Below are 57,671 nucleotides of genomic sequence, written 5' to 3'. Positions count from 1 at the left end.
AATAATTTGCCCGCGGTGCATCACAATCAGATGATCGGCATAGCGACAGGCCTGATTGAGATCGTGCAACACCGCAATCAGCGTGTGGCCAGACTGCTGGTTAAGCTGACGAAACAGATCCAGCAGCTCGATCTGATGCGCGATATCCAGCCAGGTGGTCGGTTCATCCAGCAACAGCAACGGCGTCTGCTGCGCCAGCACCATTGCCACCCATACCCGCTGCCGCTGCCCGCCGGAGAGTTCATCGACGCTGCGGTTGGCCAGATCCGCCACGCTGGTTGCGACCATTGCCGCATCGACCGCCTGGCGGTCGGCTTCACTCCACTGCTTTAACAGACTTTGATGCGGATAGCGGCCACGCGCCACCAGTTCCGCCACGCTAATGCCCTCCGGCACTATCGCATGCTGTGGCAACAGCCCCAGCTGGCGGGCCAGCGCTTTGGTTCCCAGCTGATGGATATCCCGGCCATCCAGCAGTACCTGCCCGGCACGCGGTTTTAGCAACCGGCAAAGCGCACGCAGCAGCGTCGATTTACCACAGGCGTTGGGACCGATAATCACGCTGAACTGTTTGTCCGGAATAGTGACGCTCAGATCGCTGGCAATCACTTTCTGCTCATAGGCCAGCGTCAGCGCCGATGCCTGTAAACGACTATTCATAATGGTATTCATAATTAGCGACGAGACTCACGGATCAACAGCCAAATCAGATACAGGCCGCCAATGCTGACGGTGACGGCGCCAACCGGCAACTGCACGCCGTTGAAGCTGTGCTGTGCCGTTATATCAGCAGCCAGAAGTAACAGTGCGCCAGTGGTGGCGGCAGAAAACAGCGGCACCGAACTGGCATGAGTCATACGGCGCGCGATTTGCGGCGCCGCCAGTGCAATAAAGGAGATCGGTCCGGCGCTGGCGGTGGCAATCGCCGTAAGGATAATCCCGAACAGCATCAGCCACAGGCGGCTGGCTTCAGCATTTACGCCGAGCGCACGCGCACTGTCGTCCCCCATCTCCATCAGCTGCAGACGTTTACCCATTAGCAGCACCATGATAATGGTCAGCGGAATACAGAGTAACGCCGGTTGTCCTTTGGCCCATGTCATGCCATTCAGCGAACCCGCCCCCCACAGGGCGGCACTCATCGCACTTTCCAGCGAGCTGGTGACAATCAGCCAGGTATTAAAGGCAGACAGCAGCGCGGCTACCCCCAGCCCGACAATAATCAGACGAAAGCCGACAATACCCTCACGCCATGCCAGCAGCCAGACCAGCGCGGCCGCGGCGATGCCGCCCAGCAATGCGCCGCTGGCAATCTGATAGTAGCTGCCATTGAGCAGAATAATGGTCACCAGCGCGCCAGTATAGGCACCGGTATTAAAACCCACCACATCCGGACTACCCAGCGGATTACGGATCGCCGACTGAAAGATCGCCCCGCTGACGCCCAGACCGGCCCCCAGCAATAGCGCCAGCACAATGCGCGGTGCGCGCCACTGGGCCACCACGGTGATCACACCAGGCTCCCCCATGCCGTGCAGCGCCTGCCAGACCTGCGCCAGCGTCAGATTTAAGCTGCCGTAGCACAGGGAAAACACCGCCAGCAGCAGTGACAGTAGCAACAATACGCCGTTAGTCAGCACCACCCGTAATGACACCCGACTGTTGATCATGCCGCGGGAATTACCCAGCAGCAACGTTCTGGCTACCAAGCGACTCTCCTTAATGTTTGCGTTGCCGCACCAGCCAAATCAGCACTGGCGCCCCAATAAATGCGGTGACCACAGAGACACGGAGTTCACCCGGCACCAGCAGCCGCCCGACAATATCGGCAGCCAGCAGCAGCACCGGCGCCAGCAGAAAAGAGGCGATCAGGATCCAGCGTTGATCCGAGCCAAACCACCAGCGCGCGACGTGCGGGATCATCAGCCCGACAAAACCGATCGGTCCCACCAGTGCGGTGGTGGATCCGCAGAGCAGCATTACCGCCACTACCGCCAGCAGGCGGATTAGCACCACCCGGGTGCCGAGCGCCGCCGCCATCTCCTCGCCCATGCTCAGATTATTCAGCGCCCGTGCCGATACCAGCGCCAGCAGACAACCGGCGACAATCGCCGGCGCAACCAAACGGACATGGCTCAGAGAACGAATATCAAGAGTGCCAGCCTGCCAGATACGCATCTGATCGAAAGTCTGCGGATTAAGCAGCGTCAGCGAGGAGGTCATCCCGGCCAGCACCGCCGTCAGCGCCACCCCCGCCAGCGTCAGGCGCACCGGATTACCCCTGCCGCCGCCGGGCGAACCAATCAGCCAGACGGCGAGACTGGCCAGTAATGCGCCGCCCCAGGCGAAGCCCAGCCAGCCGGTCATCCCGCTGACGCCAAACAGGCTGATACCGACCGCAATCGCAAAGCTGGCCCCGGCATTCACCCCTAAAATACCCGGGTCGGCCAGCGGATTGCGGGTTAACGCCTGAATTACCGCGCCAGCGCCGCCAAGCGCCAGCCCGGCAAGGATCCCGGCGATGGTGCGCGGCAAACGCGCATCAACCACGATCACACTGTCGGCGTTTTGTAGCTGACCCGTCAGGCTAAGCCAGACATCCGTCGGGCTGATGGTTTTCGCGCCCAGCAGCAGGCTGGCGATACTGAGCAGCAGCAGTAACAGCAGTAACACGCCACTCATACTGACCTGACGCCGCGCGCTGTAGTGGGTGACGTCTGGCGGCGATTTCAGCTGGCGTGACAACGCGCTGGTCATGGTTTCGCCGGCGGCGGCGCCGCGGCAAAATGCTGCTCAATCCGGTTCAGCATATTGCTGGCGCTGTAGTAATCGAGACGGAACGTATCCGGCCCCATGGCGTAAACGCGCTGTTGCTGCACGGCATCAAGATGCAGCAGAAAAGGATTGCGGCTGACCTGGTTTACCGTCGCATCGTCGGCGGAGAACAGTAACAGCGTCCGGCCATTCACCCCGGAAGCCATATTTTCGCCTGCCAGCTGGATAATATCATTGCGCTTACCCATGCTGGTTTGCGGAGTAATGGTGGCTGGCAGCGTGGCGAGGGTGAAACCCAGTTCGGTTAATAATTGTCCCTGCGCGGACGCCGGCGTCCACAGGTTTACGCCGCGGCCATCTTCGTAGTAAACCAGCGCCGAGACCGGCTGTGGTGGCAGGGTAATCGCCTGTTTTACTGCCGCCACATGCTGTTCAAAACCCGCAATGCGCTGGCGCGCATCGGCTTCATGCCCGGTAATACTGCCCAGTTCGGTCGCCAGCTGTTGCCAGCTTTTATTACCATAATCAATCACCAGTGTTGGGGCGATAGTCGACAGCTGGTCATAGAGTTTCAGTGCCGAATCGCCGCCGGTGGCGGCCATCACAATCAAATCCGGAGCTTCGGCCGCTATCGCTTCGGCATTAGGCTCGGTAATGTAGAGCGATTTCACCTGACGCGCTTTGGCCTGCTGACCCCACTGACTGAAAAACCCCTGATCATCCGCCACTGAGGTATTACGGCTGGTGGCGCCGGAAGCGATAACCGGCGCATCAATAGCCAGTAAAGTACCGGTCAGCGTGACGCTGGTGGAGACAATACGCTGCGGCGCATGGTTCAGTGTGAGTGGTCCTTTTGGCGTCTGCAGCGTTCGTGGCCACTCCCCTTGCGACTTGTCCGCCGTCTGCGCCACTGGCTGCGCACTCTGACTATTGTCGCAACCCGTCAATATCAGGGCCAGCGGCAGCATCAGCAATACCGTCAGCGGAGCTGCATTTTTTAACAGAGAATTTTTCATTTATTAACGATTTTAACGTAAATGAGTATTATTATCATACAGTGAATCTTATTGAATTGAAACGCCTTTATCCCCTTCAGCCGCCGCCGTGACGGATTATTGCCGGACGAAAAAGGACTTTTCGTGCTCTGCCAGATAAATAAATTGATTATTGTTCAGGCCTTAACCATCCTTGCTTTATCCCCCCTGTTTTTCTGATTTGCTGGAATTCACTTGCAAAAGCTGTACACAAAACTGCTGCGCGCCATTCAGTCTACCGGCTGGTATCCGAAACGGCGTTCCTACCATGTTCTGCTACGGCGTGAAATTACCCCGCTCGCCGTGCCGATCTTCTTCGAAAATACCTGTGTATTGCTGATGGGAGTGCTCAGCACTTTTCTGGTCAGTCGTTTAGGGAAAGAGGCGATGGCTGCCGTCGGGCTGGCCGAAAGTTTCAGCATGGTGATTATTGCCTTCTTTGCCGCCGTCGATCTCGGCACCACCGTGGTGGTGGCATTCAGTCTGGGCAAACGTAATCGTAAACGGGCGCGTGCCGCCACCCGCCAGTCGTTAGTACTGATGACGCTGGCTTCAGTGGTGCTGGCGCTGGTGATCGAGTTCTCCGGCACGGCGATAATCGATCTGATTGCCGGTGCCGCAGAGCCACAAGTGAAAGCGTTAGCGCTAATCTATTTACGCATTACAGTCTGGAGTTACCCGGCGGCGGCTATCGCCCTGATTGGCTGCGGCGCCCTGCGCGGCGCGGGTAATACCAAAATGCCGATGTTAATTAATGGCGGGATGAATATCCTGAATATTATTATCAGCAGCATCTTAATTTACGGCTGTTTTTCCTGGCACGGAATGGGGTTTATCGGCGCGGGGATTGGACTGACCCTGTCGCGCTATATCGGCGCCGCGGCGGTGATCTATGTGCTGATGATTGGCTTTAACCCGGCGCTGAAAATCACCCTGAAAAGTTACTTTACCCGTATGAACGGCTCCATCCTGATGGAAGTCCTCAGCATCGGTCTGCCTGCCAGTATTGAATCGGTGCTGTTTAATGGCGGCAAGCTGCTCACCCAGGTGTTTGTCGCCGGTATGGGGACCAATGTGATTGCCGGTAACTTTATTGCGTTCTCAATCGCCTCCTTAATCAACCTGCCGGGAAACTCATTAGGTTCCGCGGCGACGATTATTGTCGGTACCCGCCTTGGAAAACATCAAATCGGCCAGGCAGAACGTCAGTTAAAACATATTTTCTGGCTGTCCACTTTCTTCTTATGCGTGCTGGCGCTGATCTCGGTACCGCTGGCCGGCGTACTGGCGTCGTTCTACACCAGTGAGCAGGATGTGATTGATGTGGTGAAAATACTGGTGTGGCTGAATGCCGCCTTTATGCCGGTATGGGCCGCCTCCTGGGTGCTGCCGGCCGGGCTGAAAGGGGCACGTGATGCGCGTTACACCATGTGGGTGTCGATGCTAAGTATGTGGGGCTGCCGTATTGTGGTCGGCTATACCCTTGGCATTGTATGCGACTTTGGCGTGGTCGGTATCTGGCTGGGTATGTTCTTTGACTGGATTGTGCGCGCCATCTGCTTCTGGTGGCGGATGGTCAGTGGCCGCTGGTTATGGAAATACCCGCGCACGCCGACTGCCGACTGACCCTTCGCTGGCCGTTTCTGCTTTCATCCTGTTGCCCCGGTGGTTGCGCGCGGATTACCTCTGCGCGCCGCAATTCTGCGCCAGATGCCGAAAAATTACCGCCCCGGCCGCGACCCGCCTCACAATTTCGTTTCCTGATAATCACGCACTTTATCGGCTCAGATACACTGGTTTTTAACTTGTTTGTAACCTGTGAGGTCGCTGCGATGAAACCCGCCATACTGGTGGTTGACGATGATCACGCCATCTGTGAACTGCTCAACGATGTGCTAAATGAACAGGGTTTTGCCGTGTACAGCTGCCAGCGTGGTGCGGATGCGCAGGCATTATTGTCCCGCCATGCAGAAATCGCGCTGGTGATGCTGGATATGATTTTACCGGATACCAATGGCCTGCTGCTGCTACAGCAGATGCAGCGTCTGCGTCCCGAATTGCCGGTCATTATGCTCACCGGCATGGGCACGGAGTCAGACTTTGTCGTCGGGCTGGAGATGGGGGCCGATGACTATATCGCCAAACCGTTTAATCCACGGCTGGTGGTGGCGCGCGCTAAAGCGGTGTTGCGCCGTAGCGGTATCGGCCCGCTGGAAAACCCGCACCATAGCTGGAGTGGCTGGCTGTTTAATGGCTGGCGGCTGGATGAAAATCGCTGTGTATTGCTGAATCCACAGCGCGATGAGGTCGTTCTGACGCAGGGCGAGTACGCGCTGCTGCTGGCGATGATCCGCCATGCGCGTAAAGTACTGACGCGCGATCAGTTACTTGAGCTGACGCACAGTGAAACTCTCGATGTCTTTGATCGCACCATTGATGTGCTGATTATGCGGTTGCGCAGAAAAATTGAAGTCAATCCGCACCAGCCAACTCTGATTCGTACTATTCGCGGGCTGGGCTATGTCTTTTCCGCCGATGCGGTCCGCCCGGAGACACCGCTAATCACCAGCCGTATTGCCTGACGAATATGGCGCCCTCTGCTGGGTTTCAGATAGCCACAGGGCGGGATTTATTCCGCCCGCTGTCTCATGCAACACGGGAGCCATCAATGGCTCGCTGGAGGGTTTCAGATACAGCCGGCATTAAGGCAGATAGCGCGCATACTCATTGCACAGCAACCAGCGTGGCGCTTCGTCATCCTCGACAGGATTAAAACGTGGCCGCGGCGTCAGGAAATAGTTATCCGTATCGTCATCATTGATCATCGAAACTTCCCCCACCAGCACATCGCCCAGCCCGGCTTCCCCCCAGAAACTGTGATAAATGCCCGGAGCCAGCGTCACACTCTCACCCGGCGATAAACGAATTTGCGTACCCGCCGCATGGGTCTGACGAAAACCATCAATCGCCACCGTCACCGGGCGGTTATCCGGCGCTTCACCGTGACGATGGTACAACTCGACGATCAGGTTGCCGCCAGCGCGATTAATGATATCTTCCATTTTGCGCCAGTGAAAATGCATCGGCGTCACCTGCCCCTCGCGGCAATGCATGATTTTTTCGGCATAGCATTTGGCGTAAGGCGCCCCGCCCGGTGAACCGTTGCGCAGCGTAAACAGCGTCAGCCCGGTATGCAGAAAATCGTCACTGCCAAACGAGGTAACATCCCAGCCCAGCTGCAGATCGAATACCTCACGCCACTCCTCACGCGCCAGCTGTTGCCACTGCTGCAGCGGGAACTCCGCCCAGCGTGGCAGATGCACATCCTGACGGGCAAAGAACTCACGCGTTTGCTGCAAAATCGCGTTAACCTCAGAGCGCTTCATCAGTTTCTCTCCTGTCCGGCCGGGCAGACCGCCGTCAGACTGTCTGCCCGGGCGTCGCTTATTTCACCGTCCAGCCTTTGTATTCGCCGACATTGTGACGGTCGATCATTTTCACCGGGATCAGCACTGTCTCTTTCGGCGCGGGTTTGCCCTGCAAAATATCATAGCCAATCTCCACCGCCCGTGCCGCCATCACCTGCGGATCCTGCGCCGGAGTGGCGACAAACAGCGAGTTTTTCCGTTTCAGCGCTTCTTCGCCATCAGGCGAGCCGTCAACGCCGACAATAAAGAACTCGCTACGCTGCGCCTGTTTCGACGCCAGGTCGGCGCCAATGGCGGTTGGGTCATTAATAGCAAATACCGCGTCAAGTTTCGGATTGGCAGACAGTAATGAGGTCATCACTTCCAGCCCGCCTTCGCGACTGCCTTTGGCATTCTGGTTCGAGGAGAGCACTTTAATATCCGGATGCTTGTTAAACTCCCCCATGCAACCGGATACCCGGTCCTGGATCGAGGAGACCGGCGGTCCGTTAATGATCACCACATCGCCCTTGTTTTTCAGCCGTTCAGAGATGTACTGACAAGCCAGCATCCCGGCCTGAGTGTTATCGGAGGTGATGGAGGCATCGGCGCCATCTGCCGTCACGTCTACCGCGACCACCACGATACCGGCATCGCGCGCACGTTTTACCGCTGGCGCAATCCCCTTCGAATCAGCGGCGCCGAGAATAATCATATCGACCTTCGCTGCGATAAAATTATCAATCTGCCCCACCTGCTGGCCGAGATCATAACCACTGGAGACCAGCGTGACGTTAACATTATCGCCCGCCAGTTCCCGCGCCTTCATCTCGGCACCTTTGGCGATCTGCACAAAAAACGGGTTAGCCAGATCCCCCACGGTGACGCCAATGTTCTTTAGTGATTTTGCCTGGGCCAGCGGCGCAGCCACCAGCATACTTGCGGCCAGAAGCCCGCTAATTATCGGATTGAAACGCATAGACCCTCTCCTGTATCGGTTGTCGCCAACAGCAGAATGGCGTGTCAGTTGAGCTGGCAAACCTCTAGTTTGCCTGGTGATGTCGGGTACGATATTTGTCAATTAACACAGCAATAATGATCACCGCACCCTTGATCACCAGCTGCCAGAAATAGGAGACCCCCATCAGCGTCATACCGTTATTTAATGTGGCGATAATCAGCGCGCCGATTAGCGTGCCGGTAATGGTGCCGATACCGCCGACAAAGCTGGTGCCGCCAAGGATCACTGCGGCAATGGCATCCAGCTCATAGCCAACGCCAAGATTGCCGTTTGCGCTATACAACCGCGAGGCGCTCATCAGGCCAGCCAGCCCGGAAAGCAGTCCGCTGGCGGCATAGACAAACAGCAGTACTGCTCCGACTTTAATCCCGGTCAGGCGCGCCGCTTGCAGATTGCCGCCCACCGCATAGATATGCACCCCCAGCGTGGTGCGACGCAGAATAAACCAGCAGAGGGCCACTACCGCAAAAGCGATAATGATCAGCCACGGCAGCGGCCCGAGGTAACCATTGCCGATCCATTCAAAATTGATATCGGAGTTAATCACCGTGGTGCCGTCCGCCAGCAAATAAGCGGCGCCGCGCATTGCGGTGTAGGTGCCAAGGGTGACAATAAACGGCGGTAACCCGGCCCAGGCGACCAGTACGCCGTTAAACAACCCCATCAGCAACCCGGCGCCCAGCGCCGCCGGAATCGTCAGATTAGCCAGCGCCGGGTCGCGTGAACTCACCATCGCCACCACCGCGGCGGTGCCCAGCATTGAGCCTACCGACAGATCGATACCGCCGGTCAGAATGATAAAGGTCATCCCTGCCGCCAGCACAATATTGATCGAGGCCTGACGGGTGATATTCAGCAGGTTAGATTCGGTAAAAAAATTGGGCGTGACCAGACCAAAGACCGCCACAATCAGGATCAGAATCGGCAAAATACCAATGGTTTGCATCATGTCGGCCATCAGCACACGCTTCAGCGTCGGGTTTTTGCTACGCACAGGGGCAGAGTGGGTCATGGTTGGCTCCTCAGACGTTAACCGGTTGCGGAAGATCAACGCCGGTCGCCAGCGTCATAATGTTCTCCTGGGTAATACGTTCACCCTGTAGCTCGCCGACAATCGCGCCTTCACGCATCACATAAACCCGATCGCTCATCCCGACCACTTCCGGCAGCTCACTGGAGATCATTAAGATCGCCACCCCCTGCTGCGCCATCTGGTTCATCATGCGGTAGATCTCGCTTTTGGCGCCGACATCGACACCGCGCGTCGGCTCATCCAGTAACAGAATGCGCGGACCAATCGCCACCCAGCGTGAAATCAGCAGCTTCTGCTGGTTGCCGCCGGACAGCCCGCCGGCACGTACCTGCGCATGAGGCACGCGAATATTGAGCGCCTGAATGGCGTCGCCGGAAATTTTCTGTCCTTTGCGCCGATCCAACAGGCCGTAATGAGCATCGCGTTCAATGGTCGCCATAACGATATTTTCATGCGCGGCAAGCTCCAGAAACAGCCCCTGCTCTTTACGGTTTTCCGTCAGATAACCAATACCCAGCGCAATCGCTTCCCGTGGCGAAGTGATATGCACCGGCAACTGATCCACCGCTACCGTGCCGTTACTGGCTTTACGCACGCCAAAAATCAGCTGCGCCAGTTCCGAACGTCCGGCGCCTACCAGCCCGGCAAGCGCCACAATCTCGCCCGCGCGCACTTCGAGGCTGCAGGGACGAATTTTTTCGCCATCGGTCAGACCATCAACGGTGAGGCGCGGCGCGCCATCGGTAATGGATGGTTTCTTGTTAAACAGATCACTGAGCGGCCTGCCGACCATCATGCGCACCAGTTCGGTCGCATTAAGATTTTCACGCGTCAGGCTGCCCACATACTGGCCGTCACGCAGCACGCTAACCCGGTCGGAAAGCTCATAGACCTCCGCCATACGATGGCTGATATAGATAATCGCCATCCCTTCTGCGCGCAGCCGTTTAATTAGCGCAAATAACTGCTCCGTCTCCCGTGACGACAGGGCCGCGGTCGGCTCGTCCATCACTAAAATACGGCTGTTACGGTGTAAAGCGCGGGCAATCTCCACCTGTTGCTGTTCGGCAATACTCAGCTTCATCACCCGATCGGTCGAAGAGAAACGGGCATGCAGGCGGTCGATCACCTTTTGCGCTTCCTGCGCCATCTGCCGCCGTTTCACCAGCCCATAGCGCTGAATTTCACTGCCCAGAAAGATGTTTTCTGCCACCGTCAAATTCGGCGCCAGATTCATCTCCTGATAGATCAGCGTAATCCCCGCTTCCAGCGCCTCCTTCGGCCCTTTTATCACCTTCGGCTGGCCGTCAATCAGGATCTCGCCACTACTGGCGCTATAGGCGCCGGCCAGAATTTTCATTAAGGTGCTTTTACCGGCGCCGTTTTCTCCCATAAGCGCATGCACCTCGCCCGGATAAACCGTCAGGCTGACATCTCTCAAGGCCCAGAACTGACCAAAGCGGCGCGAGATATGTTTCATTTCCAGAATCGCTGTCGCTGCCATGCCATACACCTTGCGCGGTGGATAATGGCAGCAGTAAAACAGGGTTAAATAAATGGAAAATGTCAGCGCCCGTTCATCTTTGTCATAGTGTCAAACCTCGCCACTTTTATACTCAGCACACAGCCTCAGCTATGTTGCGGAGCTTCTATGACGACAGGTGCGATTCATCCGGGAAGGCTGGCGGGCGCCCGTGGCCGGCTGCTGATGTTCAATCTGCTGGTGGTGGCGGTGACGCTGATGGTCAGCGGCGTGGCGATTTTCGGTTTTAATCATGCGGGCGCTATTCAGGAACAGGCCCAGGCTCAGACCCTGAATGATATGACCGGCAGCCTGGCGCTGGCGCGCGATACCGCCAGTGTGGCCACCTCGGCGGCTCGTCTGTCGCAGGTGGTCGGCGCCCTGGAGTATCAGAGCGAATCGGCACGGCTACAGCAAACCCAGCTGGCGCTGCAACAGTCACTGAGCCAACTCGCGGCTGCGCCACTGGCGGCGCACGAACCGCAACTGGTCAGCCAGATCTTTCAGCGCAGCATGGTACTCGAACAGAGCGTCAGCAAATTACTGACCAGCGGTCATCAACGCCAGCTGCAGCGCAACCTGCTATTAAGCGGCCTGTATCAGTCCCAGTTACAGCTGGACCATATCAATGCCATTATGCGGCGCGACCTGCTAAACCAGCCCCCGCGGGCGCTGCGCAATGAAATCGATCGCTTAATCACCGTGGCCACTCGGACCCCCTCGCCGTTACCGGCGATCCAACAATGGCATCAGGTAATGACCCGCTGGCCGCCACACAGCAGTAATGCGCTGCTTGACCACAAAATGCAGCAACTGGTCGCGACTGAGCGCGCGTTAATACCGCTGGCACATCAACTGGCCGACAGTGATTTGGCGCTGGCCTACTACACCTGGCAAATCAAGGCGCTGGTCACGATGCTTAACGATGACATCACGCTCTATGTCGAGAAAGTGGCGCAGGAAACCGCGCGGCGTAGCGCCGCCACCCATCGTGAACTCAGTTCCATTATTCTGTTTATTACCCTGTTTGCCCTGCTGTCGCTGGTGATTACCGGCTTTGCCGGCTTCTATATTTATCGTAATCTCGGATCTAACCTGACGGCGATTGCCGGCGCCATGACCCGGCTGGCGCAGGGACAGCGCGACGTTGGCGTACCGGCGCTGCAACGGCGCGATGAGCTTGGCGATCTGGCGCGCGCCTTTAGCGTGTTTGCCCGTAACACCGCGTCGCTGGAGCACACTTCACGGCTGTTAAAAGAGAAAAGTAACCAGCTGGAGTCCACGTTTCTGGCAATGCGCGACGGTTTCGCCCTGTTCGACAGCGGCGGACATTTAGTGGTGTGGAACTCGCAGTATCCATTGCTGTTAGGGCTGGAAGCGTGCCAGCTGCATCGGGGACAGCATTACCTGCAACTGCTGCAGCCTCTCGCATCACAACTGCAGGCGGAAGGCATCGCCCGCAACTGGCAGCAGATGCAGAATAACCCCGGGCACCCGTTGCCCGAGCCGCAAGAGATGCGCCTTAGTGATGGCCGGGTAATTGAACTGCGTTTCAGTCCGGTACCCCATCGGGGCATGGTTAATACGGTGCTGGAACGTACCGAACGTAAAGCGCTGGAGGAGGCGCTGGTACATAGCCAGAAAATGAAGGCGGTTGGCCAGCTTACCGGCGGCCTGGCTCACGACTTCAATAATCTGCTGGCGGTGATTATCGGTAGTCTGGAACTGATCGGCACCGCGGCTCTTGATTCCGCAACCGCCCAGCGTATTAACCGCGCGCTAAAAGCGTCAGAACGGGCGGCGCAACTCACCCAGCGCCTGCTGGCATTCTCACGTAAACAGGCGTTACATCCGCAGGCGGTAGAAGTGGCCAGCCTGGCGGAAAATCTGCAGGAGTTAATGAATCACTCATTGCCCCCCGGCCAGACGCTGGTGATCGAGGCACAACAGCCGGGCTGGCGGGCATGGATAGATGCCGGACAGCTGGAAAATGCGCTGATAAATCTGGTGGTCAATGCCCGTGACGCGCTGGGCAGTGATGATGGTGAAATTAAAATACGGGTTTACAATCAGCGCATTGCAACAGAGAAATTCGGGAAAGGTGACCGCGTCACTATCGAGGTGATCGACCATGGTTGCGGTATGACAGAGGAGACGCGTGCGCAGGTGTTTGAACCCTTTTTTACCACCAAAGCGGTTGGCAGCGGAAGTGGACTGGGACTGTCGATGGTATACGGCTTTGTCCGGCAATCTGGTGGTAGCGTACAGCTGGAATCCGCACCGGGTAAGGGCACGCTGGTGCGTCTGCAACTGCCGCGCGCCCCGGCACAACTCCGGCAGCATAGCGTAAGCACGCTACCGGACGACACCGCCCCTGACGACCGCCTGGTTCTGGTGCTGGACGATGAAGAAGATGTACGGCAAACACTCTGTGAACACCTGCATCAACTGGGGTATCTGACGCTGGAATGCGCCAGCGGTGATAAAGCGCTGGCCTTACTGGAACAGACGGCGGATATCAGCATGCTGGTCAGCGATCTTATGTTACCCGGGCGCCTGAATGGCGCCGAGGTGATTCGTCTGGCACAGCTACGTAACCCGCAACTCGCCGCTCTGTTGGTCAGCGGCCATGACCTGCGCCAGCAGCAGCAAGGCGCACTGCCGCTGTGTGAACGGCTGGCGAAACCTTATACCCAGTCACAGCTGGCGCAGGCGCTGCGCCGGGCATGGCAGCGCAGCCTGACCATCGGCCGTTTGTCTCTTCAATAACCTGATATCGCCAACGCTGGCGGTCTGGAGGTTAGTGAATACAACGATATGAGAACCTTCTCCGCTTATTATCAGGAAAATCAGTGGCTGAACTATCACGCTCATTAACGACAACTATCGGGTTCGGACTGTTTAAGAAAATTTGGTCGACAATCAGCCCCTGGATAGCACTCACCTCAAGGGTTCCATGCTGGCAACTTTCTTTAATTGAAATCACATTATCAAGAAAATATTTTGACTCGATAACTCTTTCTTTTGCGATCAAATAAGCATTAATCCCCAGTATCAGTGTAATAAGGGGCAATACAATATAATTCAGATAGCGCAGACGTACGTTAGTAGAGACGAAAAGTGGCAATAACGGTATAATATACAGATGCGGTGCATACCGTGCCCACCAGGCTTCGGGGTTTAAAACTGTGCTAAATGCTGTCATAGCCAACAACATCAATACGTTTTTATCGATTCCACATCTTAATAATAAAAATAGTACTGATATCACCAGTGCCAGAGAAAATAGCGGACCAAAACCTCCAATCCGTAGATCCTCATCACGTAGAGAGGCGATTTCCTGAGGAAACACGGTTCCTGGCATCTTTAATTCTGGTTCTTTGCCATATTTCTTATCAATATTTTCGCTCCGGCTAAATAAAGAAATAGCCAGCTTTTCAAATCGATTTAAGTCAGAAAAGCCCGATGGGGACTGGAAAGTAATAATATCTCTCTTTTCTTTGCCAAAGATAGGGTGAAAAATATGGTGACCCGTTTCCATGTTTTTAACATAGGGAGAGTTGCCGAGCACACCGATACCAGCAACCACGAAAAGCAGAAAGGCTCCCCCTACGACAATACAGCGATTAAAACTCTTCAGTGAGAAGATGCCAATCAATAAAAAGGCAGCAGCCACATACAGAAAGCCAGAAAATTTTATATTTACGATAATAACGCTGGCAACCACAATGACAGCTAAATCGCTCACTTTGTTGTTATTAACATAAGCAACAGCCGAAAGCATTAACAAAAATGATAAATACCCCATCACCGCGTCGACATAAAAGCTAAATGCCTGCGCTAAGAATATTGGGGAGAAAACCGAAAAAACGCCGAAAGCCAGACCAGCAAACTTATTGTATTTAAACTCAGAAAAGAAATATTTAACATAGAAAAACAGTGCTCCCCCGAGAATAAATTGATAGGATGACCCATAGTTTAAATGGCCAAAGAGCACGCCGGTTTCACCAGCGAAATACCATGTTGCTTTCGGGTAAAAAGTCGTCCAGTAGTTGCCCGCAGCACCCGTCAGATCATACATAAGATTGCCGCCATGCATATAAAACCATGCGGCTTTCTGGTGATATGCCAGACCGTCCCAGCTTTCGTCAGGGAAAAACGATGACTGTAAACAGGCAATAAAAACGACAGCAATGATGACGAGATAGTATCTATCAACACCTTTCCTGAGATACGCATAGAGCATTGTCACAGCAAAGATGGCTAATGGGATAACTGAATGACGCATAAAATCAAAACCATAATGCGACAGTACTTGCTTTAATACAGAAAGAACACCAATAGACAAAAAAAATGAGAGCAGCACAATCGAAATTGCCGCATCTTTATCCAGTTTAATATTTTTCATTCGAGACTCTGGTTCTCATCAAAAAGAATAATTTATCAGGAACACACCTGAAATTATTAACAACGTGCCAACAATTTTTAACATCGTCACGGGTTCAGAGAACCAAAATGCCCCCATTAACATCACAAATATGACCGCACTGGAGATCATCACCGGGTAGGCAACAGTCAGACTCAAACGCGACAACGCCAGGAAATAAAACAAAAAACCGATAAAATACAAAGCAACTGACGTCGCATGCGGCCAGTAGTCAACCAAACTCAAATTGCTGCTCCTTTGCGCGCCGATCTTAAGCATCCCCCCCGCTAAAGCACTACATAACCCACTGATAACTATAAATATAAAACCCATAACACGCCATCCGAGACATTAAATTGTCTTGATGTTATCATTTGCAATACATCCTTACCATAAACAGACATTTTTTTATGACTAAAATGGAATTTACCCCGAAAAAATCAGTTTTGCGGGGGGCTATAAAGCTGATAAGGCCAAAGCAATGGATTAAAAACCTTTTCGTTATGGCACCATTAGTATTTTCAGGTAAGTTTCTTGACCTGCAATCTATTACTCTTGCTGTTTCGGCGATGGTTATATTTTGCCTTACCTCGTCAGCTGTATATATTTTAAACGACATTAATGATTGCGAAAAAGACCGCGCCCATCCGCAGAAAAGAGTTAAACGCCCCATCGCCGCTGGTATGATCTCGATCAGACAGGCGTGGCAACTGCTGGTGCTGTTCTATGTGTTGATACTGTTATCGCTGTGCTATATTCCACAAATCGCCCTGGTCATTATCGCTTATATTGCACTCAATATTGCATATACCTACAAACTGAAGCACATGCCGGTTGTCGATATTTTTTGTATCGCGATTGGTTTTGTACTCAGAACCGTAGCGGGCACCCTTGCGATTGGCGTGGTCCTCTCGCAGTGGATGTTTATCACCACGCTCTGCCTCGCACTTTATCTTGCATCAATAAAAAGACGTCAGGAACTCGTCAAGAGCGGCAGTGCCGGCAGAAGTATTCTTGGCAAATATTCAGTTCAGTTGGTGACACGATATTCGGAAATGTCAGCTACCGGGGCGCTGATTTTTTATAGTCTGTATGTTATTTCGGAACATCAGAACATGGTAATGACCATACCACTGGTCCTTTTTGGCTTGTTCCGCTACTGGTACAATGTCGAGTCATTAGATGGTGGAGAATCCCCCACGGACTCGCTGCTGTCTGATACGCCACTGATTTTGACTATCGTTGGATGGATTGGTAGTTGCCTTTATCTTCTATTACCGTAAGGGAACACGAATGAGTTTTGTCTATCTTGCCACCCCTTTTGTTGCATGGTTTGTCACCGGGGTTACGAAATTTCTGATTAATAGCCTAAAAGAAAAAAAACTCGCATTCTCTTTAATCGGCTACGGCGGAATGCCCAGCAATCATTCTGCCATCGTGATAAGTATGGTTTCTTTGATTGGATTTCGTGACGGTATTGATAATGCTGCCTTTGGCGTCGCCATCACCCTGGCATACATTGTGCTGTTAGATGCCAGAAGCTTACGTAAGCAGATTGAAAAGCAGGCGATTGCCATCAATAAAATTGCGGATGCAAAGTTGCGCGAACGCATCGGCCACAGCGTCCCTGAGATAGTGTGTGGCTGTATAGTCGGCGCGATTGTCGGCCTGGCGATGTCTGGTTGGTGACGGCATACGGCGCCGTTACGGCGCCAATAACGTCGTCCGGTTTAAGGCTGATAGAGCGGCACATCCTTGCCGGTGATATAGCGCTGGCGCAAACGGGCGGAAATGGTATCCATCACCATAACCACTACTACCATAATCATGGTAATAAACATCACCACATCCCAGTTCCACAGCCGCATATTCTCGGCGTATACCAGACCAATACCGCCGGCGCCGACAAACCCGAGTACGGCGGCAGAGCGGGTATTAGATTCAATTTGATACAGGCTCAGCGCCAGAAACGTCGGAAATGATTGCGTAAAAATAGCATAACGATGTTTCTGCAGGCTGTTGGCACCCACCGCATTCAGCCCGCGCCCTGGCGAGCGCTCCACCGCTTCATGCCCTTCGGCATACAGTTTGCCCAGCAGGCCGACATCCTGCATCACTATTGCCAGCACCCCGGCCAGCGGTCCCATGCCGACCGCCCGGACAAATACCAGTCCCCAGATAGCCATATCAATACCGCGCAGAATATCCAGTATACGCCGCACCAGCAGCGCCAGCGGCCGCAGGCCGCGACCGGTCATCACATTGCGCGCCGCGCAAAACGATAACGGCAGCGCCAGTAGCGTGGCGGTTAAGGTACCGGCGAAGACAATCGCCAGCGTAATGGCGATCTGTGACAGATAGTAGCCGAATGGCCAGTTGGCAAAATCATGCCAGACAAACATTCGCAGAAAATAGCGACTAATCTGCTGGCAACCGTTAATCCACTGCGCCCACGAAATGCCAAACATCTGAAAGAAGGCCAGATAGAACAATATCACCGCCAGTGCCAACAGCAGAATGCGCAGCAGATAACGGCGTTGCATACTGAACAACTGCGGATGCTGTTGCCTGATGAGCGCCAGATCCGCGCTACCCGGTAAGTTCATCATGCGGTTTTCCCCTCAACCACCCAGCGACGTAAACGCCCGGAAAAAGTGTCCAGCAACGACACCACGACAATAATGAGCAGCAGGGTGATGCTCACCTGGTCATAACGGTCCAGCTTGATATTGGTCATCAGCTCCTGGCCGATGCCCCCGGCGCCCACTAACCCTAAAATGGTCGACTGGCGAAAATTCACTTCCATACGCATAAAGCTGTAGGAGAGGAAAATCGGTTTCACCTGCGGCCAGAAAGCAAAGCGCATCTGTTGCAGTTTGCCAGCCCCCCCGGCAGCTAAACCGCGTACCGGCTTATCCGAGGCAGTTTCGATCGCTTCATAAAACAACTTGGTCAGGCTGCCTACCGAATGCAGCGCCAGCGCCAGAAAGCCGGGGATGGCGCCGATACCAAACGCCATCACAAACATCACCGCCCATGCCAGTTCGGGCATGGTGCGCAAAAAGGCCACCAGCGTACGAATAGTCAGACGCAGCAGCGTCGGGCTGTTCGTATTGCTGGCCGCCAAAAAGGCCAGCACCGTCGCCACTATTACGGACATCAGGGTCGCCGCCAGCGCCAGCTGCAGCGTTTCCCAGATCAGCGGTAACTGAATAGGTAAACGGTAGCCCCAATAAGCCAGCGAACCTGCGGTATGGCCATCGGCAAACAGCAACGACCAGTGCAGCACCGGGATGGTTTCGTGCAGATAGTCGAAGAAATGCGGCAGGGAGACCCAGACGGTATGCAGATTGAATTCAGCAACCTGTCCGGCGCCGAGATAGAGCAGTACCAGCAGCAGCGACCACAGCAGGGTATCGCGCTTTTGCCGGCCTTTTATCTGCTGGTAATAGCGTTCGAAGTCGTTATGCATACACCTTCACACTGATATTCCCATTGATAAATGGCAGCCATTGATGCCCGCCGAAACGCTATAGGGGCGGCATTAATGCCGCCCGCCGTCGGGTTTAGCGCTCGCCTTTGGTCAGCTCGCGCTTCATATCGATAATCTGCTGGTAGTCAGCGACCGTGGCCGGGCCAATATGCTGTTTACCGCCCACCGCTTTCACGAAACAGCTGTGGTTTTCCGTATCCAGTTTCTTAATCGCCGCGATGACTTTCTGCTTAAAGTCAGCCGGCAAGGCGTTGCTGACCAGTACCGGGCCGTTCGGGATTAACGGTGATTGCCAGATAATACGGATCTTCTTCATCAGATCCGCGTCCATATGGATCATGCGGGTAAAGGCGCCGCTGGTATAGCCGGTGTTATAATCGCCAATCATTGAAGCCCAGGTTACCGCACCATCAAACTGGCCGTTGAGGACACCCAACACATCCTGTTCATGGCCGCCCGAGAAGGTAACGCTGCTGAACGTGTTGTTATATTTGTTATCACTGTTGCCGCCAAACATCTGCTTAAACGCCTGATTAGGGATCAGGAAGCCGGAAGTGGAATCCGGGTCAGCAAAACCAAATGATTTGCCTTTCAGATCCTCCAGCTTTTGGTATGGACTATCCGCTTTTACCACCACGACCGAGTGGTAGCCGCGTGACTGATCGGTATCATCTACCACGATACCCACCACATCCACGGCCTTTGGATCCTTGATATATACCGACGCATACGATGACGGCGACATGCTCAGCACCATATCGATTTTGCCGCCCAGCAGCCCCTGGATCACGCCGGAGTAGTCTGACGAGTTACGCAGTTTGGTATCCACACTCAGCTCTTTATCAAAGAACTCCTTCACGCACTGGTTATCACCAATTTGCTGTGTGGCGTTCTGTCCTCCCAGAATACCGAGGTTTAATTCCTTCGGTGCATCCGCTGCCGCCGCGCCAAAAGTCATCACTGCGCCGGTCAATAGTGTCGTCAAACCAAGAGTTTTTTTCATTGCTGTCGCCTGTGTTGTATTGCCAGGATTGTGTTAATTAAGTTGATTGATTTCATCGCCATACAGCGTATGGAGAATAGCGTCATTGAGCTGCGCCGGATGGCCATCAAAGACAATACGGCCATGAGCAATGCCGATCGCCCGCGTACAGTACTCTTGCACCAGCCCGACCGAGTGCAGGTTGACCATCACACTGATGCCGTTATCACTTATCTGACGCAGGACATCCATAATGCGGCGGGTGTTTTTCGGATCCAGCGAAGCCACCGGCTCATCGGCCAGCAAAATTTTGGGGTTCTGCATCAGCGCCCGGCAAATTGCCACCCGCTGCATCTGTCCACCGGAGAGGTTCTCCGCGCGCTGCAATGCCTGCGGCAGCATATTCAGCCACTGCAGTAAGGAGATGGCGCGGGCACGATCTTCAGCGGGAAAAATTTTAAACAACGATTTCAACGTCGGGATTTGACTGAGCCGTCCGAGCAGCACATTGGTCAGCACATCAAGGCGCGGCACCAGGCAGAAGTCCTGGAAGATCATGCCGCATTCGGCGCGCCACAGACGTAGCTGACGGCGGTTTAGCTTGACGATATCCTGCTGTTCGCTGTCATCGCGATAATTAACAATCGCGCCTTCGCTGGCAGTTAGCGTGCCGTTTAGCACATGCAGCAGGGTTGACTTACCCGCGCCGGAACGACCGATCACCGCCACCAGTTCGCCGGCGTGCAGATCAAAATTGATATCCTGTAATACCGCTTGCTGTGTGGAATAAGATTTACCTAAACCCCGCACGGCAAGGACCTTTTGCTGCCTGACCGGCTGCAAACGCACCTCTGTTTCAGGAGCGGATTTCAATAGTGCCTGTGCCATATGTTTATCCGTGTCGGTTCAGTGGGTTCATGGATTTGCACGCTTATTACGGGCACCTGGTATGAAACCCTGATGACAGCCGGATGATAAAACGATGACTGCGCGCGATCAGCTGCAGGTGGCGCTCTCCAGCAGAGCGCGAAACTGCCGCAGGGTCTCGGTCAGCGCACCGTCATTACTCAGACTGATACAGTGTTCCGGCGCCCTCTCCTGCGCCCGTTGCAGGCGCAGCGCAATCTCCGCTTCGTTTTCCCGTCCGCGCTGACGTAAGCGGCTGGCGAGTAACGCCGGAGAGACCTGTAAGCAGACCGGCAGTAGCTGCGCAGCGTAGCGCTGGCGGGCAGCGCTCAGATGCAAACGCGATCCGTTAACCACCACATCGATACCCTGCGCCAGCCAGAGATCAATTTCGATACCCAGCGCGTAGTGCTGTTGATGAGCCTGCCAGTCGATAGCGAACAGCCCTTTGCCGCGACGGCGTAAAAACTCAACCTCGCTCAGGGCGATATGGTTTTCGCCCCCGGCGTCGGCTGGCCGGGTAATATAACGATGCGCCACCATCACCCCTTCCGGCGGCTGTTCACGCAGCGCATTTAACAGGCTGTCTTTACCGGAACCCGATGCGCCCATTAGCCAGATTAAGCGCGCCATTAATAGACGGTCCTGCCCTGAGCCCAGACGTGGCGGACATGGACATGGCCGTGATCGGTATGCGCCAGCACCAGGTCGGCACGTTTTCCTTCAGCAATCACGCCGCGATCGTTAAGCCGCAGTGCGGCGGATGGATTGGCGGTAACTAACGCCACCGCACGTGGCAGGTCATAGCTATTGGTTTCATCCTGCGCCAGGCGGAAAGTGGCATCCAGCAGGCTGGCCGGATAGTAGTCGGATGACAGGATATCCAGCAGACCAGACTGCGCCAGACGGTGCGCCGCCACGTTACCGGAGTGCGAGCCGCCACGTACAATATTGGGCGCCCCCATCAGGATCTGCAGCCCCAGCTCTCGCGAGCGTCGGGCGGCGATTTCCGTCGTCGGGAATTCCGCAATCACACTGCCGATGGCGTGCGATTCATCAACATGTTCCGCCGTGGCGTCATCATGGCTGGCCAGCGCAATGCCCAGCTCGCGGCAGTGGGCGGAGATCGCCGCGCGATTCGGCTGCGACCAGCGCTGCGCCAGCGCGATCTGCTGCTCTTCATATTCCGCCATCTCCCGGGCGTTTAGCTGGTATTTGCCCTGATAATACTCGCGATACTTCTCCAGCGAGGCGTACTGGCGCTGACCCGGCGAGTGATCCATCAGCGACACCAGTGATAATCCGGGCGTATGCTTCAGCTGCTCAAACAGCGCCTGCGTGCTATCATAAGGTAGTTCACAGCGCAAATGCAGACGATGCTCAGCCCGATTCAGCCCCTGTCGCTGGCTGTGAGTAATGGCATTGATCATTTTGTTAAGATTATCGAGACGATGGCCGCCATCGCGCACATCACCGACGCCAATGGCGTCCAGTACGGTAGTGATACCGCTGGTGACCATCAGCGCATCGTGGCTGCTCATCGCCGAATGGGCAGGCCAGTCGACTTTTGGTCGTGGCGTAAAGCACTTGTCGAGATTATCGGTATGCAACTCCACCAGCCCGGGCAGTAAGAAACCGCCTTCACCATCCAGCGCGGCGGGCAGCTGGCTGACGGCGTCGGTAAAACTGCGGATCACACCGTCGCGTATCTCCAGCGAACCGTGCACCACTTCGTTTTCCAGCACCAGCCGGACATTATTAATGATCATGCGCCTGCTCCCGGCCAGGGGTTAACATCAGATGCAGACGATCGGCAAGCCGCTCGCGCACCGCTTTATCATGGAAAATGCCGACGATGGCCGCACCGCGATCGCGGGCTTCCTCGATCAGTTGCACCACCGCTGCGCTGTTGCTGCTGTCGAGTGAAGCGGTAGGTTCATCCAGCAGTAAAATCGGGTAGTCGGCGATAAAACCACGCGCGATATTAACGCGCTGCTGTTCACCGCCGGAAAAGGTTGATGGCGCCAGCGACCAGAGGCGTGCCGGCACATTCAGACGCGACAGCAGATGACGTGCCCGCGCTTCGCAGATGACCCGTTCCACACCACGTTCCAGTAGCGGCTGCATCACCACCTCAAGCGTAGAGATGCGCGGGATCACGCGCAGAAACTGGCTGACCCAGCCAATGGTATCGCGACGCACCGCAAGGATCTGACGTGCCGGCGCCGTCACCAGATCCAGCCACTGGTGATCATGGCGTAGCCAGATATGGCCGCTTTCCGGCTGATAGTTACCGTACAGCGACCGTAGCAGGGTGGATTTACCACTGCCGGAGTGACCGTCCAGCACCACGCACTCGCCAGCGTTTACCTCAAAGCTGGCATCACGCAGTACCGGCAGCACCACGCCATGCTGGTTATGTAACACAAAGGTTTTGCTGAGATTTTCAACACGCAGTTGTGGGTTCATGCAGGGTTCCTGTTTTTCAGCTTAACACCGACGACACCAGCAATTGGGTATACGGATGGTGCGGGTCATCCAGCACCCGATCGGTAAGCCCGCTCTCCACCACCTGCCCCTGCTTCATCACCAGCAAACGGTGCGCCAGCAGGCGCGCCACCCCCAGATCGTGGGTAACAATCACCACCGCCAGATTCAGTTCACGCACCAGCGTGCGCAGCAAATCAAGTAAGCGCGCCTGCACCGACACATCCAGCCCGCCAGTCGGCTCATCCATAAAAACCAGCCGCGGATGCGTCACCAGATTGCGGGCGATCTGCAAACGCTGCTGCATGCCGCCGGAAAAGGTGGTCGGCAGATCGTCGAGGCGATCCACCGGGATCTCCACATCCTGCAACCATTTGCCGGCACGCTGCCGAATCTCACCGTAATGGCGTTCGCCGACCGCCATCAGTCGCTCGCCAATATTGCCGCCCGCCGAAACCTGTGGCCGTAAACCGTCCAGCGGATGCTGATGCACCACTCCCCACTCGCTACGTAACAAACGGCGGCGTTCACTTTCACTCAGCGCATACAGTTCATTGCCGCGATACAGAATGCTGCCCTGCTGTGGCGCCAGGCGCGCGGAGATCGCCTGTAACAGGGTGGTTTTGCCTGAACCGGACTCACCGACAATCCCCAGCACTTCGCCGGGAAACAGTTCAAATGACACCCGTTCGAAACCTTTGCCGGGCGCATACAGATGCGTCAGGTTATGCACCGCAAGCAGCGGTTGTTCACTCTTCATGGCGGTTCTCCTGCTGCTGACGGCAATAATCGGTATCGGAGCAGACGAACATGCGCGTGCCGTGGTCATCCATCACGACTTCATCAAGATAGCTGTGGCGGGAACCGCAAATGGCGCAAGGCTGATCCCACTGCTGGACGCTAAACGGATGGTCATCAAAATCGAGGCTTGCCACTTTGCAGTACGGCGGCAACGCATAAATGCGTTTTTCACGTCCGGCGCCAAACAACTGCAGCGCGGGCATCATATGCATTTTCGGGTTATCAAATTTGGGGATCGGTGAAGGATCCATCACATAGCGATCGTTCACTTTCACCGGGTAGGCATAGGTGGTGGCGATATGGCCGTAGCGGGCAATATCTTCATACAGTTTGACCTGCATGATGCCGTACTCTTCCAGCGCGTGCATTTTGCGGGTTTCGGTTTCACGCGGTTCGATAAAGCGCAGCGGCTCCGGGATCGGCACCTGATAAATCAGGATCTGATCTTCCACCAGCGGCGTTTCCGGTATGCGGTGGCGGGTCTGAATCAGCGTGGCGTCAACCGTACGTTCGGTGGTGGCCGCACCGCTAACGCGGCGAAAGAAGCGGCGAATCGACACGGCGTTGGTGGTATCGTCCGCGCCCTGATCAATCACTTTCAGTACGTCATGCTCGCCGATAAGACTGGCGGTAAGCTGGATACCACCGGTGCCCCAGCCATAGGGCATCGGCATTTCACGCCCGGCAAACGGCACCTGAAAACCGGGGATCGCCACCGCTTTCAGGATCGCGCGGCGGATCACCCGCTTGCTCTGCTCATCAAGATAACCGGGATTGTAGCCGATCAACTCACTCATTTTTTTCGCGCTCCTGACGGGGGGTACGCAATCGCTTCAGCAGCTCCAGCTCGGCCTGGAAATCGACGTAATGCGGTAACTTAAGGTGGGAGACAAAACCTGCGGCTTCGACATTATCGGCATGCGACAAGACAAACTCTTCATCCTGCGCCGGACTGGTGATGCGTTCCTGATACTCGGCGGTTTGCAGTGCGCGATCGACCAGCGCCATCGCCATCGCTTTGCGTTCAGCACGACCAAATACCAGACCGTAGCCACGGGTAAAATGCGGCGGTTGATCTTCGGGTACGGTAAAACCGTTAACCATTTCACATTCAGTCAGCAGGATCTCGCCAATCTCCAGCGGGAAGCCGAGTTCTTCCGGTACGATCTCCACCGTGACATAGCCGGTGCGAATTTCACCGGCAAACGGATGGTTGCGCCCGTAGCCGCGCTGCGTGGAGTACCCGAGCGCCAGCAGAAAACCTTCATCGCCGCGTACCAGCTGTTGCAGACGCGCCGGGCGCGGCGACGGATACACTGGCGGCTCACGGGTAATATCCAGCGGCTCGCTGCCATCATCACATTCCGGCGCCGCCAGCTCTTCGCGCGTCAACAGATCAAACATATGCGGACAATCGGCTTCCAGCGGCCGATCGGCGCGCGGCGCGGCCGGTGCTTCACCATTTGCCAGCAGAGTAAAATCGAGCAGGCGGTGAGTGTAATCGTAAGTCGGCCCCAGCAGCTGGCCGCCGGGAAGATCTTTCCACACCGCAGAGATACGGCGTTCGAGACGCATCTGCGCGCTATTCAGCGGCAGACTATCGGCCAGCCGTGGCAACGTGGTGCGATAGGCGCGCAGCAGGAAAATCGCCTCGACCAGATCGCCGCTGGCCTGTTTAATCGCCAGTGCCGCCAGCTGACGGTCATGGATGCCGCCTTCGGTCATCACCCGATCTACCGCCTGCCCCAGCTGTTGTTCGATCTGCTGACAATCCAGTTCCGCCTGCTGTCGGTCGCCACGTCGCAGGCTCTCCTGTAACTGATGAGCACAGGCAATCGCCTTTTCGCCCCCTTTTACCGCGACATACATCAGCACACCTCCACTTGCGTGGTGCGCGGCAATGCCATCATCGCTTCGCCACAGGTGAAGATCAGATCGATTCCCTGCGGGAAGCGCTGCTGGCGATCGCGCAACGCATTGAGTACGCGTTCTGACAGCTGCGGCGCAATCGCCCGCGTCTCCATTAAACCCGGACCACGCAGACGCAGCGTCAGCCCGCCATTCAGTGACGGGACTTCAATAATTACCGTGGTGCTCTTTTCCGGCGTCAGGTTGTCGCCGGCAGCAAAACAGTGCGGATCGATCTGCGATCGTGCATGCAGTAAAGCGAACGGAGCATCGTGACGATCCGTCACCGTCGCGCCGGTATGAAAGCGCAGATTAGACAGCAGGACTTCATCATGCAGGGCATCATCCAGCCACAGCGGGGTTTCGCCATCGACCAGCGTCAGCAGTACCGCCGTGGCGGCGGGCGAAATAGCGCCCCAGCCATGCTGCATCGGCAGTGAGACCATCACGCCGGGTTCACTCATCGCCTTCAGAATACGGCGAAAAGCGTGCTGGGCATCAGCTACCGGATGGTTAAAACTTGCCAGTAAAGTCATTAATTATCTCCCCGAACCAGGGTAAAGAAATCCACGCGGCTGCTGGCGATTTCACGGGAGCGCAGTTGCTGCTGCTCAGCGCGTGCCGCCGCCAGCGGCGTGATCAGTTGTTGTTGCAGCAAGCCATGGGTCTCCTGCTGCTGTAATAACGCATCAATTAGCGCACAGCGCTCGGCGTGCGCTTTGTCACGGCCGGTGACGTAGCTGTAGCCGCAGGTGCCATCCGCCAGCCGGATAACGGCCCGGGTTACGGTCACATCACCGACAATAAAACGTTTGCCGCTCCCCCCGATGCGACCCTGCAGACGGGTTAAACCGGTTTCCGCCGCACGTAATACTTCATAGTGCGGTTGCAGTTTCAGCGCCTGCCAGTGCTGTTCCAGCTGCTTTGGCTGGCTGTGGGCCAGCACCGATAACCACTGCTGGCGTGCTTTTAACGCTTCCATTTAGTGCTCCAGCGTCAGTTCAATCATATCGGCGCGCGTCAGGCTGACGGAGTACTCCGCCATCGCGCCATCCGTCATCACGTTCAGTGTGCGCACGCATAGCAGCGGCGCCTGCAGGCCAATTTCCAGCAGCTTGCTCTCTTTGGCTTGCGCCTTACGCGCACTGATGCGCGTCTGGCGTCGCGTCAGCTGATGATTAAGTTGTTGATCAATAAAATCGTGCAGAGAGCCGCTGCGGAATTGCTGCAATTGCGGCCACCACGTCAGGTGGGGAATAAAATGGTTAATCACACAGACCGGTACACCATTTACCCGGCGCAGGGTGCGCAGATAAATAACGTTATCCCCTTCCGCGCAGGCCAGCGCCGCCGCCACTTCGCTACTCGCCGGGCGTAACACCGCCAGCAGACGCTCGCTGGTGGGATGGCTCCCCTGCTCCAGCAGGTTTTGACTAAAGCGCGCCCGGGCATGTAACGGGTAATCATAAGGCCGCATCAGCACCAGAATGCCGACGCCATGGCGGCGCTGCAGTAACCCTTTATTGACCAGCTCATCGACTGCACGGCGCAACGTATGGCGATTCACCGCATAACGTGCCGCCAGCTGTTGTTCCGAAGGCAGATAATCACCGCAACGGTAACCCTGGCGCAGTTCGTCCTCAAGCTGCGCGGCGACCGCCTGATACACAGTGGTCGGATGTCTGGATAAGTTCATCATAGGTTTAACCTCCGTAACACAAGCAGGGTGATAAATGTCATTCAGGCACCGTGGCTGAGTGGCTTAACGGTTCTGGTGTGCGGTTACCTTGCCGTTATCGTGTGACAGGGAGGTTAAAGCGAGATTGCATGCAGATGAATTTGCCGAAAAACAGCTGAGCCGGAAGAGAAGCGGATGACACAAGATTGACTCCTTCTGCCAACTGGCTATGATATACTATGTCAAATGGCAGCAACGAGGTCGACAATGAAAACCTATACTCTCCCGGTAAAAACAGCAAAGCCCACCAGTTTATGGGTGGCGGCGAACCTGCCGAATGCCTCAGGTCCTGAGCTGCGCGGCCTGATGTCACACGGCCTGCAGGTGAGTGTCATCGATAATATCCGGGATATCGTCGGTTTCAAGAAAGAGGAATTTCTCTCCACCCTCGGCCTGAGCGCGCGCAGCATCGCTCGCCGCAAGGATCGGCTTTCGCCGATTGAGAGTGAATCCATCACCCGCTATGTCACCGCGTTTGATTTAGCGTTGTCGCTGTTCAATAACGATTATCATAAAACCATCAACTGGATGGATACTCCCGCCCGGGTGCTGGGCGGCGAAACGCCGAACCAGGCGATGAAAACCGAAACCGGCGCGCGCGACGTGATGAGCCTGATCGAGGGCATCAAGCATGGTGTGGTAATGTGATTCTGTATCGTTTTTGCCAGAAACAGTGGGTGCCGACCGCATGGAGCGGCGTGGGTGCGGTAAATAACAGTGTGGCGCGCTGGAATCTGCCTGGTACACCGATGGTTTATCTTGCTTCGTCGGTGTCACTGGCGATGCTGGAAATTCTGGTGCATGTGCAGGATGAATCGATTCTCGAATGGTATCAGCTGATGAGCATTGAAATCCCTGATGCGCGCATCGTGAAACTGGATCCGCACGATCTGCCGGCCAGCTGGAATTCAGCGGTGCCGGGACGCGCCACCAAAGAGATTGGCAGCGACTGGTTTAGCGGCGGTTCCAGTGTGGCGCTGATGGTGCCGTCAGCCATTGTGCCAATGGAGTACAATGTGCTGCTTAACAACGAACATCCCGATTTCGCCGCCTGCCTGGCGTCGGTAAAAATGCTCAGTTTCACCTTTGATCCGCGGCTGACGGTGTGATAGCGGGCGGCATCAATGCCGCCCGACAGCGGGTTAAGCGCTGCCGCGCTTTCCGGTCAGCGCCGGAAAACGCTGATGCAGCTGCGCAAACAGAGTCGCCATCTGGGTCTCCAGTGGCAGTTCCGCATGCTGCCCGGCCTTAACGGCAGCAAACACCTGATGCTTTAGAAAATGACGCCATACCACCGGCGCCGCGGCAAGAAAGGTGGTTAATAGCTGGTAACGCGCTGGCGTCCACAGCGCTTCAAAGGCCCGGCGCGCCTCGCCGACATCAAAGTGTTCAGCGGGGTCGCGTTCCGCCATCGCCGCACGCAGCTGCGCGGTGCGGGCGTAATCCACTTCATCGTTGACAATCACCACCCCGTAATCACGTTGTGCCGCCTGCAATGAGACAAAACCACAGCGAACATCACGCAATACCGCCAGCGGCTGGCGCTTGCGCGCAGCGCCATAGCCACCCGCTCCCGGCCCCTTAATGGCAATCACATCACCGGGACCGCAATGGATCACATCGGTATTGCCATGCTCAATGGTGGCGGTTGCTGAGCAGGTGCGAAACCATGAAGTGGATCCGGCACAGCCCCCCGCCGCGCCCGCCGAGGCAAATACCGAACGGTTCCGGTTACGCGCAGTAATAGTGGTGTTGGGGGAGAACACTTCAAACGCCATTTCCGTGGCCAGCCCACCGCGATACTCTCCGGCGCCGGCGCTGTCGGCCACCAGGCCATAGCGATGAAACAGTACCGGCACTTCCGCCTCATTAATTTCAATCGGGGTATTTTTCAGGAACGCGGATAGCCCACCGGAGCCGTCCGGGCCATCATGCTTCGGCGTGCCGCCTGCCCCGCCGCCGACCGGCCCCAGTGACGCCACCACCGTACGACTGTGACGATCAACGGTGCGAATATTAATGATCGAGTTGCCACCCGGTGAGTTGGCCGGTAAGCGCTGCGGCATGGCGAGGGAGAACACCCCGACGGTGGCGATCTGCGACATGGCGCAGGTCAGCGAACGCATCCCCACGGCGGCAGGGGCCTCGCAGTTCATAATGCTGCCCGGCGGCAAAATCGCCCGTGTCGGCCGCAACGTACCGGCATTCAGCAGCAGGGAGCGATCCAGCGTCGACAGAACATAGGTGACCCCGACCAGCGCCAGCGGATGGCGTTCACGCCCGCCGGTTGGCATATTCAGCGAAGACATCAGTTGCGGGTCGCTGCCAGTGTAGTCCAGCTCCAGCGTTTCGCCGCTGACCCGCAGAGTCACCGCGATACGACAGGGATAACCTCCTTCGCCATCTTCATCGGCATAGTCGGCATAGAAATAGTCGCCATCGGGAATGGTGGCGATAATCTTGCGCGCCTGTTTTTCGGCATAATCAAGAATGCCTTCAATGCCGGAGAGGAAATCCTCCACGCCAAAACGGGCAATAATTTCCTGCACCTTGCGCTCGCCAATATTCACCGAGGCGATCTGTGCATTAAAATCGCCCCAGTTCTGTTCCGGCGCGCGCACATTAAGGCGCATTATCCGCGCCACTTCTTCATTCAGCTGACCGCCGGCGATAATTTTCAGCGGCGGAATACGAATACCTTCCTGCACAATATCGGTCAGCGAACGCGACAGCGAAGCCGGCACCGCGCCCCCGACATCGGTATTATGAATATGCCCGACGACAAAACAGACAATCTCCCCCTGATGAAACACCGGTTTCCAGATATGGATATCCGGCGAGTGCGTCGCCACATTCCCGGCGTAGGAGTCATTGGTAATGCAGATATCCCCTTCCTGATAACTGTCGATCAGCGCCAGCACCGGACCATAATCAATACCGCTGTACCAGGGAGCGCCAAAACTGCGCGGCGAGGCAAAAGCCAGCCCGCTGCGACTGACAATCTGACAGGAAAAGTCCTCGGTCTCTTTCACAAAGGTGGAGTGCGCGGTGCGCATCAGGGTAAATGCCATCGCGTCGGCGGCAGCCGCACAGTAGTTGGCTAAAATTTGCAGATTACGACCATCAATCGCCATGATGTGCTCCCGGAAGCGGAGTAATAAGTAAGTTGCCAAAGCCATCGACCCTGACCTGCATCGCTGGCGGGACACAGGTGGTGCAGTCATCCTGGGCCACGATCACCGGACCGGCAAAATGATGACCGGCGCGCAGGCTGTCGCGTTTGACCACATCCACCGACCACCACTGGCCATCGATCCATGACTGCACCTGTTTTACCACCACGACGGGTTGATCGGCGTCCGGCAGACGGTTTAGGCGCGGCTTCGGCGTTGGCGACGACAACACCAGCCGCAGCGTAATAATCTGCACTGGCGCACTGGCGTCACAGTGACCAAACAGCTGGGTATGCCGGGCATCAAATGCCGCCCGCATCGCCTGCACGTCCCCCTGCTCCAGCCACTGCTGGCGCAGGGGGACTTCAATTTCAAACGACTGGCCGCGATAACGCATATCGGCGGAGAATTGCAACGTGCGCGGTAGCTGAGCACCATGTTCCCGATCCAGCCAGCCTTCCCCCTCCGCCCGTAACGCCGCGCCATGATCGATCAGCGACAGTGCCAGCGCCGCATCAATATCGGCATACAGCGTGCGGATAAAATCATTTTTAATATCGGCCACCAGCCCACCGAGCGCCGACAGCACGCCCGGCGTCGGCGGCACCACCACGCCCTTCATATTCAGTTCACGTGCAAGGAAACAGCCCATCATCGGACCGGCGCCGCCGAAAGCCAGCAACCAGAACTCACGCGGATCGATACCAAAACGCGACAGCAGGCCGCTGGTATCGCTATACATACTTGAGATCGCCAGCGCAATAATGGTTTCCGACGTCTCTTCAATGCCGATCGCCAGCGGCTGCGCCAGTTTAGCCACTGCCGCCCGCGCCGCCGCAACATCCACCTGCACCGCCTGATAGCCAAGATCGCCATGGCCAATCAGACCACAGACCGCGAAGGCATCAGTGGCAGTGGGCTGGGTACCGCCACGCTGGAAACAGACCGGCCCCGGCAGGGAACCGGCGCTGTCCGGCCCGACCTGCAATACGCCGAGCGAATCCAGCCAGGCGATGGAACCGCCGCCCTGGCCAACAGAAGTGACCGACACCGAGGGAATAAAAATCGGGAAATCGCCGATAATCTCGCCGCTGCCATATTCCGGCTTACCGTTGATGATCACCGCCACATCGGCGCTGGTACCGCCAATATCCAGGCTGAGCAACTTATCGAAACCACAGCTTTCGGCAATATAGCTGGCGCCAATCACCCCGGAGGCGGTGCCGGAAAGCACCATCTGCACACATTCCTCTTTCGCCTGGCTGACGCTCATTACGCCGCCATTGGACTTGGTGATACGCGGCGGCACCGGTACCCCCATCGCCGTCAGCGCCTGCTCAAAAGCGGCCAGATAATCGATCACTTTGGGCTGTACATAGGCATTAATGGTCGCGGTAATGGTGCGCTCATATTCACGAATAATGGGCCAGATATCAGCGGAACAGGAGGTCAGCAGCTCCGGCGCCTCCCCGGCAATAATCGCTTTCACCCGGGCTTCATTTTCGCCGTTGCGATAGCTGTGCAACAGGGATACCACGATACCTGCACAGCCTGCCGCCCGGGCCGCCGCAATCGCATCCAGCACACTTTGATGGTCGACGGCTTTCAGTATCCGACCATCACTGCCGGTGCGCTCTTTCACCGCAAACACCCGGTCGCGCGAAATTAAGGGGGCCGGACGACGCGAGAACAGGTCGTGGATATGGGGGATTTTCAGCCGTGCCAGCTCCAGCACGTCGCAGAAACCCTCGGTAGCAAACAGCGCCAGCCTGACGCCTTTACGCTGGATCACCGCATTGACCCCAACCGTGGTGCCGTGGGTAAAGTAGCGGATCTCCTGCGGGGCGATACCGTCGCGCTGCTGCAACCGGGTCAGACCGGTGATAATTTCACTGCCGGGGCTGTCCGGGCGCGACAAAACTTTCAGCGTGCGAATACTGTTGTCGCGTTCATCCAGCAGGGCAAAATCGGTGAAGGAACCGCCGATATCGACGCCAACACGGTAACTCATGGTTGCTGCTCCTGGCCGTTTGTTTTGGGATATTCCATCAGTCGTTCCGGTTGCGCCACCGTGCGCCAGCCGGCACGGCGATAGACCTCATGGGCATCATCGGTAGCCAGCATCCAGCGCCGGACGCTGTCTAATTCCGGGTGAGTCACCACCGTTTCCGCCAGCCAGCGTCCCAGGCCACGGCCACGATGTTCAGCAGCGATAATGACGTCACTCAGATAAGCAAAGCGGGTGTAATCGGTAATAATCCGGCCAAAACCGATCTGTTGCTGTTGCCAGTAAATGCCGAACGGCAGCGAGCCGGCAATCGATCGCAGCGTCATGGCGCGCGGCTGATCTTTGGCCCAGTAGCTGTTGCCGGAAAGCTGTTGGTGAATCCAGTCGAGATTGAGTTTTTCCGCATCACTACTCAGTAAATAATCATCGCGCTGCCATTCCGCCAGCTGCGGTGAAAAAGGTAAAAGCATGGTGACTCCTGGTGACTGAAATACAGACACTCAGAGTTTACGAAGTTAGCGGCGGGTGTTTTTTTCGAAGCAAGGTCATCAACAGCGGATTTATGGGGAATTTAGAGGCGAGAAAAAATTTTCTGCCGCAGCGAGGGCGGCATAACTGCCGCCTCCGGGGAAAACTAATACTCGACCTGGGTATGCCGTGATATCAGCGAGCGCAGCGGCACGCTACTTTTCATAATCGGTGACTTAATCACAATATAACTGAAGTACTTATCAATCCCCACTTTAGCATCCAGCAAACGTTCAATCACTTCCTGATAATGCTCAATACTGCGGGTAATAAAGCGCAACAAATAGTCATAACCGCCGGTGATCAGGTGACACTCCATCAGCTCATCCACTTCGCGAATGGCGTTTTCAAATTTCAGAAAATCTTCGCGCCGATGGCCTGCCAGCGTCACTTCAGTAAATACCGTCACCGAATCGGTAATTTTGGTCAGATTAATATGAGCTTCATAACCGGTAATAAAGCCCGCAGACTCAAGACGTTTTACGCGTTGTAAGCAGGGACTGGGCGAAAGCCCAACGGCGTCGGCAAGATTAACATTGCTGATGCGGCCATCTTTTTGCAATTGCACCAAAATATTGATATCGATGCGATCAAGTTTCATTAAGCCGTTCATAAAGCCCCTCATTGTGACACATTTTTGTGTGCATACCTCGATGGTATAACACGCTTTCTGGTAACTGCGCCAGCGTTACTGGCGGTTATCACATCGAGGATATTTCCGAAAATTCAATGAGGAAACAATGACTAACCTAAACGACCTGTGGCACGAGCCAGAGCAATATCAAAGATATGCAGCGCTTCTTCCAGTTGCGAATCACTGGTGACCAGCGGCGCCAGGAAACGCACGGTATTGCGGTGCAGACCGCATTTAATCAGCAATAACCCTTCCTGGCAGGCGCAGTCGAGGATCTTCTGCGTTAATGCCGCATCCGGCTTCTTACTCTCAAAATCGATGATTTCCACCGCCTGCATAAAACCGACGCCGCGTACTTCACCAATGCAGGCGTACTTATCGGCCAGCTGCCGTAAGCGCGCATTCAGTTGCGTCCCCAGCAGATTTGAACGCTCCAGCAAATTGCTATGCTCCAGCAAATCGAGCACCGCCAGTGAGGCCGCACAGGCCAGCGCATTACCGCCATAGGTCCCCCCTAATCCACCCGGCGTTGGCGCATCCATAATCTTCGCGCGTCCTACCACTCCGGAGATGGGCAGACCGCCGCCGAGGCTCTTCGCCACCGTGACCAGATCCGGCGTAATCGCCGAGTGCTCAAAACCAAACATTTTGCCGGTGCGACCAAAGCCGGTCTGGACTTCATCGCAAATCAGCAAGATGCCATGCCGCGCAGTTATTTCCCGCAGCGCCTGCATAAAACTGGCCGGCGCCGGCAGGAAACCACCGTCGCCCTGTACCGGCTCAATAATAATCGCCGCTACACGCTCGGGCAGGATCTGCACCGCAAACAGATTATCCAGTGCCGCCAGACAATCCTCTGGCGAAATATGGTGGAAAGCATTCGGATAAGGCACGCGATAAATATCACCGGGGAACGGGCCAAAATTTTGTTTATATGGCTGACTCATACCGGTTAAAGTAACACCTAATAAAGTACGGCCATGGAAAGCGCCATCAAAGGCAATAATACCCGGACGGTTGGTATAAGCGCGGGCGATCTTCACCGCATTTTCTACTGCTTCCGCACCGCTGGTAAAAAATACGCTTTTAAACGCCTCACCGGCGCCGATTAATGTATTCAGCCGCTTTGCCAGTTCAATATAACCCGGGTATGCCGCCACCTGGAAACAGGCGTGCGATACCTGATGCAGTTGCTGTGTAACCGCATTGATTACCGCCGGATGATTGTGGCCGACATTCAGTACACCGATGCCACCGACAAAATCTAAATAGCGATTTCCCTCCACATCCCAGACTTCAGAGCCCTTCCCTTTCGCAATCACCACCGGGTGAGCGGTTACCACACCGCGCGGTACATTCTCTTCGCGTGCATTCAGAAATAGTGCGTTATCAGAAAATGTTTGCTGCTCAGCCATTAAATTTTGCATCTCTCTACCTCATCGACATAACGATAATATGAGTCAAGTATCGCAATAAGCACTTTCGGTAAGCTGCCGTAATTCCTGCGGCAGCAGCATTTACTTTCGAATTCAGCGCCGATTGGTGAATTAAATTTTCACCCCAGCGTTTCGCGCACCACTTCACAGAACCAGCGCACGCCAAAAGGGATCACTTCATCATTAAAATCATAGGCGGAATGATGGAGTGGGCGGCTGTCGGCAGAGCCCAGCCACAAATAAGCGCCAGGCCGCGCCTGCAACATAAAAGAGAAATCTTCGGAGGTCAGCGCCGGTTTATGCGCTTCGCTGGCATCCAGCCCGGCATTACGCGCCGCCTGTAGCGCAATCGCCGCTTCGGGCGCACTGTTAATCGTTGCCGGATAGTAGCGGTGGTACTGTACTTCCGCCTGCAATCCGTGGGCCGCAGTGACATGTTCCGCCATCTGCCGCAGGCGCTGCTCAATCACATCCTGCACCTGCGGGTTAAAAGTACGCACCGTACCGGTAATCGTCGCTTCCGCCGGGATCATATTGTGGGAAAAGCCCCCCTGGATACGCGTCACCGTCAGCAAACCGGGTTCACAGGGGTCAACCGCACGCGCCACAATGGTATTCAGTTGCACCACCAGTTCACTGGTGGCTAATAGCGTATCCGCACTGAGATGCGGCTGAGCAGCATGACCGCCGCCGCCGGTTACGCGGATGTCGAAACGGTCGGCAGCCGCCATAATCGGCCCGGCACGGGTTTGCGCGCTGCCAGCCGGCAGCTCCGGCCAGTTATGCACCGCATATACCGCATCACAGGGGAAGCGCGTAAACAGACCGTCATCGATCATCGCTTTAGCGCCCGCCAGTCCCTCTTCGGCAGGCTGAAAAATAAAGTACACCGTGCCGTTAAAATCAGCGGATTTGGCCAGCGCTTCCGCCGCCCCCAGTAGCATCGCGGTATGGCCATCATGACCGCAGGCGTGACAGGCGCCCGGCTGGCCACTTTTCCATGGCTGACTGCCGGCATCATTCATCGGCAAGGCATCCATATCGGCGCGCAAACCAATACTGCGCTGGCTGGCGCCGCGGCGCAGTACGCCGACAACGCCCGTTTTACCCACGCCGCAATGCACCTCAATACCCTGCGCCGTCAGGAACGCCGCCACGATGGCTGCGGTACGCTGCTCGCTGAAACCCAGCTCCGGATGGGCGTGCAAATCCCGGCGCAGCGCGACTAAATGTGACCACTGCATATTAGTATCCTCTTTGTCTGTCGATCAGCCCGATCATCGGTTCACCGGACTCGAAGCGACGAATATTGGCCAGCAACGCATCGACCGCCGTTTCCGGCATCGTCTGGCTGGCAATATGCGGGGTTAACCAAATAGCAGGATGCCTCCAGAACGGATGTCCGGCGGGCAGCGGTTCCGGATCGGTTACATCGATCACCGCCGCGCTCAGTTGCTGGCTGTCCAGGGCGCTGAGCAAATCGTTATGATTCAGCTGTGCGCCGCGCCCCGCCTGTACCAGCGCCGCGCCGTGCGGCAGCTGATTAAAGCAGTCGCTATTCAGCAGCCCTTTAGTGCTGTCAGTCAGTGGTAACAGGCAGATTAAGATATCGGTGCGCGCCAGAAAATCGCCCAGTTGATCCTTTCCCGCCCAGCACTGGACGCCGTCAATCTCACGCCGGGTACGACTCCAGCCTCCACAGTCAAAACCCAGAGCCAGCAGTGGTTTCAGTACGGCTTCACCAAGACTACCCAATCCCATAACGCCGATACGACGCTTTGCCGCCGCACGCATCGGATGCGGCTGCCACTGTTGTTCGCGCTGCTGCTGCAAATAGCGCGGCATATCGCGATGCAGGCCAAGCACCGCAAAGGTGACGTATTCCACCATACCGTTAGTCAGGCCCGGTTCCACCATGCGCACCACCGGCAAATCGGCAGGCAGCCGCGCGTAGTCAAACTGATCGGCTCCGGCCCCGACGGAGAACAGCACTTTCAGATTGGGAAACTGCTGCATAATATCGGATGGGGGTTGCCAGGCGACCAGATAGTCGACGGTAGTCGGGTCACCAATATCCGGCCACTGACGGAAACTGGAGCCGGGCGCGCGTTCCGTCACCAGCGCCGCCCATTTGCGTCCGCGCTCGGGTTCAGATTTATAAACGATATTCATCAGGCCATCGCCTGGGTCATCAGCCCAAACACCCGCATGCCGCCCGCTGCGGGCTGCCAGGGTGTTCCTTTATACATGATGGTCGGCGCATCCACTTCCGCTAACCCCAGCGTGGTCAGCCACTCACCCAGCCCACTGGCGGCATCGGTATCAATACGGACAAACTGACCGCTTAATCCGCTGAGTAGCTGGCTGACCAACAGTTTTGCCTGCGACAAATCCTGCGCAATAATTGGCCCGATAGCGTAGCCATGTCCAAAGCGCCGCAAACAGGCAAACCCCGCCGGATGCTCCCCCTGCTCCAGCACCAGCACCGGCTGATCGCTGGCCAGTAATCCGGCGATCAACTGCGGGCGATACTGACCGTGGGCCTGATGATCGAGCGCCGTCAGCAGCGGCGCATCTTCAGGCTGGCCGCGCCGCAGCCGCTGATCGGCAGCCAGCGGCCAGCCGGCGATTGCCGCCAGTTGCCGGCACTGATGTTGCTCCACATTACCGCTGGCGACAAAACCCAGTTTTTCATATAACCCTTTCCCTGCCTCGGTGGCATGCAGGCGAATATGACTGCCGGACAGTTTGTCCAGCACCGCCAGCATTAGCTGCCGGCCAATACCGCGCCCCTGTGCCGCGCCATCAACCATCACCAGCCCGAGGGTGGCGTAGTCATTTCCCCAGCGCCAGCAGAGTGCGGTGCCAGTCACCCGACCGTTCTCCACGGCAACCACACCTTCACCCAGTTGCAGCGCCTGCTGCCAGTCGGCGCGACGATGCGGCCATTTCATCTGCTGAGTCAGCGCAAAGGCGCTGTCCAGGTCACCTTCATTCATCGCACGTAGTTGCATACTCATCGCTACTCCTTACATCATGCCGGGGGTATCAAGGCCAGATCCATCCACCAGCCGCGCATAGCGATATGGCGTCGGGTCGACTATCGGTTGTTGATTCATAATCAGATCGGCAGCCAGACGACCGGCTCCGGGTCCGATACCAAAACCGTGCCCGCTATAACCCGCAGAAATCACCAGGCCAGGCAATTGCGGTACGCCGGAGATCACCGGAATCGCATCCGGTGCGCTGTCGATCATTCCGCCCCACGCCTGCACCATGCGCAGATCCGCCAGCGCCGGATACTCTTTGCGCATTGCGGCAATGCCCTCCTGCACCAGCGCCAGATCGGCGTGCGGGTCGAGAATACGCACTTTTTCGAACGGCGATTGCGCATCAAACTGCCAGCGGCCCAGCGCTTCCGGCCCGCGATAAAAAGGCGCCAGACCAAGACGAATCTTCAGGTTTTTGCGCCGCGCTTTAAATGTTGGATAGAACTGACGCGCATAGCGCAATCCCTGCGCGCCGGGTTCTAAACGGCCACGGCCAGATACCGACACCGTATAGCTGCCATCCAGCTGTGGACGACAGGCAAAGCCCGGCGTATACAGCGGCATGCTAATCGCCTGCGCGATCGGGGCGGTACGAAAAGCCGTACCAATCACATTGCCCAGCGGCAGGTCGATACCATGACGACGACAGAACATTGAAGTCCAGGCGCCACCGGCACAAATCACACTGGCGGTTTTGATCAACCCGCGTTCTGTCCAGACGCCGCTGACCCGACCGGCCGCGATATCCAGCCCGCGCACCGCGCACTGCTGTACCACACAGGCGCCAAGGCGCTGGGCGGCGATGGCTAAACCCGGCGCCGCCAGCGACGGCTCTGCGTGTCCGTCGGTCGGGGACGAGACGCCCCCCAGCCATGCGCTGGTACTGCCCGGCGTCATCGCTTTTGCCTGTGCCGCGTTCAGAATATCGCTGCGCACGTCATAGCTTTTCGCCATTTTGCCCCAGTTATCCCAGGCGTCGATTTCACTCTGATCGCGCGTGGCGTAAACCAGGCCGGTACGCCGGAAACCGAGCTCTTCACCGGTCTCCTGGCCCAACTCTTCCCAGCGGCGCAGCGCATAGATAATTAACGGCAATTCACGCTCATCGCGGTTCTGCTGACGGCACCAGCCCCAGTTACGGCTGGATTGCTCGCCACCTACCAGCCCTTTTTCCAGCAAAACCACCTTTATGCCCTGTTTTGCCAGTTCGTAAGTCGCCGCAGCGCCGGCGATACCACCGCCAATCACCACCACGTCAGCGGATTCAGGGAAATACGCGTTATCCTGTACATATCGAATCGGTGCTGGCATTGCGTGTGTTACCTCGTTAAGCAAATTTTTGACAGGCGCGGTATAACTGCCGCCCCAGTGCCTGAGCAGAAAACATTAATGCATCCCGTTGGCGATATCGCTCTCTTCATGTTCATCCAGCCAGCCCTGCCGCAGTTCCGGCACCGCGCGTTTCAGGCGCTCATAGTAAAGATCGCTGGAGGTTTTGTCATAGTCGGCGCGCGCCACCTGAGCCACCATACGGCCACTTTTCACCACAATAATTTCATCACAGACTGAACGTACCGCATGCAGATCGTGGCTGATAAACAGTACTGACAGCCCCAGCTCGCGCCGCAGTTCGGTAATCAAATCCAGTACCGCAGCCGCCACCACGGTATCCAGTGCGGAGGTCACCTCATCGCACAGAATCAGATCCGGCTCGGCGGCCAGCGCCCGTGCCAGATTAACCCGTTGTTTCTGGCCGCCGGAAAGCGCCCACGGACGGCGCCACAATACAGTGCGCGGCAGGCGCACCAGATCCAGCAGCTCAAACAGCCGTTTCTCCAGCGCCGCACCACGTAAACCATGAAACAGTTTTAACGGGCGGGCGAGGATTTTTTCTACGCTGTGGGCTGGATTAAGCGCGGTATCAGCCATCTGGAATACATACTGAATGCGGCGTAGTTCATTTTCCGGCCGCTGTTGCAATGCACCGGCAATATAGTGACCATTAAACAAAATATGGCCGCCGGACGGCGTATTGATCCCGGCAATCGCATGAGCCAGCGTGGTTTTACCCGAGCCGGATTCGCCAATAATGCCAATCGCCTGGCCACGGAACAATTTGAAGTTAATATCCTGCAGGATCTTAATTTTGGGCTGACCGTTGCTGTCCAGCGGGCCGTAGCCAGCGGACAAATCGCGAACTTCCAGCATCGGCTGAATTCCGGCATCCGCCGCGCGCCAGGCGCTGTCGCGGCTCTTTTGCTGTGCCGCATCCAGTAATAAACGGGTGTATTCCGCCTGCGGCGCCTGCAGCAGCTTATCGGTGCTGCCATATTCGGCAATCGATCCTTTCAGCAATACCAGAATACGATCCGCCATCTGCGCCACCACCGCCAGGTCATGACTGACATAGATCGCCGTGGTGCCGCGCTGACGCACCACGCGACGAAATGCTTTCAGCACTTCTACCTGGGTGGTGACGTCGAGCGCGGTAGTCGGCTCATCGAGGATCACCACTTCCGGATCGCCAATCAGCGCCATCGCCGTCATCAGGCGTTGCAGCTGACCGCCGGAAACCTGATGGGGATAGCGGTCACCAATGGTGTCCGGGTCAGGCAACGCCAGCTCGCGAAACAGCTCCAGCGCTTTCTTCTTCGCCGCGGCCCGGTTCATCAGGCCATGGATCACCACCGGTTCAATAACCTGATCGAGAATTTTCATCGCCGGGTTAAACGAGGCCGCCGCACTCTGGGCGATATAGGCCACCTTGTTGCCGCGGAATTGACAAAGTTGTCCCGGCGTCAGCGCAGTGACATCAGTACCGGCGACATGGATGGTGCCTGCGGCGATATGGCAGCCATGGCGCGCATACCCCATCAGCGCCAGCGCAATAGTGGTTTTACCGGAGCCGGATTCACCGATCAGCGCCAGCACTTCCCCCTTCTGCACGGTGAAGCGAATATCAGAAACCAGTGAAACTTCATGGCCGTCGTCGGTCTTCGCCGTCACCCGCAGATTTTCCACCGACACCATTGGACGTGCGCTATGTGGCATAATATTCATGCAACCCCCTTCACCCAGTTCAGCGGACGCATCGCCTGCAAACTGTCAATAAACAGGTTGGCGCCAATGGTCAGACTGGCAATCGCCACTGCCGGCATCAGTACCGCCGGAGAGCCATCAAACAGCCCCTGTAGATTTTCCCGTACCAGGGTGCCCCAGTCCGCATACGGCGGCTGGACGCCGAGACCAAGAAAACTCAGCCCGCTTAACATCAGCACGATATAGACAAAGCGCAGACCGAAATCAGTCAGCATCGGATGTACCATATTCGGCAGAATATCGTGGATCGCGATATACCAGCGGCTCTCACCACGCAGCCGCGAAGCCTGGACATAATCCATTGAGCGCAGGCTGGAAGCCATGGCATAGGCAATACGATAGGCGCCCGGCCAGTAGGTAAATACCGCGGTAATAATCAGCATCGGCAACGAAGAGCCGAACACCGCGACAATCATCAGCGCCAGAATTTTGCCCGGCAGGATCAGCATTGCATCATTGATACGGCCAAGGATCTCTTCCAGCCAGCGGCCGGTAACCGCCGCCAGCAGCGCCAGTAAAGTGCCGACCAGGCTGGCCATTAGCGCGGCGCTTAGCGCCAGACCGATTGAGTAGCGAGCGCCAAACATAATCCGGCTGAGAATGTCGCGACCGAGATAGTCGGTGCCAAACCAGAATTCGGCGCTAAAGCCGCCGAACATCGCGCCGCCGCCAATATCCTCGAGATTGTGTGGCGCCAGCGCGGTGCCAAATATCGCCATAAAAACCCAGAACAGGGTAATCAGCAGACCGGTACGGCCGGCGTTATTCAGCGACTGGAAGAATCGTAAGGGCAACAGTAGCCTATTCATCAGCCCCTCCACTTTGGATTGAATGCGATAGTCAGGATGTCCGCAGCCAGTAACAGCACCAGATAGCAGACGGCGAAGAACATCACACACAGCTGCACCACCGGCAGATCGCGATTACTGACCGCATCCACCATCTGGCTGGCCAGACCGGGATAACTGAAGATACTTTCAATGATAATCACACCGCCAAACAGATAAGACAGGCTAAGCGAGACCGCATTGGCAATCGGCCCGACGGCATTCGGCAGCGCGTGGCGCAACATGGCGCGCAGCGGCGATACGCCTTTCAGCAATGTCATCTCCAGATAGGCACTGTCCATCTGATTGATAATCGCCGCCCGCGTCATCCGCGCCATTTGCGCCACCACCACGCAGCACAGGGTCAGCACCGGCAGCGCGTAGGTGCGCAAGAAGCCGGGCAGATCCTGATCCGGTGAGCCAATCGACATTGCCGGCACCCAGTGCAGCTTGACGGCAAAGACAATGACCGCGATGGTCGCCACCAGGAACTCCGGCACCGCCACCACCGCCATGGTGCTCAGCACCAGCGCACGGTCCAGCAGCGAACCGCGTTTCATGGCGGCGGTAATGCCGATCACCAGCGCCACCGGAACAGAGACCAGCGTGGTGGTGGCCGCCAGCTGAAAGGTGGCGGGAATACGCTGCGCCACCAGTTGCGTAACGGGTAAATTACTGGCGAATGAGGTGCCAAAATCGCCCTGAAGCATACCGGCAAGCCAGCTGAAATAACGCCACACCAGCGGCTGATCAAGTCCGAGCTGCTGACGCAGCGCGGCAATGGTTTCCGGCGTCGCCCCTTGTCCGAGGATCATCTGCGCCGCATCGCCCGGCAGCATGCTGGTGATCAGAAACACCAGCGCCGAGACGATCAGCAGCGTTAATAAGCCGGAGCCGAGGCGCCGCGCAATCAGTTTGAAAATGTACCGATTCATCGCCGTTCTCCTTATCAGGAAGCGAGCCAGGCAAACTCGTGGAAGCGATAGCCCATCATCATGCCTGATGGCCAGGCTTCAACGCCTTTCACTTTATTGCTGTGTCCATCCATGGTGCTGATAAACACCGGAATGATGGTGCCGCAGTGGTCATGCACCAGTTGCTGCATATCGCCATACATCTGTTTGCGTTTGCTTTGATCCTGCTCGCCGCGTGCAGCGGTTACCAGCTGATCAAACTGCTGGTTCTTCCAGCCGGATTCATTCCATGGCGCAGCAGAGTGATAGAACTGCGAGAACAGCATATCCAGCGTCGGACGCGGGTTAACGGAGCCATAGCCAATCGGATCCTTCATCCAGTGAGTTGACCAGTAACCGTCATACGGCACACGGCGCACATTGACATTCAACCCGGCGGAGCGGGCGATTTGCTGGATCAACTGCCCCCCTTCCACTGCGCCTTCGATATTTGGCGTGGTGATAATCTCAATTTTGGCCCCCACCATATTGGCCTTTTTCAGGTGGAATTTGGCTTTATCGAGATCCAGCGGACGCTGCGGAATATCTTTGTTAAACATCGGATGCCATGGCGGTACCGGGGTATCGTTACCAATATCGCCGTAACCCTGCATCACGGTTTTCTGCATCATTTCGCGAGGCTGCAAATATTTCATCGCCAGCACAAAATCCGGGTTGTTACCGGGTTTTTGATCGGTACGCAGAATCAGGTCGCTGTACATCCCTGATTTGGTCTCCATAATGCCGAACTGACCACTCTGCTTCAGACGTTTAACATCATTAGCCGACAGGGTGGAGACAATATGCAGGTCGCCGGACATCAGTGCGTTAACGCGCGCCGCCGGGTCGGTGACGCCCATCAGTTCGACTTCATCAAGATGAGGCAGCCCCGGTTTCCAGTAGTTTTTGTTTTTGCTGCCGACGGTGCGCACCCCCGGCTGGAAGGACTTCAGCACAAACGGGCCGGTACCAATGCCTTTACTGAAATCTTTGGTATTGTTCTGCACAATCAGGAACGAACTGGTCGCCAGGATCGATGGCAGGTCGAAGTTAGCCTGCTCAAGGGTGATATCCAGCTCCGTCGGGCTAACGGCGTTAAACTCTTTCATCTGCGAAGCAAGGGTAATTACCGTCGAGGCCACCGCCGGATCTTTATGGCGGCTAAGGGAGTAGATCACGTCTTCGCTGGTCAGCGCCTTACCGTCATGGAAGGTGACGCCCGGGCGTAGTTTGATATGCCAGTGGATGCCGTCGCTGCTGGTAATGGATTCTGCCAGCGCCGGTTGGGCGGTCAGGTTTTTGTCGAGCTCGGTCAGACCGCTATAGAACATAAACTGACGGCTGTAATCGCCGCTGTTGCTGCCTTTCGCCGGATCCAGGGTATCAGTCGCAGAGGAGTTGGCTACCGCCGCGCGCAGTTTACCGCCGGCTACCGGCGTTTCTGCGGCAAAGCTAAACTCAGGGAAACCAATCAGGCCAGTACTCATTACGGCGCCAGCCGACAACAGTTTCATCATGCCGCGTCGGGAGATCGACACATCGTTAATTGCCTGTGTTATTGCAGGATTAACCGGGCTAAATTCTTTACGAAATTTACTCATCTGCACACCCTCAAAAGTAAAACGTTCAGTGATTCAGGAGAGCCGATCCATAGCCTTGTAGTACAAGCCCGCTACGGGCAAAAACCAGGGTTTACCAAAATAGCCCGGTACAGCTGGCCAGCTGGCCCGCTGCCACGGATTCTCATTGGCTTTTTCTGCGATCAGGTCCGCCATCACTCGTCCCATCCACACCGACATCTGTGTGCCATGGCCGCTGTAGCCAAGCGAATAGAACACCCCTTCATGCTCACCGGCATGCGGCAGACGATCGGCGGTCATATCCACCAGCCCGCCCCAGCAGTAGTCGATGACTGGCGCAGTCAGCGCCGGGAACATTTTTTTCATTCCGGCCTGCAACACCTCGCCACTGCGCGCATCCGAGGTCGGGTTGCTGATGGCGAAACGTGCCCGGCCACCAAACACCAGACGATTATCCCGGGTGGTGCGAATGTAATTGCCCAGATTCAGCGAGGTGACATAGGTACGGTTATTCGGCAGCAACTGCTGCAACAATTCCGCTTCCAGCGGGGCGGTAACCACCACAAAACTGCCTACCGGAATAATGCGCCGCTGGAACCAGTCGAACGGCCCGATATTCGAGCAGCCGGTGGCCATCAGCACTTTCTCGGCGATAATCTCGCCGCTGGCGGTGCTAACGCGATGACGATAACCATTAAGACGGGTTAAACCGGTAACCGGCGTATGCGGATAAATTTTTGCGCCGCTGCGGACGGCGGCATTGGCCAGACCGACGCCAAACTTACCCATATGCATCTGCCCGCCATGTTGTTGCAGCAGACCGCCATGAAACTCAGTGGAATCAATCTCGCGCCGCACGTCATCGGCGCCTAACAGCTCAACATCGGGATCGACATGCCGGCGCATCATTTCGCAGGCCGCTTTTAGCGCAGGCAGATGCGAAGCTTTGCTGGCCAGTTTCAGCTTGCCGCAGCGCCGGAAATCGCAGTCAATCTGCTCGCTTGCCACCAGTTGCTGCACATAATCCACCGCACTGGCAAAAGCGCGATAATAGCGGCTGGCCTGCTCAACCCCGTGGCTTGCCACCAGGGCAGAAAAGTTTTGCGCTACGCCGGTATTACAGTGGCCGCCGTTACGCCCCGACGCCTGGCTCATCACCTGCGCGGCTTCCAGCACCACGACATTGATACCGCTACGCGCCAGATTCAGCGCCGCCGAGATACCGGTAAAACCGCCGCCAATCACCACCACATCGGCAGTGGCCGGCAGACTGCCTGCGGTCGCGCCGTCAAAGGTGGGTGCCGTTGCCTGCCAGAAGGATTCCAGTTTCATCGCCCTGCTCCTGTGTCCGGTTACAGTCCGACAACCGCCGGAAGACCGCCAATATCGTTAATTTCGCTATAACCAAAGTACGGATTACCGGCATCATGACCGCGTGCAACAAAGACTTTATTTTTGATGCCGAGATCATGGGCGGTCATCAGGTCATAGCGCAGGCTGGAGGAGACATGCAGAATCTCTTCCGGACCACAGTCCAGCTTATTCAGCATGTATTCGAAGCCCTTCATCTGCGGTTTATATGCCCCCACCTCTTCCGCGGTAATGGTCATATGGATCGGCGCACCCAGACGGGGCACATGGTTTTTAATCAGCTCATCCGTAGAGTTGGTCAGCAGCACCAGCGGAAACGCCTCAGCCACTTTTGCCAGCCCGGCAGGCACATCCGGGTGCGGCCCCCAGGTCGCGCAGGCGGTCATTACCGCGGCGCAATCCTGTTCAGTACACTCCACGCGCCACTTATTACAGGTCCGGTACAGCGCGTCAGCGACCACCAGCGGATAGAGTTTGAACGCCCCCAGCACTTCATCCATACGGTAGCGGGCGAAATCGGTGGTAAAAGCGCTCATCTGCTCAGGGCTGACGCGATCGGCGAAAATTGCCGCCGCCGCACCGGCCATATCAAAGTTGATCAAGGTGCCGTAGCAGTCGAAGGTGATAAATTTCGGTTTAAACACAGCCATTGCGCGACCTCTTCAGATTGTCGAATTAAGTTGGGTTAAAAATCGATCAGTACGCTTTTGTAGCGCTGACAGGCTTCAAACGCCTGACGGCCTAAATCTTTACCAATACCGGAACCCTGAAAACCGCCGGTCGGAATAATAAAATCGCCAGAACGGCCATAGCGGTTGATCCAGACCGTACCGGCGGCAATGCCGCGCATCGCGCGCAGAGCACGGTCGAGACTTTTGGTATGTACCCCGGCGCACAGGCCGTAAGTAGGATGCGATGCCAGCGCCAGACCTTCGGCTTCATCATCAAAAATCTGTACCGTCAGTACCGGGCCAAAAATCTCCTCCTGTACCGCGGGATTATCCTGGCTAACGCCGGTGATCAGCGTCGGCTGCCAGAAGTAACCGCCGCCAGTATCAGCAAAACGCTCGCCGCCGACCAGAATTTCAGCCCCCTGCTGCCGCGCGGCGGCGATCACCTGCTGCACTTTTGCCGCCTGCCGGGCATCGATCATCGGCGCATAGCGACTGCTTTCATCCCAGGTCACTCCCGGACGAAAGCCCTGACACAGTGCGGTCAGCCGGGCAATCAACGCCGGCGCAATAGCGCGTTGCACCAGCAAACGGGTACCGGCCACACAGGCCTGGCCGCCATTGGCGGTAAAGCCACGCACAATACGTCCGGCCACCTCATCAATATCGCCCGCATCATCAAACACTAACTGCGGGCTTTTGCCGCCCAGCTCCAGCGTGACTGGTTTCATGCCGTTAAAAGCCGCATCACTCATAATGCGGGCGCCCGTCTGGGTAGAACCGGTAAAAGAGACTTTACGCACCAGCGGATGCGCCACCAGCGCACTGCCGGTTACCGCCCCGCTGCCCTGGAGAATATTCAGCACGCCAGCGGGCAAGCCCGCCTGAATCGCCAGCTCCGCCATACGAATGGTGGAGAACGGCGTCAGTTCAGAAGGTTTCAGCACCACAGCATTGCCTGCCGCCAGCGCCGGACCACATTTCCACGACGCCATCGACAGCGGAAAATTCCACGGGGTAATCGCGCCGATAACGCCGTAAGGCTCCGCCACCAGCATGCCGAGACTGGCGGCACGGGTCGGCAACAGGTCGCCACTATATTTGTCAGCGCATTCAGCGTAGAAACGGATAGCCTCCGCGGTAAAAGGAAGTTCATGATGAATCACATCATGAATCGGACGCGTCGAACTTAAGGCTTCCAGCGGCGCCAGGTAGTCAGTATCCGCAGCAATCAGATCCGCCCAGCGGCGCAGTACCGCGCCGCGCTGGCGCGGCGGACAGCTGGCCCAGCCGCTCTGTTTAACGGCCCGGTCAGCGAGGGTTACCGCTTCGTCCACCAGCGTCGCATCAGCTTCATACAACCCGGCGACGGGCTTGCCGTCAGAAGGCCGGTTTACCAGCAAAGTATTGCCCTGACCGCGCAGATGCCTGCCATTGATATAATGGCCTGCCGGCAGGGCAATTTTATCGGGATCGAAACTTAACATGGATAAACCCTTATATTTATCGGCGGCCATTAATGCCTCTCCGACGCTATTTCAGCTTCCCCGCCCCGGCAGCGTGATTAATGCTGTCCAGACAGCCACCAAAAACTCTTTTCATCTTTGTTATTCAGTTAATGCAGAAAGTATGCCAGCACGTTAAAAAATAAAAATGCGTAAAGAAGGCGCTAAAAAAATTTTCTGCCGTAAATAAAGGCAAATTTTTCCAGATAAGCCGACAGTGTAAATAGATGATTTACATCACATTATAAGCGCACCAGCATAGAGCAAAGGCTGCTATTACTGCACCAAAACAGAGAGGGGGATTTTAACAATTGGCTGAAAAAGCGGCGTAAATAAAACAAAAAAAACGCCGACAATTTATTTATCGTCGGCGCTTTTCAAGGTGTTAGCGATTATTTTTGTTACAAGCTACCGAAATGAAATGCCTTAGATTCAAGATATTCCTCAATACCATGATGGGAACCTTCGCGACCGATGCCGGATAATTTAATGCCGCCAAAAGGCGCCACTTCGAGCGAAATCGATCCAGTATTAAATCCAACCATGCCAAATTCCAGCGCTTCGCCCACCCGCCAGGCGCGGCGAATATTTTCCGTAAAGAAGTAGGCGCCAAGACCAAATGGCGTATCGTTCGCCATGGCAATCGCTTCCTCTTCATGGTCAAAAATAAACAGCGGCGCCACCGGACCGAAAGTCTCTTCATCGGCAATGCGCATATGGCGTGTGACGTCACCCAACACCGTCGGCTGCACAAAGGTGCCGGCGCCGTGGCTGATCCCGCCGGTCAGCAGGGTCGCCCCTTTGCTGAGCGCATCCTCAATATGTGCATTCACTTTATCCACCGCGTGGCGGTTAATCAGCGGGCCGAGGGTGCTGCCGTCGGCAAAGCCGTCGCCGACCTTCAGTTTCGCCACTTCAGCCAGCAGACGTTCGGCAAAGCGCGGATAGATATTACGCTGCACCAGAATACGGTTAGCGCAAACACAGGTTTGTCCGGCATTACGGAACTTACTTATCATCACCCCGGCAATGGCGATATCCAGATCGGCATCATCAAAGATAATCAATGGCGCATTACCACCGAGTTCAAGGCTAAGACGCTTAATACTGTCGGCGCTCTGTTGCATCAGCAACTGTCCGACGCGGGTGGAACCGGTAAAGGAAATTTTCCGCACCAGACGGCTAGCGGTCAGCGCGCTGCCAATTTCCTGTGGCAGACCGGTCACCACCTGCAGCACACCATCCGGGATACCGGCACGTTGCGCCAGCTCCATCAATGCCAGCGCCGAAAGCGGAGTCAGTTCTGAAGGTTTAACAATAATCGGGCAGCCCGCAGCCAGCGCCGGGGCTACTTTGCGGGTGATCATCGCTATCGGGAAATTCCATGGCGTAATCGCCGCCGCGACGCCAACCGGTTGCTTCAGCACCAGGATACGGCGATCGTCAGTCGGGGCCGGAATGGTTTCACCGTAGATACGACGCGCCTCTTCGGCAAACCATTTCACAAAGCTGGCGCCGTACAGCACTTCGCCCTTGGCTTCCGCCAGCGGTTTACCCTGCTCTGCGGTCATGATGATCGCCAGGTCATCAGCATGGCGGATAATCAGCTGATGCCATTTTTCCAATAATGCTGCGCGCTGCGCGTTTGGCGTTTTTCCCCAGCTGATGCGAACCGCTTCGGCATGCTCAATGGCGCGTTCCGTCTCTTCTTTTCCCAGGGCAGGAATGGTGGCAATGGTTTGCAGCGTGGAAGGATTGATGACCGCCAGTGTTTCGCCACTGTGTGCGCCTTGCCACTCACCGGCGAAAAAGGCTTGCTGACGCAACAGGCCAGCATCTTGTAAACGTTGTTCTAGCATAGCGTCCCCTTTTGTCTGTTAACTTCACTGTAACGAACGGGGGAAATCAATGCTGCGCTATCTGCGCGTTACGCGCCATCGCCATGAGGAATTTGCCTGGCAAACGAAATTTTATGCTGCATGGCAGCAGTACAAATGCTCAGCACGGGCGGCAGAATATCTGAACCCTGCTGTCGGGGAGCCATTAATGGCTCCCGCCCGATGGCGGCAGCAGTACAAACCATTGATACGGAAGGAATATCTCAACCCCTGCTGTAGGGGAGCCATTAATGGCTCCCGCCCCGATGGCGGCAGCAATGCAAACCATTGATACGGAAGGAATATCTCAACCCCTGCTGTCGGGGAGCCATTAATGGCTCCCGCCCCGATGGCGGCAGCAATGCAAACCATTGATACGGGCGGAATAAATCGCGCCCCTACATGAGATGATGTCAGATTTGGAAATCGATAACCGGGGTTTCGTCTTCGCCCAGCGACAACGCCTGGCGCTTAATCTCTTCCAGTGACAGATTGGCGTTACATAATTCAAGGAATTGCCAGACATAATTACGCTGCAGCTGACCGCGCTTTAAACCCAGCCATACCGTATTGGATTCAAACAGATGTTTGGCCTCCAGCCGCGTCAGCGTGGAGTGCTGATCCAGTTCACACGCCTGGTCGGCTAACACCCCAACCCCCAACCCCAGCTCAACGTAGGTTTTCACCACGTCAGAATCCTGCGCGCTGAGGACGATATCAGGTTTTAAGCCGGCGGCATGAAACGCCCGGTCAACCCGTGAACGCCCGGTGATCCCCTGACGGTAAGTGATCAGCGGATAACGGCTGAGGGCATTCAGCGTCACCGGCTGCTGTTGCTCCAGTTCGTGGCCTTTCGGCACCAGCAGGGCATGATGCCAGCTGAACCACGGAAATGCCGCCAGTGCCGGGTTATTCACCACCTGCTCACTGGCGATACCGATATCCGCCTCCCCGGCCACCAGCATCGTCACAATCTCCTGCGGTGACCCCTGGTTTAGCTCAAGCCGTACATTGGGATAGAGCGCGCGAAAAGCTTTGATCACCCGCGGCAGGCTGTAGCGCGCCTGAGTATGGGTGGTGGCGATAGTCAGCACCCCGTTTGATTCATTGGTAAACACATCCGCCAGCCGACGCACTTTGCCTGCTTCATCAAGGATCCGTTCGGCAATGGTCAGCAAAGCTTTCCCCGGCTCAGTCATGCCCAACAGACGCTTACCGCGACGAATAAAGATTTCCACACCCAGTTCATCTTCCAGATCGCGAATGTGACGACTGACACCGGACTGCGAGGTGAAAAGTGCATTAGCGACTTCAGTGAGGTTAAACTCGCAACGGGCGGCTTCTTTGATAATTTTAAGTTGCTGGAAATTCACGCGCTTTTCCCCTCTATTATCTGCTAAGTTGCCTTTATGTTAAGGAAGCAAATTGATAGCAACAAATAATAAAAAAGGGTTTGTTATGCGATTTAGAGATAAGGAGTGAGCCGCTTCCGTGCGCGCCCAACAACTGGAGGGTAATTAATTAGCTCACTAACATCAGTTCACGATCTTCAACCAGCGGTTTATTCAGCAGCGACAGCAGAATATTTTTCACTGCCTGGGCAGAAGGCGAAAGTGGCAGACGCGCAGAGACATTCAGTGACAACGGCAGATTGAGCGACGGACTGTTAATCCGGGCCATCCACGCATTGGTGGCGCTAACCAGCGCACGTGCAGCGGATTCAGGTAGCACGGTAACGCCCATTCCGCTGGAGACGGCGGCAGTCAGGGTAGCAATAGATTCAATTTCACCAATAATCCGCGCGCTCAGACGACGCAGTGAAAACGCTTCATCAACGCGTTTACGTACCGCGCTGTAATCGCGTGGCAGGAACAGATTCATCAATGCCACATCGGCCAGATCGATGGTTGGACCCGGGCAGGTCGTGGCGCCCACCAGATACAATTCTTCTTTCATCAGCGGCATGCTGGTGATACCGGCCGTTGGCGCACGGTCATAAAGTACCGCCATGTCAAGCTGACCATTCATCACTTTTTCGTTTAATGACGCGCCGCTATTTTCATGCAGATAAACCAGTACGTCCGGAAATTGTTCACGCACCGTTTGTAGCAGTGGCATGGTCAGCGATGAGGCTGCAGTGCCAGGCGCCAGACCGATAGATACCTGGCCATTCAGCGATTGTCCGGCATTAATCACTGCCGTTTGCGCCTGCTCACACTGACGTAAAATGGTCCGCGCATGGGCATAGAGGATCTTGCCCGCTTCCGTTGGCGTCACGCCACGCTTGGTGCGAATCAGTAGTTGCTGGTCCAGTTCATTTTCCAGAGTCGCAACCTGCTGACTGAGTGCAGGCTGTGCAATATGCAACACTTCTGCTGCCTGAGTCAGGCTGCCGATATCGACGATTTTCACGAAATATTTGAGTCGTCTTAAGTTCATTTTGCCTCCGTAACGGATCCCCGAATGCCTGATTGCGGCTGTTAGAATTAGCTTTAACACTGGTGCAGCCATAAGATTGCAATATGCAGGCCAATTATTTCTGTAGCGGATAAAGTAGAAACAGGGCCGAGCTAACAGGCGGTAAAATAAGAGATTCTGATTACCCGGACGCAGATAATCAGTAGCGATAATAGCCATCAGGTCAGATGAGTGTGGTATGACGCACCATCGGAGTGCAAAGAATGCGTTAGTGATGTGCAGTGTAAACGTTACCAGCGAGCGAAAAATGGGCAAAAAAAGGCGGCATCGTAAAGATGCCGCCCGGAAAAATCCGCTGGTTAGCGTTTCTTGCGGTTACGATGCATATCAATGGATACAGCAGCGACAATAATTATGCCTTTAATAATGTCCTGCACGTAGGCATCGACACCAACAAAGGTAAAGCCACTCTTAATCAGGCCGAGGATCACCGCGCCGATCAGAGTACCGGTAATCCGCCCGACGCCCCCCATCAGGCTGCTGCCGCCGATAACCGCTGCCGCAATGGCATCCAGTTCGTAGGACATCCCCATACTTGACTGACCGCTGCTGACGCGTGCCGCCAGTACCACACCGGCCAGGCCGGACAGGCCCCCGGCAATGGTATAAACAATCACCAGGTACTTATTAACGTTGATACCGGATACTTTGGCGGAAGTCATGTTACCGCCGATGGCGTAAACATATTTCCCGTAGCGGGTATGCTTCAGGGCAATATGGAAAATCACCGCTACCACCAGAAAAATGATCACCGGCATCGCGCCCTGGCCTATCGCAGTAAAACCATCAGACAGGAAACTGATTGGATTCCCCTGCGTATAGTACTGCGCCAGACCGCGAGCCGAGACCATCATCCCCAGTGTGGCAATAAATGGCGGTATTCCCGTGCGGGTAATCAGAAAGCCGTTAACGATCCCGCATAACAGTCCGACCCCAATCCCGGCGACAATCGGTACCACTGCCGGCATATTGACCAGCGACGGAAACATGGGTGACAGGCTGTCAGAAGTTTGTGCCAGGCTGGCGGCGACCACCGCGCTAAGCGCGATCAACGAGCCGGATGAGAGGTCAATACCGGTGGTAATAATGACCTGAGTCACCCCCACCGCAATAATCCCGATAATGGCAACCTGAAGAACAATCAGTACCAGGCGATTTGGGTTCAGCAAAAAAGACTGATCGCGCACATACCAGCCGGAGATTTCAAAAATCAGCGCAATGCCGACCATGACCAGAAAGATACCAGTATCTTTCGGCAGTTTACTTTTTATATTCGCGAACAGTGAACTGCGCTCCACAGGCTGCTGCGAACTGACTTTTACGTTACTCATAATTTTCCCTCACGCCTTACTCAGATGCCAACGACATAATGGTTTCTTGATCGGCATCTTCTTTATTGAGAATGCCGGTAATACGACCTTCATGCATCACCATTACCCGGTCGCTCATGCCAAGAATTTCCGGCAGTTCAGACGACACCATAATGATGGCGACACCGCGGTTCGCCAGTTCACTGATCAGACGATAAATTTCTGCTTTCGCGCCAACGTCAATGCCGCGCGTAGGCTCGTCAAGAATCAGGATTTTGGGTTGTGCCAACAGCCAGCGTGCAATTAACACTTTCTGCTGATTACCGCCGCTGAGGTTATTGATAATTTGATCCATGGTAGGAGTTTTAATATTCAGCCGACGAATTTGCTCCATACAGTCTTTCGCCATCTGGATATGGCTGACAAAACCCGCACGGCTGATATATTCCGGCATATTGACGATGCTCATATTCTCCATCACCGACAACACCAGGAACAGTCCGGACTTTTTGCGGTCTTCTGTCAGAAACGCCAGCCCTTTCTCAATCGCCACCGACGGTGATTCGATTTTGGTCGGGACGCCGTCAATCAGCACCTCCCCACTGTCATACGATGTCATGCCGAACAGACTTTCCATCACTTCACTGCGTCCGGCACCGACCAGTCCGGCGACGCCGAGGATTTCGCCGCGGCGCACGCTGAAACTGACATCGTGAAACTTGCCTTTCTGCGTCAGGTTACGCACCGTCAGCACATCTTCACCGATATCGCTTTCGAACTTCGGAAACAGCTGGGTTAATTCGCGCCCCACCATCTGAGTAATCAGCGACTGGCGCGTATAACTGGCGGTATGGTCGCTGGCCACCCAGGCGCCATCGCGGAAAACACTGACTTCATCGGTAATGGCAAAGATCTCATCCATTTTATGGCTGATATAGATGATGGCTTTACCCTGCGTCCGCAGGTCACGAATAATGGTGAACAGATGCGCCACTTCGCCTTCGGTAAGGGCTGAAGTCGGTTCATCCATAATCACAATGTCGGCATTCCACGAGACTGCTTTGGCAATTTCCACCATCTGCTGTGCCGCGATACTCAGTTCACCCACCATCTGCTCGGCTTTCAGGCGAATATTCAGTTTGCTGAGCAGCGCCTGGGTCATTTTGTTAAGTTTGGCGTGATCGACAAAACCGAACCTCATTGGCTCACGACCTAACCAGATGTTCTCGGCCACCGTCATGTGCGGTACCAGGTTGAGCTCCTGGTGGATCATTGAGATGCCTGAACGCAGAGCGTCCAGGGTATCCTCAAACTGCACCGGCTCACCTTTAATGCGAATGATGCCGTCATCGGGACGGTAAATCCCGATGAGGCATTTCATTAAAGTCGATTTACCCGCGCCATTCTCCCCCATCAGAGCATGAACCGTTCCTGGCTTAACGCGTAACGACACCTTATTCAGTGCTTTTACACCAGGGAAAAACTTGCTGATGCCTTCGGCTTCAAGCGCATAAGCGGTCATACATCACCTCCGTACTGCCGGGTCAGAAACGATTATTTAAGGTTGCGATTGGTAAACTCGACGTAGTTTTCTTTCGTAATCAACTGATAAGGGATCATCACGTTCTTCTGCACTTTCTCGCCTTTCACCAGTTTGATAGCGGTTTGTACTGAACCTTCACCCTGCCCTTTGGCATCCTGGAACACCGTGGCGACCATTTTGCCGTTCTTGATCATCTGCAGGGCGTCAGGCGTACCATCCACACCGGCAATCAGCACATTGTTGCTGTTTTTACCCAGCGCCTGCAGGGCGCCAATCGCCATTTCATCGTTGTTCGAAGCGATGGCGTTGATATCATCACCCGCCGTCATCCAGTTACTGACCACATCCACCGCGTCGTTACGGGTAAATTTCGCGGTCTGTTTCTGCACAATTTTGATCCCCGGATACTTCGCTGCGACGGCTTCCACACCTTTAGTACGGTCGCGGGTCGCTTCATTCGCCAGGTCACCCAGCAGTATCGCCACGTTACCTTTACCGTTCATCGCTTTAGCCAGCGCTTCCATCTGTAAACGGCCTGCCAGTTCGGAATCGGAGCCAACGTAAGCCATTTTATCGGTCAGCGGCGCCTGTGGACGGCGGTTAACAAACACCAGTGGCACCCCGGCTTTTGCCGCCTGATCCATAATTGGTTTCACCGCATTGGTATCCACCGGGTTGACGATGATTGCGTCAACGCCCTGACCAATAAAGTTCTGTACCTGCTGCAGCTGCTGAGCAACATCGCCTTTCGCATCTTCAACTTGCCCTTGCACACCGTCTTTCTGCATCTCTTTCTGAATTGCGGTGCGCACGATGGTAAGGAAGTTGTCATCAAACAAGGCCATGGAGACGCCGACCTGAAGGTCTTTTGCAAAGACGGCGGTTGGCAACATACAAGCTAACATCGACGCTACGATCGCTTTTTTGAAGTTCATGGATAACCCTTATTATCGTTAACATGCGCAGGCTGGCTGGACGACGAATGAAAAATATCTTTTACATTCACTCAACCTCACCGTACGGCTTTATGAGTAGGTAGAGTACAGAGTCTCTGATTCTGCTGTTAAAATTGCTGCATACTACTTTTGTTCAACTTGTTGTTAATTAAAATTTAAATTTCAAAACTTTGTTTCATTTTACCGGGAAAAGTAACACAGGTTAGCAATTTAGTTTATTTGTTTCATAATAAGTACGTTTGAAACTTTCATAATAAAAGCACTGAAACGCGCGTTTTAAAATCAGCAAATAACAAAAATTTGACACACATCTAACATCTGCCCCGAAATCGCTTTAAATTGGGATCCAGTCAGCAGATTAGATTTCAGCCATAGCAGCCGGAAAAGCAGCAATTCGCTGTTTTTGCCAGCAAACGCACTGAAAAGGCGAATTCCACCTTTGACATTTGCCAGGGGCATCGTTAATATTCGCCCCGTTCCAACGATTCCTCTGTAGTTCAGTCGGTAGAACGGCGGACTGTTAATCCGTATGTCACTGGTTCGAGTCCAGTCAGAGGAGCCAAATTTTAGTTCTTATGCGTCCCTGCGAATCCTTATGTTTTAGCGATTCAACGGGATAGCGTAAAAACTCTTCCCGATGCGTTTTCAGTTTTCCCTCTGCATCGGGAACAACTGGTGGTCTGATCTGGGGTCTTTCACTTCGATAACGGAGCGACCCCAAAATGTCTCTTAGCGATGCGAAAATCCGCACTCTCAAACCATCATCAAAACCCTTTAAAGTTTTCGACTCACACGGTCTGTATCTGCTGGTCAATCCGACAGGTTCACGTCTGTGGTATCTCAAATATCGTTTCTGTGGAAAAGAATCGCGTCTGGCTTTCGGTCCGTGGCCGGTTGTTTCGCTGGCGGAAGCGCGTCAGCAGCGCGACGGTATCCGTAAATTGCTGCTGCAGGATATTGACCCGGTGCAACAGCGGAGCACAGCAAAAGCCGCCCGCGCCCGGGAAAATGCTTTTCAGTCAGTGGCGCTTAACTGGCACAGAAGCAACAGGACCTGGTCTGAAAACCATTCAGCCCGCCTGCTTGCCAGCATGAGCAATCATATTTTCCCGGTCATTGGGCATATTGCCGTAACAGAG

Annotated in this window: 54 protein-coding genes and 1 tRNA gene (1 of these 55 running past the window's edge); 10 read left to right on the top strand and 45 right to left on the bottom strand. The window is 55.6% G+C overall.

Annotation, left to right across the window (positions count from 1 at the left end):
* The 4 genes in view from JWF83_RS21640 to fepB are tightly spaced (at most 14 nt apart) and all read right to left on the bottom strand, a layout consistent with a single transcriptional unit that may run on beyond the window.
* Positions 1-660 carry the 5' portion of an ABC transporter ATP-binding protein gene (locus JWF83_RS21640; RefSeq protein WP_413652570.1) on the bottom strand. It extends 144 nt beyond the left edge of the window, so the window shows 660 of its 804 coding nt (coding positions 1-660); it begins with the start codon at positions 658-660; its stop codon lies beyond the left edge, outside the window.
* A gap of 14 nt (positions 661-674) precedes the next feature.
* Entirely contained in the window at positions 675-1,709 is a 1,035-nt protein-coding gene (gene fepG, locus JWF83_RS21635) for an iron-enterobactin ABC transporter permease (RefSeq protein WP_413652568.1), read from the bottom strand.
* A 10-nt stretch (positions 1,710-1,719) separates the two neighbouring features.
* Positions 1,720-2,757, bottom strand: a complete 1,038-nt coding sequence (gene fepD, locus JWF83_RS21630; protein WP_413652566.1) for a Fe(3+)-siderophore ABC transporter permease — start codon at positions 2,755-2,757, stop codon at positions 1,720-1,722.
* A complete protein-coding gene (fepB, locus tag JWF83_RS21625; protein ID WP_413652564.1) occupies positions 2,754-3,791 on the bottom strand; it encodes a Fe2+-enterobactin ABC transporter substrate-binding protein in 1,038 nt (345 codons plus the stop codon). Before fepB ends, fepD begins: the two co-directional genes overlap by 4 nt.
* 213 nt (positions 3,792-4,004) lie before the next feature.
* On the opposite strand from fepB, the gene JWF83_RS21620 reads away from it, so the two are divergent.
* Complete coding sequence (locus JWF83_RS21620) at positions 4,005-5,435, top strand: EmmdR/YeeO family multidrug/toxin efflux MATE transporter (RefSeq protein WP_413652562.1); 1,431 nt, start codon at positions 4,005-4,007, stop codon at positions 5,433-5,435.
* A gap of 206 nt (positions 5,436-5,641) precedes the next feature.
* Entirely contained in the window at positions 5,642-6,391 is a 750-nt protein-coding gene (locus JWF83_RS21615; protein WP_413652561.1) for a response regulator, read from the top strand.
* A gap of 120 nt (positions 6,392-6,511) precedes the next feature.
* On the opposite strand, the gene JWF83_RS21610 is transcribed toward JWF83_RS21615, so the two are convergent.
* From JWF83_RS21610 to JWF83_RS21595, 4 genes are all read right to left on the bottom strand, one after another.
* Positions 6,512-7,195, bottom strand: a complete 684-nt coding sequence (locus JWF83_RS21610) for a D-lyxose/D-mannose family sugar isomerase (protein ID WP_413652560.1) — start codon at positions 7,193-7,195, stop codon at positions 6,512-6,514.
* A 58-nt stretch (positions 7,196-7,253) separates the two neighbouring features.
* Positions 7,254-8,195, bottom strand: coding sequence for an ABC transporter substrate-binding protein (locus JWF83_RS21605; RefSeq protein WP_413652559.1), 942 nt, complete (start codon positions 8,193-8,195; stop codon positions 7,254-7,256).
* A gap of 64 nt (positions 8,196-8,259) precedes the next feature.
* On the bottom strand, positions 8,260-9,249 hold the full coding sequence (locus JWF83_RS21600) for an ABC transporter permease subunit (RefSeq protein ID WP_413652558.1): 990 nt from the start codon (positions 9,247-9,249) through the stop codon (positions 8,260-8,262).
* A gap of 10 nt (positions 9,250-9,259) precedes the next feature.
* A complete protein-coding gene (locus tag JWF83_RS21595; protein WP_413652557.1) occupies positions 9,260-10,774 on the bottom strand; it encodes a sugar ABC transporter ATP-binding protein in 1,515 nt (504 codons plus the stop codon).
* A 147-nt stretch (positions 10,775-10,921) separates the two neighbouring features.
* On the opposite strand from JWF83_RS21595, the gene JWF83_RS21590 reads away from it, so the two are divergent.
* Positions 10,922-13,561: an ATP-binding protein gene (locus JWF83_RS21590; RefSeq protein ID WP_413652556.1), complete on the top strand. Its 2,640-nt coding sequence runs from the start codon at positions 10,922-10,924 to the stop codon at positions 13,559-13,561.
* A gap of 31 nt (positions 13,562-13,592) precedes the next feature.
* On the opposite strand, the gene JWF83_RS21585 is transcribed toward JWF83_RS21590, so the two are convergent.
* Positions 13,593-15,200 carry a hypothetical protein gene (locus JWF83_RS21585; RefSeq protein ID WP_413652555.1) on the bottom strand — a complete coding sequence of 536 codons (1,608 nt, stop codon included), beginning with the start codon at positions 15,198-15,200 and terminating at the stop codon, positions 13,593-13,595.
* 18 nt (positions 15,201-15,218) lie between these two features.
* The gene (locus JWF83_RS21580) at positions 15,219-15,551 is read right to left on the bottom strand and encodes a DMT family transporter (RefSeq protein ID WP_413652554.1); all 333 of its coding nucleotides are present in this window, start codon (positions 15,549-15,551) and stop codon (positions 15,219-15,221) included.
* Between the two features lie 77 nt (positions 15,552-15,628).
* On the opposite strand from JWF83_RS21580, the gene JWF83_RS21575 reads away from it, so the two are divergent.
* Both JWF83_RS21575 and JWF83_RS21570 read left to right on the top strand, forming a co-directional pair.
* The gene (locus tag JWF83_RS21575) at positions 15,629-16,501 is read left to right on the top strand and encodes a decaprenyl-phosphate phosphoribosyltransferase (protein WP_413652553.1); all 873 of its coding nucleotides are present in this window, start codon (positions 15,629-15,631) and stop codon (positions 16,499-16,501) included.
* A gap of 10 nt (positions 16,502-16,511) precedes the next feature.
* Positions 16,512-16,907 carry a divergent PAP2 family protein gene (locus tag JWF83_RS21570; RefSeq protein ID WP_413652551.1) on the top strand — a complete coding sequence of 132 codons (396 nt, stop codon included), beginning with the start codon at positions 16,512-16,514 and terminating at the stop codon, positions 16,905-16,907.
* Positions 16,908-16,948: 41 nt separating this feature from the next.
* Here JWF83_RS21570 and phnE (JWF83_RS21565) read toward each other — a convergent pair whose 3' ends face one another.
* The 13 genes from phnE (JWF83_RS21565) to phnF form a co-directional block, all read right to left on the bottom strand.
* Positions 16,949-17,827, bottom strand: a complete 879-nt coding sequence (gene phnE, locus JWF83_RS21565; protein WP_413652549.1) for a phosphonate ABC transporter, permease protein PhnE — start codon at positions 17,825-17,827, stop codon at positions 16,949-16,951.
* Positions 17,824-18,690 carry a phosphonate ABC transporter, permease protein PhnE gene (phnE, locus tag JWF83_RS21560; RefSeq protein WP_413652548.1) on the bottom strand — a complete coding sequence of 289 codons (867 nt, stop codon included), beginning with the start codon at positions 18,688-18,690 and terminating at the stop codon, positions 17,824-17,826. Before phnE (JWF83_RS21560) ends, phnE (JWF83_RS21565) begins: the two co-directional genes overlap by 4 nt.
* A 94-nt stretch (positions 18,691-18,784) precedes the next feature.
* On the bottom strand, positions 18,785-19,714 hold the full coding sequence (gene phnD, locus JWF83_RS21555) for a phosphonate ABC transporter substrate-binding protein (RefSeq protein ID WP_413652547.1): 930 nt from the start codon (positions 19,712-19,714) through the stop codon (positions 18,785-18,787).
* Positions 19,715-19,747: 33 nt separating this feature from the next.
* Positions 19,748-20,581: a phosphonate ABC transporter ATP-binding protein gene (gene phnC, locus JWF83_RS21550; RefSeq protein WP_413652546.1), complete on the bottom strand. Its 834-nt coding sequence runs from the start codon at positions 20,579-20,581 to the stop codon at positions 19,748-19,750.
* Positions 20,582-20,689: 108 nt separating this feature from the next.
* Complete coding sequence (phnN, locus tag JWF83_RS21545; RefSeq protein ID WP_413652545.1) at positions 20,690-21,232, bottom strand: ribose 1,5-bisphosphokinase; 543 nt, start codon at positions 21,230-21,232, stop codon at positions 20,690-20,692.
* The gene (phnM, locus tag JWF83_RS21540; protein WP_413652543.1) at positions 21,232-22,368 is read right to left on the bottom strand and encodes an alpha-D-ribose 1-methylphosphonate 5-triphosphate diphosphatase; all 1,137 of its coding nucleotides are present in this window, start codon (positions 22,366-22,368) and stop codon (positions 21,232-21,234) included. The genes phnN and phnM overlap by 1 nt, the downstream gene beginning before the upstream one ends.
* Positions 22,358-23,068 (bottom strand): phosphonate C-P lyase system protein PhnL, encoded by a 711-nt coding sequence (gene phnL / locus JWF83_RS21535; RefSeq protein WP_413652541.1) that lies wholly within the window; start codon positions 23,066-23,068, stop codon positions 22,358-22,360. The genes phnM and phnL overlap by 11 nt, the downstream gene beginning before the upstream one ends.
* Positions 23,069-23,084: 16 nt before the next feature.
* A complete protein-coding gene (gene phnK / locus JWF83_RS21530; RefSeq protein WP_413652540.1) occupies positions 23,085-23,846 on the bottom strand; it encodes a phosphonate C-P lyase system protein PhnK in 762 nt (253 codons plus the stop codon).
* A complete protein-coding gene (locus tag JWF83_RS21525) occupies positions 23,836-24,684 on the bottom strand; it encodes an alpha-D-ribose 1-methylphosphonate 5-phosphate C-P-lyase PhnJ (RefSeq protein WP_413652538.1) in 849 nt (282 codons plus the stop codon). The genes phnK and JWF83_RS21525 overlap by 11 nt, the downstream gene beginning before the upstream one ends.
* The gene (locus JWF83_RS21520) at positions 24,677-25,756 is read right to left on the bottom strand and encodes a carbon-phosphorus lyase complex subunit PhnI (RefSeq protein ID WP_413652536.1); all 1,080 of its coding nucleotides are present in this window, start codon (positions 25,754-25,756) and stop codon (positions 24,677-24,679) included. The genes JWF83_RS21525 and JWF83_RS21520 overlap by 8 nt, the downstream gene beginning before the upstream one ends.
* Entirely contained in the window at positions 25,756-26,331 is a 576-nt protein-coding gene (gene phnH, locus JWF83_RS21515) for a phosphonate C-P lyase system protein PhnH (protein WP_413652535.1), read from the bottom strand. The genes JWF83_RS21520 and phnH overlap by 1 nt, the downstream gene beginning before the upstream one ends.
* On the bottom strand, positions 26,331-26,777 hold the full coding sequence (phnG, locus tag JWF83_RS21510; protein WP_413652533.1) for a phosphonate C-P lyase system protein PhnG: 447 nt from the start codon (positions 26,775-26,777) through the stop codon (positions 26,331-26,333). Before phnG ends, phnH begins: the two co-directional genes overlap by 1 nt.
* Positions 26,778-27,491: a phosphonate metabolism transcriptional regulator PhnF gene (gene phnF / locus JWF83_RS21505; protein ID WP_413652676.1), complete on the bottom strand. Its 714-nt coding sequence runs from the start codon at positions 27,489-27,491 to the stop codon at positions 26,778-26,780.
* Between the two features lie 249 nt (positions 27,492-27,740).
* Here phnF and JWF83_RS21500 point away from each other — a divergent pair, with 249 nt between their 5' ends.
* Positions 27,741-28,181: an antitoxin Xre/MbcA/ParS toxin-binding domain-containing protein gene (locus tag JWF83_RS21500; protein WP_413652532.1), complete on the top strand. Its 441-nt coding sequence runs from the start codon at positions 27,741-27,743 to the stop codon at positions 28,179-28,181.
* Positions 28,178-28,642: an RES family NAD+ phosphorylase gene (locus JWF83_RS21495; RefSeq protein ID WP_413652531.1), complete on the top strand. Its 465-nt coding sequence runs from the start codon at positions 28,178-28,180 to the stop codon at positions 28,640-28,642. Before JWF83_RS21500 ends, JWF83_RS21495 begins: the two co-directional genes overlap by 4 nt.
* Before the next feature lie 33 nt (positions 28,643-28,675).
* Here the strand turns inward: JWF83_RS21495 and JWF83_RS21490 are convergent, their stop codons facing one another.
* The 17 genes from JWF83_RS21490 to JWF83_RS21410 all read right to left on the bottom strand — a co-directional run bounded on the left by JWF83_RS21490 (position 28,676) and on the right by JWF83_RS21410 (position 50,227).
* Positions 28,676-30,667 carry a hydantoinase B/oxoprolinase family protein gene (locus JWF83_RS21490; protein WP_413652529.1) on the bottom strand — a complete coding sequence of 664 codons (1,992 nt, stop codon included), beginning with the start codon at positions 30,665-30,667 and terminating at the stop codon, positions 28,676-28,678.
* Positions 30,657-32,717, bottom strand: coding sequence for a hydantoinase/oxoprolinase family protein (locus tag JWF83_RS21485; protein WP_413652527.1), 2,061 nt, complete (start codon positions 32,715-32,717; stop codon positions 30,657-30,659). Before JWF83_RS21485 ends, JWF83_RS21490 begins: the two co-directional genes overlap by 11 nt.
* A complete protein-coding gene (locus JWF83_RS21480; RefSeq protein WP_413652525.1) occupies positions 32,714-33,184 on the bottom strand; it encodes a GNAT family N-acetyltransferase in 471 nt (156 codons plus the stop codon). Before JWF83_RS21480 ends, JWF83_RS21485 begins: the two co-directional genes overlap by 4 nt.
* 164 nt (positions 33,185-33,348) lie before the next feature.
* A complete protein-coding gene (locus JWF83_RS21475; protein ID WP_413652523.1) occupies positions 33,349-33,855 on the bottom strand; it encodes an Lrp/AsnC family transcriptional regulator in 507 nt (168 codons plus the stop codon).
* 131 nt (positions 33,856-33,986) lie between these two features.
* On the bottom strand, positions 33,987-35,303 hold the full coding sequence (gabT, locus tag JWF83_RS21470) for a 4-aminobutyrate--2-oxoglutarate transaminase (protein WP_413652522.1): 1,317 nt from the start codon (positions 35,301-35,303) through the stop codon (positions 33,987-33,989).
* A 128-nt stretch (positions 35,304-35,431) separates the two neighbouring features.
* Positions 35,432-36,556, bottom strand: a complete 1,125-nt coding sequence (locus JWF83_RS21465) for a M20 aminoacylase family protein (protein ID WP_413652521.1) — start codon at positions 36,554-36,556, stop codon at positions 35,432-35,434.
* 1 nt (position 36,557) lies between these two features.
* Positions 36,558-37,484, bottom strand: a complete 927-nt coding sequence (locus tag JWF83_RS21460) for a 2-hydroxyacid dehydrogenase (protein WP_413652519.1) — start codon at positions 37,482-37,484, stop codon at positions 36,558-36,560.
* A complete protein-coding gene (locus JWF83_RS21455) occupies positions 37,484-38,332 on the bottom strand; it encodes a GNAT family N-acetyltransferase (RefSeq protein ID WP_413652517.1) in 849 nt (282 codons plus the stop codon). Before JWF83_RS21455 ends, JWF83_RS21460 begins: the two co-directional genes overlap by 1 nt.
* Before the next feature lie 9 nt (positions 38,333-38,341).
* A complete protein-coding gene (locus tag JWF83_RS21450; protein WP_413652516.1) occupies positions 38,342-39,673 on the bottom strand; it encodes an NAD(P)/FAD-dependent oxidoreductase in 1,332 nt (443 codons plus the stop codon).
* 75 nt (positions 39,674-39,748) lie between these two features.
* The gene (locus tag JWF83_RS21445; protein ID WP_413652514.1) at positions 39,749-41,422 is read right to left on the bottom strand and encodes an ABC transporter ATP-binding protein; all 1,674 of its coding nucleotides are present in this window, start codon (positions 41,420-41,422) and stop codon (positions 39,749-39,751) included.
* Positions 41,419-42,270, bottom strand: a complete 852-nt coding sequence (locus JWF83_RS21440) for an ABC transporter permease (protein ID WP_413652512.1) — start codon at positions 42,268-42,270, stop codon at positions 41,419-41,421. Before JWF83_RS21440 ends, JWF83_RS21445 begins: the two co-directional genes overlap by 4 nt.
* Positions 42,270-43,223, bottom strand: coding sequence for an ABC transporter permease (locus tag JWF83_RS21435; RefSeq protein ID WP_413652510.1), 954 nt, complete (start codon positions 43,221-43,223; stop codon positions 42,270-42,272). The genes JWF83_RS21440 and JWF83_RS21435 overlap by 1 nt, the downstream gene beginning before the upstream one ends.
* 14 nt (positions 43,224-43,237) lie before the next feature.
* Positions 43,238-44,842 (bottom strand): ABC transporter substrate-binding protein, encoded by a 1,605-nt coding sequence (locus JWF83_RS21430; RefSeq protein WP_413652509.1) that lies wholly within the window; start codon positions 44,840-44,842, stop codon positions 43,238-43,240.
* 33 nt (positions 44,843-44,875) lie between these two features.
* Positions 44,876-46,153, bottom strand: coding sequence for an NAD(P)/FAD-dependent oxidoreductase (locus JWF83_RS21425; protein ID WP_413652507.1), 1,278 nt, complete (start codon positions 46,151-46,153; stop codon positions 44,876-44,878).
* Positions 46,154-46,173: 20 nt separating this feature from the next.
* Positions 46,174-46,842 carry a haloacid dehalogenase type II gene (locus JWF83_RS21420; RefSeq protein WP_413652505.1) on the bottom strand — a complete coding sequence of 223 codons (669 nt, stop codon included), beginning with the start codon at positions 46,840-46,842 and terminating at the stop codon, positions 46,174-46,176.
* Positions 46,843-46,877: 35 nt separating this feature from the next.
* Entirely contained in the window at positions 46,878-48,350 is a 1,473-nt protein-coding gene (locus JWF83_RS21415; RefSeq protein ID WP_413652503.1) for an aldehyde dehydrogenase family protein, read from the bottom strand.
* Between the two features lie 419 nt (positions 48,351-48,769).
* Entirely contained in the window at positions 48,770-50,227 is a 1,458-nt protein-coding gene (locus JWF83_RS21410) for an NAD-dependent succinate-semialdehyde dehydrogenase (protein ID WP_413652502.1), read from the bottom strand.
* A gap of 49 nt (positions 50,228-50,276) precedes the next feature.
* On the opposite strand from JWF83_RS21410, the gene JWF83_RS21405 reads away from it, so the two are divergent.
* Entirely contained in the window at positions 50,277-50,537 is a 261-nt protein-coding gene (locus tag JWF83_RS21405) for a hypothetical protein (RefSeq protein WP_413652501.1), read from the top strand.
* A gap of 121 nt (positions 50,538-50,658) precedes the next feature.
* Here JWF83_RS21405 and cbl read toward each other — a convergent pair whose 3' ends face one another.
* The 5 genes from cbl to JWF83_RS21380 all read right to left on the bottom strand — a co-directional run bounded on the left by cbl (position 50,659) and on the right by JWF83_RS21380 (position 56,511).
* The gene (cbl, locus tag JWF83_RS21400) at positions 50,659-51,618 is read right to left on the bottom strand and encodes an HTH-type transcriptional regulator Cbl (protein ID WP_413652499.1); all 960 of its coding nucleotides are present in this window, start codon (positions 51,616-51,618) and stop codon (positions 50,659-50,661) included.
* A gap of 148 nt (positions 51,619-51,766) precedes the next feature.
* Positions 51,767-52,684 (bottom strand): nitrogen assimilation transcriptional regulator NAC, encoded by a 918-nt coding sequence (gene nac / locus JWF83_RS21395; protein ID WP_413652497.1) that lies wholly within the window; start codon positions 52,682-52,684, stop codon positions 51,767-51,769.
* 338 nt (positions 52,685-53,022) lie between these two features.
* Entirely contained in the window at positions 53,023-54,054 is a 1,032-nt protein-coding gene (locus JWF83_RS21390; RefSeq protein ID WP_413652495.1) for an ABC transporter permease, read from the bottom strand.
* A gap of 16 nt (positions 54,055-54,070) precedes the next feature.
* Positions 54,071-55,555 (bottom strand): sugar ABC transporter ATP-binding protein, encoded by a 1,485-nt coding sequence (locus tag JWF83_RS21385; RefSeq protein WP_413652493.1) that lies wholly within the window; start codon positions 55,553-55,555, stop codon positions 54,071-54,073.
* Positions 55,556-55,587: 32 nt separating this feature from the next.
* Complete coding sequence (locus tag JWF83_RS21380; RefSeq protein WP_413652492.1) at positions 55,588-56,511, bottom strand: sugar ABC transporter substrate-binding protein; 924 nt, start codon at positions 56,509-56,511, stop codon at positions 55,588-55,590.
* A gap of 507 nt (positions 56,512-57,018) precedes the next feature.
* Here JWF83_RS21380 and JWF83_RS21375 point away from each other — a divergent pair.
* Positions 57,019-57,094 (top strand) — tRNA-Asn (locus JWF83_RS21375).
* Positions 57,095-57,254: 160 nt separating this feature from the next.
* Positions 57,255-57,671: Arm DNA-binding domain-containing protein (locus JWF83_RS21370; RefSeq protein ID WP_413652491.1), on the top strand; the 417-nt coding region annotated here is incomplete at its 3' end.

It is taken from the genome of Pantoea sp. B65 (genome assembly GCF_047308185.1).
In the GTDB taxonomy this organism is placed as follows: Bacteria; Pseudomonadota; Gammaproteobacteria; order Enterobacterales; family Enterobacteriaceae; genus Erwinia.
Note: the sequence above shows the minus strand (reverse complement) of the source record. Positions and strands in the feature narration are given on the sequence as shown.

Bases quoted from the DNA above. Each gene is read 5' to 3' on its own strand.
- JWF83_RS21600 (WP_413652558.1), bottom strand. From the start codon at position 9,249: ATGACCCACTCTGCCCCTGTGCGTAGCAAAAACCCGACGCTGAAGCGT.
- JWF83_RS21430 (WP_413652509.1), bottom strand. From the start codon at position 44,842: ATGAGTAAATTTCGTAAAGAATTTAGCCCGGTTAATCCTGCAATAACA.
- JWF83_RS21420 (WP_413652505.1), bottom strand. From the start codon at position 46,842: ATGGCTGTGTTTAAACCGAAATTTATCACCTTCGACTGCTACGGCACC.
- JWF83_RS21425 (WP_413652507.1), bottom strand. From the start codon at position 46,153: ATGAAACTGGAATCCTTCTGGCAGGCAACGGCACCCACCTTTGACGGC.
- JWF83_RS21390 (WP_413652495.1), bottom strand. From the start codon at position 54,054: ATGAGTAACGTAAAAGTCAGTTCGCAGCAGCCTGTGGAGCGCAGTTCA.
- JWF83_RS21585 (WP_413652555.1), bottom strand. From the start codon at position 15,200: ATGAAAAATATTAAACTGGATAAAGATGCGGCAATTTCGATTGTGCTG.
- JWF83_RS21455 (WP_413652517.1), bottom strand. From the start codon at position 38,332: ATGAGTATGCAACTACGTGCGATGAATGAAGGTGACCTGGACAGCGCC.
- JWF83_RS21475 (WP_413652523.1), bottom strand. From the start codon at position 33,855: ATGAACGGCTTAATGAAACTTGATCGCATCGATATCAATATTTTGGTG.
- JWF83_RS21525 (WP_413652538.1), bottom strand. From the start codon at position 24,684: ATGAGTGAGTTGATCGGCTACAATCCCGGTTATCTTGATGAGCAGAGC.
- JWF83_RS21590 (WP_413652556.1), top strand. From the start codon at position 10,922: ATGACGACAGGTGCGATTCATCCGGGAAGGCTGGCGGGCGCCCGTGGC.
- JWF83_RS21380 (WP_413652492.1), bottom strand. From the start codon at position 56,511: ATGAACTTCAAAAAAGCGATCGTAGCGTCGATGTTAGCTTGTATGTTG.
- JWF83_RS21575 (WP_413652553.1), top strand. From the start codon at position 15,629: ATGACTAAAATGGAATTTACCCCGAAAAAATCAGTTTTGCGGGGGGCT.
- fepB (WP_413652564.1), bottom strand. From the start codon at position 3,791: ATGAAAAATTCTCTGTTAAAAAATGCAGCTCCGCTGACGGTATTGCTG.
- JWF83_RS21610 (WP_413652560.1), bottom strand. From the start codon at position 7,195: ATGAAGCGCTCTGAGGTTAACGCGATTTTGCAGCAAACGCGTGAGTTC.
- JWF83_RS21385 (WP_413652493.1), bottom strand. From the start codon at position 55,555: ATGACCGCTTATGCGCTTGAAGCCGAAGGCATCAGCAAGTTTTTCCCT.
- JWF83_RS21595 (WP_413652557.1), bottom strand. From the start codon at position 10,774: ATGGCAGCGACAGCGATTCTGGAAATGAAACATATCTCGCGCCGCTTT.
- JWF83_RS21615 (WP_413652561.1), top strand. From the start codon at position 5,642: ATGAAACCCGCCATACTGGTGGTTGACGATGATCACGCCATCTGTGAA.
- JWF83_RS21520 (WP_413652536.1), bottom strand. From the start codon at position 25,756: ATGTATGTCGCGGTAAAAGGGGGCGAAAAGGCGATTGCCTGTGCTCAT.
- JWF83_RS21410 (WP_413652502.1), bottom strand. From the start codon at position 50,227: ATGCTAGAACAACGTTTACAAGATGCTGGCCTGTTGCGTCAGCAAGCC.
- phnG (WP_413652533.1), bottom strand. From the start codon at position 26,777: ATGGAAGCGTTAAAAGCACGCCAGCAGTGGTTATCGGTGCTGGCCCAC.
- JWF83_RS21570 (WP_413652551.1), top strand. From the start codon at position 16,512: ATGAGTTTTGTCTATCTTGCCACCCCTTTTGTTGCATGGTTTGTCACC.
- JWF83_RS21605 (WP_413652559.1), bottom strand. From the start codon at position 8,195: ATGCGTTTCAATCCGATAATTAGCGGGCTTCTGGCCGCAAGTATGCTG.
- phnC (WP_413652546.1), bottom strand. From the start codon at position 20,581: ATGGCACAGGCACTATTGAAATCCGCTCCTGAAACAGAGGTGCGTTTG.
- JWF83_RS21435 (WP_413652510.1), bottom strand. From the start codon at position 43,223: ATGAATCGGTACATTTTCAAACTGATTGCGCGGCGCCTCGGCTCCGGC.
- JWF83_RS21440 (WP_413652512.1), bottom strand. From the start codon at position 42,270: ATGAATAGGCTACTGTTGCCCTTACGATTCTTCCAGTCGCTGAATAAC.
- JWF83_RS21450 (WP_413652516.1), bottom strand. From the start codon at position 39,673: ATGCCAGCACCGATTCGATATGTACAGGATAACGCGTATTTCCCTGAA.
- phnN (WP_413652545.1), bottom strand. From the start codon at position 21,232: ATGGCGCGCTTAATCTGGCTAATGGGCGCATCGGGTTCCGGTAAAGAC.
- phnM (WP_413652543.1), bottom strand. From the start codon at position 22,368: ATGATCATTAATAATGTCCGGCTGGTGCTGGAAAACGAAGTGGTGCAC.
- JWF83_RS21485 (WP_413652527.1), bottom strand. From the start codon at position 32,717: ATGAGTTACCGTGTTGGCGTCGATATCGGCGGTTCCTTCACCGATTTT.
- JWF83_RS21465 (WP_413652521.1), bottom strand. From the start codon at position 36,556: ATGCAGTGGTCACATTTAGTCGCGCTGCGCCGGGATTTGCACGCCCAT.
- JWF83_RS21460 (WP_413652519.1), bottom strand. From the start codon at position 37,484: ATGAATATCGTTTATAAATCTGAACCCGAGCGCGGACGCAAATGGGCG.
- phnL (WP_413652541.1), bottom strand. From the start codon at position 23,068: ATGAACCCACAACTGCGTGTTGAAAATCTCAGCAAAACCTTTGTGTTA.
- JWF83_RS21500 (WP_413652532.1), top strand. From the start codon at position 27,741: ATGAAAACCTATACTCTCCCGGTAAAAACAGCAAAGCCCACCAGTTTA.
- fepD (WP_413652566.1), bottom strand. From the start codon at position 2,757: ATGACCAGCGCGTTGTCACGCCAGCTGAAATCGCCGCCAGACGTCACC.
- JWF83_RS21480 (WP_413652525.1), bottom strand. From the start codon at position 33,184: ATGCTTTTACCTTTTTCACCGCAGCTGGCGGAATGGCAGCGCGATGAT.
- nac (WP_413652497.1), bottom strand. From the start codon at position 52,684: ATGAACTTAAGACGACTCAAATATTTCGTGAAAATCGTCGATATCGGC.
- JWF83_RS21580 (WP_413652554.1), bottom strand. From the start codon at position 15,551: ATGGGTTTTATATTTATAGTTATCAGTGGGTTATGTAGTGCTTTAGCG.
- JWF83_RS21415 (WP_413652503.1), bottom strand. From the start codon at position 48,350: ATGTTAAGTTTCGATCCCGATAAAATTGCCCTGCCGGCAGGCCATTAT.
- phnE (WP_413652548.1), bottom strand. From the start codon at position 18,690: ATGCATAACGACTTCGAACGCTATTACCAGCAGATAAAAGGCCGGCAA.
- JWF83_RS21490 (WP_413652529.1), bottom strand. From the start codon at position 30,667: ATGGCGATTGATGGTCGTAATCTGCAAATTTTAGCCAACTACTGTGCG.
- phnH (WP_413652535.1), bottom strand. From the start codon at position 26,331: ATGACTTTACTGGCAAGTTTTAACCATCCGGTAGCTGATGCCCAGCAC.
- phnD (WP_413652547.1), bottom strand. From the start codon at position 19,714: ATGAAAAAAACTCTTGGTTTGACGACACTATTGACCGGCGCAGTGATG.
- JWF83_RS21405 (WP_413652501.1), top strand. From the start codon at position 50,277: ATGCTGCGCTATCTGCGCGTTACGCGCCATCGCCATGAGGAATTTGCC.
- JWF83_RS21445 (WP_413652514.1), bottom strand. From the start codon at position 41,422: ATGAATATTATGCCACATAGCGCACGTCCAATGGTGTCGGTGGAAAAT.
- phnK (WP_413652540.1), bottom strand. From the start codon at position 23,846: ATGAAGAGTGAACAACCGCTGCTTGCGGTGCATAACCTGACGCATCTG.
- phnE (WP_413652549.1), bottom strand. From the start codon at position 17,827: ATGATGAACTTACCGGGTAGCGCGGATCTGGCGCTCATCAGGCAACAG.
- phnF (WP_413652676.1), bottom strand. From the start codon at position 27,491: ATGAACTTATCCAGACATCCGACCACTGTGTATCAGGCGGTCGCCGCG.
- gabT (WP_413652522.1), bottom strand. From the start codon at position 35,303: ATGCAAAATTTAATGGCTGAGCAGCAAACATTTTCTGATAACGCACTA.